45 protein-coding genes (2 of these 45 cut by a window edge) are annotated in these 57,671 nt (G+C 61.6%); 33 read left to right on the top strand and 12 right to left on the bottom strand.

Going from position 1 to position 57,671, the window contains the following annotated elements; all coding sequences use genetic code 11:
* The 3 genes from ppdK to P9236_RS03425 form a co-directional block, all read left to right on the top strand.
* A protein-coding gene (ppdK, locus tag P9236_RS03435; RefSeq protein WP_278073195.1) for a pyruvate, phosphate dikinase crosses the window boundary here: on the top strand, positions 1 to 1,348 show its 3' portion. It extends 1,337 nt beyond the left edge of the window; only the last 1,348 of its 2,685 coding nucleotides appear in the window; its start codon lies beyond the left edge, outside the window; the stop codon is at positions 1,346 to 1,348.
* A 122-nt stretch (positions 1,349 to 1,470) separates the two neighbouring features.
* Positions 1,471 to 2,574: a glycosyltransferase family 9 protein gene (locus P9236_RS03430; RefSeq protein ID WP_278073194.1), complete on the top strand. Its 1,104-nt coding sequence runs from the start codon at positions 1,471 to 1,473 to the stop codon at positions 2,572 to 2,574.
* Between the two features lie 122 nt (positions 2,575 to 2,696).
* Positions 2,697 to 3,431, top strand: coding sequence for a polysaccharide deacetylase family protein (locus tag P9236_RS03425; protein ID WP_278073193.1), 735 nt, complete (start codon positions 2,697 to 2,699; stop codon positions 3,429 to 3,431).
* Positions 3,432 to 3,591: 160 nt separating this feature from the next.
* Here the strand turns inward: P9236_RS03425 and P9236_RS03420 are convergent, their stop codons facing one another.
* A complete protein-coding gene (locus P9236_RS03420) occupies positions 3,592 to 3,981 on the bottom strand; it encodes a DUF427 domain-containing protein (protein WP_278073192.1) in 390 nt (129 codons plus the stop codon).
* Between the two features lie 217 nt (positions 3,982 to 4,198).
* A complete protein-coding gene (locus P9236_RS03415; protein WP_278073191.1) occupies positions 4,199 to 4,555 on the bottom strand; it encodes a hypothetical protein in 357 nt (118 codons plus the stop codon).
* Positions 4,556 to 4,749: 194 nt separating this feature from the next.
* Here P9236_RS03415 and P9236_RS03410 point away from each other — a divergent pair, with 194 nt between their 5' ends.
* Both P9236_RS03410 and P9236_RS03405 read left to right on the top strand, forming a co-directional pair.
* The gene (locus tag P9236_RS03410; protein ID WP_278073190.1) at positions 4,750 to 6,378 is read left to right on the top strand and encodes a fatty-acid--CoA ligase; all 1,629 of its coding nucleotides are present in this window, start codon (positions 4,750 to 4,752) and stop codon (positions 6,376 to 6,378) included.
* A gap of 80 nt (positions 6,379 to 6,458) precedes the next feature.
* On the top strand, positions 6,459 to 7,244 hold the full coding sequence (locus tag P9236_RS03405; RefSeq protein WP_278073189.1) for a DUF1499 domain-containing protein: 786 nt from the start codon (positions 6,459 to 6,461) through the stop codon (positions 7,242 to 7,244).
* Between the two features lie 57 nt (positions 7,245 to 7,301).
* Here P9236_RS03405 and P9236_RS03400 read toward each other — a convergent pair whose 3' ends face one another.
* On the bottom strand, positions 7,302 to 8,207 hold the full coding sequence (locus tag P9236_RS03400) for an MBL fold metallo-hydrolase (RefSeq protein ID WP_278073188.1): 906 nt from the start codon (positions 8,205 to 8,207) through the stop codon (positions 7,302 to 7,304).
* Positions 8,208 to 8,408: 201 nt separating this feature from the next.
* Between P9236_RS03400 and P9236_RS03395 the strand changes: the two genes are divergently transcribed.
* From P9236_RS03395 to P9236_RS03350, 10 genes are all read left to right on the top strand, one after another.
* Positions 8,409 to 9,002, top strand: coding sequence for a biotin transporter BioY (locus P9236_RS03395; protein WP_278073187.1), 594 nt, complete (start codon positions 8,409 to 8,411; stop codon positions 9,000 to 9,002).
* Positions 9,003 to 9,379: 377 nt separating this feature from the next.
* Positions 9,380 to 10,855: a phosphomannomutase gene (locus P9236_RS03390; protein ID WP_278073186.1), complete on the top strand. Its 1,476-nt coding sequence runs from the start codon at positions 9,380 to 9,382 to the stop codon at positions 10,853 to 10,855.
* 3 nt (positions 10,856 to 10,858) lie between these two features.
* Complete coding sequence (locus P9236_RS03385; RefSeq protein ID WP_278073185.1) at positions 10,859 to 12,274, top strand: mannose-1-phosphate guanylyltransferase/mannose-6-phosphate isomerase; 1,416 nt, start codon at positions 10,859 to 10,861, stop codon at positions 12,272 to 12,274.
* A gap of 109 nt (positions 12,275 to 12,383) precedes the next feature.
* Entirely contained in the window at positions 12,384 to 13,373 is a 990-nt protein-coding gene (gene gmd, locus P9236_RS03380; protein ID WP_278073184.1) for a GDP-mannose 4,6-dehydratase, read from the top strand.
* Between the two features lie 20 nt (positions 13,374 to 13,393).
* Entirely contained in the window at positions 13,394 to 14,350 is a 957-nt protein-coding gene (locus P9236_RS03375) for an NAD-dependent epimerase/dehydratase family protein (RefSeq protein WP_278073183.1), read from the top strand.
* Between the two features lie 71 nt (positions 14,351 to 14,421).
* On the top strand, positions 14,422 to 15,666 hold the full coding sequence (locus P9236_RS03370; RefSeq protein ID WP_278073182.1) for a class I SAM-dependent methyltransferase: 1,245 nt from the start codon (positions 14,422 to 14,424) through the stop codon (positions 15,664 to 15,666).
* A 51-nt stretch (positions 15,667 to 15,717) separates the two neighbouring features.
* Positions 15,718 to 16,527, top strand: a complete 810-nt coding sequence (locus tag P9236_RS03365) for an ABC transporter permease (RefSeq protein WP_278073181.1) — start codon at positions 15,718 to 15,720, stop codon at positions 16,525 to 16,527.
* A 6-nt stretch (positions 16,528 to 16,533) separates the two neighbouring features.
* Positions 16,534 to 17,274: an ABC transporter ATP-binding protein gene (locus P9236_RS03360; protein ID WP_278073180.1), complete on the top strand. Its 741-nt coding sequence runs from the start codon at positions 16,534 to 16,536 to the stop codon at positions 17,272 to 17,274.
* A 98-nt stretch (positions 17,275 to 17,372) separates the two neighbouring features.
* The gene (locus tag P9236_RS03355; RefSeq protein ID WP_278073179.1) at positions 17,373 to 18,839 is read left to right on the top strand and encodes an FkbM family methyltransferase; all 1,467 of its coding nucleotides are present in this window, start codon (positions 17,373 to 17,375) and stop codon (positions 18,837 to 18,839) included.
* A gap of 253 nt (positions 18,840 to 19,092) precedes the next feature.
* Positions 19,093 to 19,851, top strand: coding sequence for a sulfotransferase family 2 domain-containing protein (locus P9236_RS03350; RefSeq protein WP_278073178.1), 759 nt, complete (start codon positions 19,093 to 19,095; stop codon positions 19,849 to 19,851).
* Here P9236_RS03350 and P9236_RS03345 read toward each other — a convergent pair.
* The 3 genes from P9236_RS03345 to P9236_RS03335 form a co-directional block, all read right to left on the bottom strand.
* On the bottom strand, positions 19,848 to 20,546 hold the full coding sequence (locus tag P9236_RS03345) for a DUF1698 domain-containing protein (RefSeq protein ID WP_278073177.1): 699 nt from the start codon (positions 20,544 to 20,546) through the stop codon (positions 19,848 to 19,850). The two genes, P9236_RS03350 and P9236_RS03345, sit on opposite strands and share 4 nt — an antisense overlap.
* A gap of 184 nt (positions 20,547 to 20,730) precedes the next feature.
* A complete protein-coding gene (locus P9236_RS03340) occupies positions 20,731 to 21,693 on the bottom strand; it encodes a glycosyltransferase (RefSeq protein ID WP_278073176.1) in 963 nt (320 codons plus the stop codon).
* A 179-nt stretch (positions 21,694 to 21,872) separates the two neighbouring features.
* Positions 21,873 to 24,218, bottom strand: a complete 2,346-nt coding sequence (locus tag P9236_RS03335) for a glycosyltransferase (RefSeq protein ID WP_278073175.1) — start codon at positions 24,216 to 24,218, stop codon at positions 21,873 to 21,875.
* 313 nt (positions 24,219 to 24,531) lie between these two features.
* Here P9236_RS03335 and P9236_RS03330 point away from each other — a divergent pair, with 313 nt between their 5' ends.
* From P9236_RS03330 to P9236_RS03305, 6 genes are all read left to right on the top strand, one after another.
* The gene (locus P9236_RS03330) at positions 24,532 to 27,003 is read left to right on the top strand and encodes a glycosyltransferase (RefSeq protein ID WP_278073174.1); all 2,472 of its coding nucleotides are present in this window, start codon (positions 24,532 to 24,534) and stop codon (positions 27,001 to 27,003) included.
* Positions 27,004 to 27,096: 93 nt separating this feature from the next.
* A complete protein-coding gene (locus P9236_RS03325; RefSeq protein ID WP_278073173.1) occupies positions 27,097 to 28,221 on the top strand; it encodes a glycosyltransferase family 1 protein in 1,125 nt (374 codons plus the stop codon).
* On the top strand, positions 28,218 to 29,336 hold the full coding sequence (locus P9236_RS03320) for a glycosyltransferase (protein ID WP_278073172.1): 1,119 nt from the start codon (positions 28,218 to 28,220) through the stop codon (positions 29,334 to 29,336). The genes P9236_RS03325 and P9236_RS03320 overlap by 4 nt, the downstream gene beginning before the upstream one ends.
* Positions 29,337 to 29,560: 224 nt before the next feature.
* Entirely contained in the window at positions 29,561 to 31,585 is a 2,025-nt protein-coding gene (locus P9236_RS03315) for a nucleoside-diphosphate sugar epimerase/dehydratase (protein WP_278073171.1), read from the top strand.
* Positions 31,586 to 31,650: 65 nt separating this feature from the next.
* A complete protein-coding gene (locus P9236_RS03310; protein ID WP_278073170.1) occupies positions 31,651 to 32,583 on the top strand; it encodes a glycosyltransferase family 2 protein in 933 nt (310 codons plus the stop codon).
* Positions 32,584 to 32,628: 45 nt separating this feature from the next.
* Positions 32,629 to 33,123, top strand: coding sequence for a sugar transferase (locus P9236_RS03305; RefSeq protein WP_278073532.1), 495 nt, complete (start codon positions 32,629 to 32,631; stop codon positions 33,121 to 33,123).
* Here P9236_RS03305 and P9236_RS03300 read toward each other — a convergent pair.
* Together P9236_RS03300 and P9236_RS03295 are read right to left on the bottom strand one after the other, a co-directional pair.
* Positions 33,111 to 34,043, bottom strand: coding sequence for an NAD-dependent epimerase/dehydratase family protein (locus P9236_RS03300; protein ID WP_278073169.1), 933 nt, complete (start codon positions 34,041 to 34,043; stop codon positions 33,111 to 33,113). The genes P9236_RS03305 and P9236_RS03300 overlap by 13 nt on opposite strands.
* Positions 34,040 to 35,332, bottom strand: a complete 1,293-nt coding sequence (locus tag P9236_RS03295; RefSeq protein ID WP_278073168.1) for an O-antigen ligase — start codon at positions 35,330 to 35,332, stop codon at positions 34,040 to 34,042. The genes P9236_RS03300 and P9236_RS03295 overlap by 4 nt, the downstream gene beginning before the upstream one ends.
* Positions 35,333 to 35,780: 448 nt before the next feature.
* On the opposite strand from P9236_RS03295, the gene cysD reads away from it, so the two are divergent.
* Genes cysD through cysQ form a run of 3 tightly spaced genes read left to right on the top strand, consistent with a single transcriptional unit; the run spans position 35,781 to position 39,419 of the window.
* On the top strand, positions 35,781 to 36,686 hold the full coding sequence (cysD, locus tag P9236_RS03290; RefSeq protein ID WP_278073167.1) for a sulfate adenylyltransferase subunit CysD: 906 nt from the start codon (positions 35,781 to 35,783) through the stop codon (positions 36,684 to 36,686).
* 2 nt (positions 36,687 to 36,688) lie between these two features.
* Positions 36,689 to 38,626: a sulfate adenylyltransferase subunit CysN gene (gene cysN / locus P9236_RS03285; protein WP_278073166.1), complete on the top strand. Its 1,938-nt coding sequence runs from the start codon at positions 36,689 to 36,691 to the stop codon at positions 38,624 to 38,626.
* 10 nt (positions 38,627 to 38,636) lie between these two features.
* Positions 38,637 to 39,419 (top strand): 3'(2'),5'-bisphosphate nucleotidase CysQ, encoded by a 783-nt coding sequence (gene cysQ, locus P9236_RS03280; protein ID WP_278073531.1) that lies wholly within the window; start codon positions 38,637 to 38,639, stop codon positions 39,417 to 39,419.
* A 307-nt stretch (positions 39,420 to 39,726) separates the two neighbouring features.
* Here the strand turns inward: cysQ and P9236_RS03275 are convergent, their stop codons facing one another.
* From P9236_RS03275 to P9236_RS03260, 4 genes are all read right to left on the bottom strand, one after another.
* The gene (locus P9236_RS03275) at positions 39,727 to 40,869 is read right to left on the bottom strand and encodes a DegT/DnrJ/EryC1/StrS aminotransferase family protein (RefSeq protein ID WP_278073165.1); all 1,143 of its coding nucleotides are present in this window, start codon (positions 40,867 to 40,869) and stop codon (positions 39,727 to 39,729) included.
* Between the two features lie 296 nt (positions 40,870 to 41,165).
* Positions 41,166 to 42,089: a carbohydrate kinase gene (locus P9236_RS03270; RefSeq protein WP_278073164.1), complete on the bottom strand. Its 924-nt coding sequence runs from the start codon at positions 42,087 to 42,089 to the stop codon at positions 41,166 to 41,168.
* Positions 42,086 to 42,532, bottom strand: coding sequence for an RbsD/FucU domain-containing protein (locus P9236_RS03265; protein ID WP_278073163.1), 447 nt, complete (start codon positions 42,530 to 42,532; stop codon positions 42,086 to 42,088). The genes P9236_RS03270 and P9236_RS03265 overlap by 4 nt, the downstream gene beginning before the upstream one ends.
* A 2-nt stretch (positions 42,533 to 42,534) precedes the next feature.
* Entirely contained in the window at positions 42,535 to 43,761 is a 1,227-nt protein-coding gene (locus tag P9236_RS03260; protein WP_278073162.1) for an ROK family transcriptional regulator, read from the bottom strand.
* A gap of 228 nt (positions 43,762 to 43,989) precedes the next feature.
* Here P9236_RS03260 and P9236_RS03255 point away from each other — a divergent pair, with 228 nt between their 5' ends.
* From P9236_RS03255 to glgX, 9 genes are all read left to right on the top strand, one after another.
* Positions 43,990 to 45,006 (top strand): sugar ABC transporter substrate-binding protein, encoded by a 1,017-nt coding sequence (locus tag P9236_RS03255; protein WP_278073530.1) that lies wholly within the window; start codon positions 43,990 to 43,992, stop codon positions 45,004 to 45,006.
* A 163-nt stretch (positions 45,007 to 45,169) separates the two neighbouring features.
* Positions 45,170 to 46,234, top strand: a complete 1,065-nt coding sequence (locus P9236_RS03250; RefSeq protein ID WP_278073161.1) for an ABC transporter permease — start codon at positions 45,170 to 45,172, stop codon at positions 46,232 to 46,234.
* A 2-nt stretch (positions 46,235 to 46,236) separates the two neighbouring features.
* A complete protein-coding gene (locus P9236_RS03245) occupies positions 46,237 to 47,019 on the top strand; it encodes an ATP-binding cassette domain-containing protein (protein ID WP_278073160.1) in 783 nt (260 codons plus the stop codon).
* Between the two features lie 145 nt (positions 47,020 to 47,164).
* Entirely contained in the window at positions 47,165 to 49,627 is a 2,463-nt protein-coding gene (locus tag P9236_RS03240; protein ID WP_278073159.1) for a glycogen/starch/alpha-glucan phosphorylase, read from the top strand.
* A 242-nt stretch (positions 49,628 to 49,869) separates the two neighbouring features.
* Positions 49,870 to 52,092, top strand: a complete 2,223-nt coding sequence (gene glgB / locus P9236_RS03235; protein ID WP_278073158.1) for a 1,4-alpha-glucan branching protein GlgB — start codon at positions 49,870 to 49,872, stop codon at positions 52,090 to 52,092.
* Between the two features lie 43 nt (positions 52,093 to 52,135).
* Positions 52,136 to 53,401 carry a glucose-1-phosphate adenylyltransferase gene (glgC, locus tag P9236_RS03230; protein ID WP_278073157.1) on the top strand — a complete coding sequence of 422 codons (1,266 nt, stop codon included), beginning with the start codon at positions 52,136 to 52,138 and terminating at the stop codon, positions 53,399 to 53,401.
* A gap of 96 nt (positions 53,402 to 53,497) precedes the next feature.
* Positions 53,498 to 54,943: a glycogen synthase GlgA gene (gene glgA, locus P9236_RS03225; protein WP_278073156.1), complete on the top strand. Its 1,446-nt coding sequence runs from the start codon at positions 53,498 to 53,500 to the stop codon at positions 54,941 to 54,943.
* Between the two features lie 3 nt (positions 54,944 to 54,946).
* Positions 54,947 to 56,575 (top strand): alpha-D-glucose phosphate-specific phosphoglucomutase, encoded by a 1,629-nt coding sequence (locus P9236_RS03220; RefSeq protein ID WP_278073155.1) that lies wholly within the window; start codon positions 54,947 to 54,949, stop codon positions 56,573 to 56,575.
* Between the two features lie 172 nt (positions 56,576 to 56,747).
* Positions 56,748 to 57,671 carry the 5' portion of a glycogen debranching protein GlgX gene (gene glgX / locus P9236_RS03215; RefSeq protein WP_278073154.1) on the top strand. The gene runs 1,077 nt beyond the window's last position, so the window shows 924 of its 2,001 coding nt (coding positions 1–924); the start codon lies at positions 56,748 to 56,750; the stop codon falls past the right edge of the window.

Here is a 57,671-nt window from a genome sequence, read left to right as displayed (position 1 = left end):
CGAGGACATCCACGGCATGCATGCCGCCGAAGGCATCCTCACCACGCGCGGCGGCATGACCAGCCATGCCGCGGTGGTGGCGCGCGGCATGGGCAAGCCCTGCGTGTCGGGCGCCGGCTCGCTGCGCGTCGACTACAAGGCCGGCACGCTGATCTCGATGGGCCAGACCTTCCGCAAGGGCGATATCATCACCATCGACGGCGGTAACGGCCAGGTGCTGAAGGGCGCGGTCGCCATGCTGCAGCCGGAGCTTTCCGGTGATTTCGCCGCCATCATGGAGTGGGCGGATGCCGCGCGCCGCATGAAGGTGCGCACCAATGCCGAAACGCCGCTCGATGCGCGCATGGCACGCTCCTTCGGCGCCGAAGGCATCGGCCTTTGCCGCACGGAGCACATGTTCTTCGACGGCGACCGCATCGTCGCCATGCGCGAGATGATCCTCGCCGACACCGAGAAGGACAGGCGCTCGGCGCTCGACAAGCTCCTGCCGATGCAGCGCTCGGACTTCCTCGAGCTGTTCGAGATCATGGCCGGCCTGCCGGTGACGATCCGCCTGCTCGACCCGCCGCTGCACGAATTCCTGCCCAAGACCGAAGCCGAGCTCGCCGAGGTCGCGGCAGCGATGAACGTATCAGCAGACAAGCTCAGGCAGCGCACTGAGGCGCTGCATGAGTTCAATCCTATGCTCGGGCATCGCGGCTGCCGACTCGCCGTCTCCTATCCGGAGATCGCCGAGATGCAGGCGCGCGCCATCTTCGAGGCGGCGGTCGAGGCAGGCCGCAAGGCCGGCGCTCTGGTGGTGCCCGAAATCATGGTGCCGCTGGTCGGCCTGGTGAAGGAGCTGGAATACGTCAAGGCACGCATCGATGCGGTGGCCAAGAGCGTCATGCAGGAGACAGGCACGAAGATCGATTATCTCACCGGCACCATGATCGAATTGCCGCGCGCGGCGATCCGCGCCCATGTGATAGCCGAAGCGGCCGAATTCTTCTCCTTCGGCACCAACGACCTGACGCAGACGACCTTCGGCATCTCGCGCGACGACGCGGCCTCCTTCCTCGAGACTTACCGGCAGAAGGGCATCATCGAGCAGGACCCGTTCGTATCGCTCGACGCCGACGGTGTCGGCGAACTGGTGCGGATCGCGGCGGAAAAGGGCAAGGCTACGCGGCCAAAGATCAAGCTCGGCATCTGCGGCGAGCATGGCGGCGATCCAGCCTCGATCCGCTTTTGCGAAGAGGTCGGCCTCGACTATGTGTCGTGCTCGCCCTACCGCGTGCCGATCGCGCGGCTGGCCGCCGCGCAGGCCGCCGTGGAAGCCGCGAAGGGCAAGGCAAAGCGCGCCTGACAGGCGCGCCGGCACCTTACGATTTTGTATGGAAACTCACGCGAACGTGCGTGTGATGGTTCCGAATCTCGACATCGTCTCCGAGCAGTTTATGGTTCCGAATTCCTCGGTGCGAGAAACAGATGTTGCAGATTTCGCCCACCTCCTTCCGGTCGATCCTGGTCCTGCAGACCAAGTTTGTCGGCGACATCGTGCTTGCCTCGGCGTTGGCGAAGAATCTGCAACTGGAATATCCGAGCGCCAGGATCGTCTTTCTTTGCGACGCTCGTTTCGGCGGCTTCCTCACCGCGCATGGCATCGCGTCCGAAGTCATCACCTTCCGCCGCGCCCATATGCGTGGCACGCCGCTGCAGCGCGGGCGCGAGCTGTTCCGGATGATGCGCGAGTTGCGCCAACAGCGCTTCGACATGACCATCGACATAACAGACTCGAAAACCTCGCGAATCCTTTCCGGTGTCGTCAACGCTCCGGTCCGGATGGGGCACTGCCCAACCGAGCGGCCGATGCGCTGGTATGAGCGCCAGCCCGCCAATGTCAGGATGAAGCCCTACGCCTTCGGCGAACAGCATTATCTCTACCGTTATCTGTCGCCGCTCGAGGCGCTTGGTGTGGACCTACGCGTCAGGGTGCCGGCGATCCGTCCGCTGCCTTTCGAAACGACGCTGGCCCTCGCTTTGCTGGGCAAATATCGTCTGCGGCCCAATGCCTTCGTGGCGGTGCACGCCGGAGCGAGCTTCCCCGGGCGCCGCTGGCAGCCCGAGCGCTTTGCCGCAGCGATCGAACGGATATCGACCGAAACCGGCCTGGACGTCGTTCTAGTGGGCGGTCCCGACGAAAACGAGGCGACAGACAAGATCATGGCGACTGCGAAGGCACCGGTCGTCAATCTGGTCGGCGCGCTCTCGCTCGAAACGCTTTTGGCGCTGCTCAAGGAAGCCAGGCTATTCCTCGGCAATGAGAGCGGTCCGATGCATATGGCGGCCGCCGCCGGCACTCCCGTCGTCGGCTTGTTCGGCCTGACCAACCCGGCGCAGTGGGGACCTGTCGGCGTTCCCAGCATCTCGTTGCGGCCGCCGATGCCCTGCGATTGCGTCGGCGGCGACCTGTGCCGCAGGACCGATCCGAGCAAGGCATGCTGTGTCTGGCGCCTGGAAGTGGATTCCGTCGTCGAGGCAGTGCGCGAACTTCTGGCGCGGACCGAGGTTTCGCTGGAGCAGGCGGTCTGACGCTCACGCAAATTGTCGCGCGGTTGCTTTTCGGATACGAACCGTCCCGATTTTCGCCTAGATGCGGGTCTTGTTGACGCCATCTTGCGGTTGAATGGCTGGGCATGCCGGGCTTGGAAAGAATGACGGATTTGCTTCGGAAGTCGCTTTGCGCGCTCGCGCTGTCGGTCGCGCTGGCCTCGGCCGGCAATGCCGCGACGCTGGTCGAGCCGACTTTGCATCTGAGGGGCGGCGGCGGGCGTGTGGCCCTTACGCTGGATGCCTGTGGCGGGAAGACCGATACGCGCATCCTTTCGGCTCTGGTCGAAAACAGGATCCCGGCAACCATCTTCGTCACCGGCATCTGGCTGAAGCACAACGCCGCCGCTGTCGAGATCATGCGGGCGCATCCGGACCTGTTCGAACTGGAAAATCACGGCGGCCGTCACATCCCGGCTGTCGATACGCCGCGCAAGATCTACGGCATCAGCAGCGCCGGCAGCCCTGATGCCGTTCAGGCCGAAGTCGAGTCCGGCGCCGCCGCGCTGGCAAGCGCCGGCGGCCCGCCGCCGAAATGGTTTCGCGGCGCCACCGCCGAATACAGCCCGTCGGCGATCGCGATGATCCGCAAGCTGGGCTTCAAGATCGCCGGCTTCTCCGTCAACGGTGACGGCGGGTCGCTGCTCGGCGCCAGGGAAACCGCCCGGCGTATCGCCGCCGCCAAGGACGGTGACGTCATCATCGCGCACATCAACCAGCCGACCCACGCGGCGGGCGAGGGCGTCGTCCAGGGGCTGCTGGCCCTGAAGCAGAAGGGCATGACCTTCGTTCGGCTGGACGACGCGGAGGGTGTGGGCAACGACGGCACCACGGACTGACCGGTGCGCTGATATTCAGGTGATGCCATCTGCGAAGGGCGGTTTCCTGCGCTTCCGGTGCTCACGTGCTTAAGTACGCTCCGCTCCGGTTCTCGGAACCCGCCATTCTCGACACGGCCTGACCTGAATCTCAACGCACCTTGGCGCCGGTTCGAAGCTCTCAGTCGGGTTTGGCCTCGACTGTCACCTTGCTCGTATAGAACGCGCCGTGATCGCGGATCTCGGTCATTTCGTCGAAAGGCTGCTCATAGGCCCACATCGCGTCCTTGCCGCTTTCGCCGGCCGGCAGGACGCTCCAGTAGCTCGCATCGCCCTTGTAGGGGCAATGCGTCGAATGCCCGGTCCTGGCGAGCTTGCCGAAATCGATGTCCTCGAAGGGAATGTAGAAAACCGCGGGGTAGGGCGGTTCCGACAACAGCCTGGCCCGGGTCGACCTGGCGATGATGACGTTGCCGGCGCTGACTGTGACGGTGCCGCGGTAAGGTTCGATCGTTATCACCTTGTCCGGATTGCGTTGAAAGCCCGGGGCGGGGTTGGCGCGCTTGTCCATGACGGTTCTCCTTCAGCAATCCAGGAAAAGTGCGTAGCGGTTTTCCGTCCGGAATTGCGACAGACAAAGACTGCAATTCCAGGAGAAGTGCGTAGCTGTCCGGAATTGCGTGAACACAAAGTTCGTCGAAGATGGGGCGGACAGGCGCCTCGCGCAAGAGCGCGCCATGGCGCGAAATCGCGCCCAAACGAAATACTGTTCCAGCCGATGCCGACGGTCAGGCGGCTGCCTTGAACGCGTCCATGAGGCCCGCATAGGCTGCGGCGATGCCGGCGACCGGATTGGTGCTTCTGGCCGCGGTCTCGACCTTCAGCGCTCCGCCCGTGGTCGGCAGCGTGAGCAAAAGGAACTGGCGGTTGCCGCCGTCGCCGACGCATGCGGCAGCAACATGCTGGCCTTCGCCGTCGTTTTCGACGCACATCTTGAACAGCAGCGTTCCGCCGACAGCCTCCAGCGCGCCGCCGACGACTTCGGCAAACTCGTCGTCGGAAACGGTTTTGGAGTCCGGCGTCAGATCGTCCAGACTTTCGGCAAGGGTGCTTTCGAGGGCTTTTTCGTCGAGCTGCGCGTCCATGCGAACCTCTCCATTCGCCAATCTCACCCAGCCCGTTAGTGAAACTTAACGCCGACGATGGCCGTATTGTGGCGGGGTTCACGACTTGTTCGATCCATCCACCGCCTTGGACTTATGGTCGCTGGACAATCCGCCGGATCATTCCACAATGCGTGAAACAATGACGCGAAAGCGCGAAAAGGGGAGGAGCCGAGATGCTCGGACTGATGCAGGAATGGCCACTGCTCTGCCACAAGTTGATCGATCACGCCGAACGCCAGCACGGCGGCCGGGAGATCGTGACGCGTTCGATCGAAGGCCCGATCGAGCGCACGACCTTTGCCGACATCCGTCATCGGGCGCTTAAAGTGGCGCAGCGGCTGGAGCGTGACGGCTTCGGGCTCGGCGACCGCATCGCCACGCTTGCCTGGAACACCGCCCGCCACATTGAGGCTTGGTACGGGATCATGGGCATTGGCGCGATCTATCACACGCTCAATCCGCGCCTCTTTCCCGAGCAGATCGCCTGGATCATGAACAATGCCGAGGATCGGGCGATCTTCGTCGACCTGACCTTCGTGCCGCTGCTGGAAAAGATCGCCGGCCAAGTCAATTCGCTGAAGCAGGTAATTGTACTGACGGATCGGGCGCATATGCCGCAAACGTCGTTGCCGAATGCGATTGCCTATGAGGAATGGCTTGCCGAGGCCGACGGCGTCTTCGCCTGGAAGACTTTCGACGAGAACACCGCCGCCGGCATGTGCTACACCTCCGGCACGACGGGCGACCCGAAAGGCGTCGTCTACAGCCACCGCTCGAACGTCCTGCACGCCATGATCGCCGCCATGCCCGATGCCATGGGCATATCCGCGCGCGACGTCGTGCTGCCCGTGGTGCCGATGTTCCACGCCAATGCCTGGGGGCTCGGCCAGACCACGCCGATGATCGGCGCCAAGCTGGTCATGCCAGGCTGCAAGATGGACGGCGCCTCCATCTATGAATTGCTCGACACCGAAAAGGTCACGTTCAGCGCCGCGGTACCGACGGTGTGGATGATGCTGCTGCAATATCTGGAGGAGACCGGCAAGAAATTGCCTTATCTGAACAAGGTCGTCATCGGCGGTTCGTCCTGCCCGCGCGCCATCACGGCCAAATTCCAGGACAAATATGAGGTTCAGGTCGTGCATGCCTGGGGCATGACCGAGATGTCGCCGCTCGGCACGCTGTGCACCATGAAGCCGGAATATGAGGGACTGACTGGCGATGCTCGGCTCGATATCCAGGGCAAGCAGGGCCATCCGCCCTTCGGTGTCGAAATGAAGGTGACGGACGACGAGAACAACGCGCTGCCCTGGGACGGCAAGACTTTCGGACGCCTCAAGGTGCGCGGCCCGGCGGTCGCGCGCGCCTATTACGGCGGTGTCGGCTCCGAGCAGTTCGATACCGACGGCTGGTTCGACACCGGCGACGTCGCACATATCGACGCCAGCGGTTACATGCAGATCACCGACCGCGCCAAGGACGTCATCAAGTCGGGCGGCGAGTGGATCTCCACCATCGACCTCGAGAACCTTGCCGTCGGCCATCCCGATGTCGCGGAGGCTGCGGCCATAGGCGTGCCGCATTCCAAATGGGGCGAGCGGCCTCTGCTGGTCGTCGTGCGCAAGCCGGGCAAGGAGCCGAGCAAGAGCGAAATCCTGACCTTCATGAGCGGCAAGGTCGCCAAATGGTGGATGCCCGACGATGTCGCCTTCGTCGGCGAGATCCCCCACACCGCCACCGGCAAGATCCAGAAGACCACCTTGCGCCAGCAATTCAAGGAGTACCGGCTGCCGACGGATTGAGGATTGTTCGATCTTTCGGCTTCAAGCCCGCGCCAAAAACATCTAAGTCTCAGCCCGGGCTGGGGTAAATGCGGCAGGTGATGGTTACAATTCCTGAACGGCAGACGTCGAGGGCGGCCGGCTGGTCGCGGCGGATCGGAGCGTTCTCGCTCGTCCTTTTGCTGACGGCCCTTGCCGGCTACCGACTGGACCTTGTCGAGACGCCGCCCTTCCTGTGGGTGCTGGCGATCGCCGCGCTGCTTGCGGCGCTCGCGCTGCTGCTTGCCGGGCTTGCCTTGTCGAGGCTGTGGAATTTCGGCGACCGCGGCGGCCGCGACCTCAGCATCGGCGCGCTGCTGGCGCTGCTGGTGCTTGCCCCTTTCGGCATCGCCGTCTACTGGGCGACGATCTACCCGCCCTTGCGCGACATCTCGACAGACCTCGACGACCCGCCGCTGCTCGACACCGGCGACCGGACAAGCGACATGAATGCGCTGTCGCCGCCCACCCCGGGCGAGCAGAGCCTGCAGGCGCAGGCCTATCCACTGGTCACCGGGCGTAGCTACAATCTGCCCTTCGAAACCGTGGTCGACGCGGTCGAAACCGTGCTCGACCGGCGTGACTGGCAACTGACCGCGCCCTATCCGGACATCAACGGGCAGAGCGAGGCGACGATCAATGCGGTCGCCAGGGGCTTCGTGCTCGGGCTGCCGGCCGACGTCGCCATCCGCGTCACCGACGACGGCGATTCGGTAATCGTCGACATGCGCTCGGCCTCCCGCTACGGCCGCTACGACTTGGGCGACAATGCCGCGCGCATCACAGATTTCCTCGGCGAGCTCGATCAGGAGGTAGCCGGCCAGGTCGGCGCGGCGCCGGCCGAATAGAGCAATTCCAGGAAAAGCGTGTAGCGGTTTACCGTCCGGAAGTGCGTAAAAACTAACTCACGCCGGCCTGAACATACCGTCGATCGCAGGATCGCCCTCGGTGGCGACGAGGCCGCGGGCTACAAGATCCTCGAGATGGGCAAGCACCGACAGCCCGGCGGCGCCGTGGAGCCGCGGATCGGTGTCGCGATAGATCGTCGCGACCATGTCCCTGATCGTCCGGTCGCCGCCACGGATGCGTTCCAGGATCGCCCTTTCGCGCATCTTGCGGTGCGTCTTCAGCCCGCGCATGAAGCTACGCGGCGCCGTCACCGGTCCGCCATGGCCGGGCAGCAGCAGGCGGTCGCCGCGCTCGATCAGCCTGTCGAGCGATTGCATATAGTCGGCCATCGCGCCGTCCGGGGGCGCCACGATGGACGTCGCCCAGGCCATGACGTGGTCGGCCGAAAACAGCATGCCGGTGCCTTCGAGCGCGAAGGCCGCGTGATTGGCGGTGTGACCGGGCGTCAGCACCGTCCGCATCGTCCAGCCGTCGCCATCGGTAAGGCTGCCGTCGGCCAGCGCGACATCGGGCACGAAGGTCAAATCGGCGCTGGCGTCGAGCGGGTTGACCTCGTCGATGCGCAACGGTCGCGCCGACCGATGCGGGCCTTCGGCAAGCACGATCGCGCCCGTGCGCTCTTTCAACCGCGCCGCGAGCGGCGAATGGTCGCGGTGGGTGTGGCTGACGAAGATATGGCTGACCGGCCTGCCGCCGATCGCCGCGAGCAGCGTCGCCAGATGCTCATCGTCATCCGGTCCCGGATCGATCACGGCAAGCGTGTCGCGGCCGACGAGATAGCTATTGGTGCCATGAAAGGTGAACGGGCTCGGGTTGCGGGCTGTGATGCGCTGGACGTCCGGCGCGACGGTGACCGCCTGGCTGTAGGCGGGATCGAAACGTGTGTCGAATTCTAGCGTCATGCCCGGTCCTGCTGCTCAGGCGGCAAAACGATTGCCGCTTCCCCCCGAAGCCAATATAGGAAAATCGTGCATGTCGCCCAAAACTGCGCAGCGGTTTTGGGAGAACGACAGGCATCGAGACAGAATTTTAAAGCGCGTCGCCTGATCCGTTTCTGCGCGATGCGCTTTAAAGTCAGCAAATCAGTCACAACGGGGAAGACCATGGCAACTGCAACCACGATGCGTCCGCTCGTTTCTCTCGCTCTGCCCGACCAGGGCGCGGCGCGGCTGGCGACGCAGTTCTTTCTGGCGCTTGCCGGAACCCTCCTGCTTACCCTGTCGGCGAAGACGAAAGTGGTGCTTGGCCCCGTCGACATCTCACTGCAGACGCTTGCCGTCCTCTTGATTGCCTCGGCCTTCGGCATGCGCCTCGCGGTCGCGACGCTCATCCTCTATCTCGCCGAGGGCGCGATCGGCCTGCCGGTCTTCCAGGGCACGCCGGAAAAGGGCCTCGGCATCGCCTATATGCTGGGCTCCACCGGCGGCTACCTCGCCGGCTTCGTGGTGATGGCGGCGATCGCCGGCTGGGCCGCCGACCGCGGCTGGGACCGGCATCCTTTCAGGCTCTTCGGCGCCATGCTCGTGGCCGAGGTCGTCATGATGGCGATGGGTTTTGCCTGGCTGGAGGCCCTCATCGGTCCGGAAAAGTCGTGGCAGTTCGGCGTCGTCCCCTTCATTGCCGGCGACCTGATCAAGGTGGCGCTGGCCGCCAGCCTCGTGCCGGCCGTCTGGGCGCTGCTGCCGAAGCGGACGTGAAATACCGTCCGAACAATAACAGATCGACCAAAGAAGCCGGCGTTCGCGCCGGCTTCTTTGCTTTGATGACTGGTGTCTGATGTAAATGGCGAAGCGGCTGTGCGTAGGTTCAGCCAGAGATTGACAAGCCACTTCGCGAAACCTAAGCACGGGCAGCTTGCAGGGTCGGGGGGCTCGGCAACTCAAGGAGACCTTCTTGAAAGGCACTATCCTTGCTGAAGGCAGAGGAACGTTCCTCTGCCCAGTAATATTAGATATGTCTAATATTAAACCGAAATATACAGCAACCTGCTCAGGCTTTGATTTGTAGCGATGCGTCATCCGATGCTCCGCATCCGCCTCAATGCTGTCGCAGGCCGCGCGAAAACGATGTCAGCTTGTCTGATTTGCATCCGGTCAAATTTCCTCGGAAAGGGCGGCAACGGGTGACCTTGAAGTTCGGTACCAGTGGACTGCGCGGTCTCGTCAGCGAGCTTCGAGGACCGCCGGCATTCGCCTACACGGTCGCGTTCGCGCGCATGCTTCTGGACCGGGGCGCACTGAAGGAGGGCTCGAAGGTCTATGTCGGACGTGATCTTCGGTCGTCCAGTCCTGACATCGCGCGGCTTGTTCATGACGCGATCGCCAAGATCGGGCTGGTGCCGGTCGACTGCGGAGCCTTGCCAACGCCAGCGCTCGCGCTTCACGCCAACAGCGAGAACGCTCCGGCGATAATGATCACCGGCAGTCATATTCCCGACGACAGAAATGGGCTTAAATTCTACCGGGCGGACGGCGAGATCGACAAACGCGATGAAAGCGAGATCGTCGAAATCCACGCAGCCATGGGGAATGTCGGTCCATCATTGTCGCCAGTTGACCCAGTGCGGCTGGGCGCCGAGCCATCCCGAGGCTACGCAGACCGGTTTCTGGGTTTTTTCGAAAAAGGGAGCCTTTCGGGGCTGCGCGTCGGCGTCTACCAGCATTCATCCGTGGCAAGAGACATCATCGTCGACATTCTTCGCGGACTGGGCGCTGAGACGATACCTCTGGGCAGGGCCGCGCACTTCATTCCGGTCGATACCGAAGCGCTCAGGCAAGAGGATGTGGCACTTCTCAAAGGATGGGCCGCGGCGGAGCCGTTCGACGCGATCGTGTCTACCGACGGCGATGGCGACCGGCCGCTCGTGGCGGATGCCCGCGGAATTTTCGTGCGCGGCGATCTGATAGGCGCAATCACTGCGCATTTCCTGGGCGCCGACTGCGTTGTCACACCGGTTAGTTCCAACTCTGGCCTGGAGCGCTGCGGCTACTTCGCAAGGGTCGTTCGTACACGCGTGGGTTCCCCCTACGTCATTGAAGGTATCGGCACCGCTCTTGCTGGGGGCGTAAGATGTGTCGTGGGCTTCGAGGCCAATGGCGGCGTTCTCCTGGGATCGTCCGTCAAGCGAGGGGGGCGCATCCTCCCGGCTTTGCAGACGCGGGATTCGATATTGCCAATTCTTTGCGCTCTTTCAGCGATTGCACAGACCGGCCGCCCGCTGGCCGAGATAGCGGCAGACTTTCGCTTTCTTGCCGGTGCAAGTGGTCGGCTTGAAGGAGTGCCAACCGAAAACAGCGCGTCCTTTCTCGGCAGGATGGCGGCTGACGCAGCCTATGCCGACAATATCTTCGCTGCTCTCGGGGGCGTCGCGGACATTAACAACCATGATGGCGTGCGTATCACCGCCCGTAACGGAGAAGTCGTACACTTCCGTGCGTCGGGTAATGCACCCGAATTGCGGTGCTACGTCGAAGCAAAAGCCGAATCCCGTGCAAACGAATTGCTCGATTGGGGCCTCGCCCTTGGCCGAGCTCAGATCCTGGAAAGTTGAACTTTGACCAATATCGTTCCTGTCATCATAAGCGGCGGTGTCGGTTCTCGGCTCTGGCCGATTTCCCGTGCCTCGCATCCGAAGCCCTTTATCCCTCTGCCGGAGGGTGGGACGCTCATTCGGAAAACCTACGCCCGCGCCGTGGAGATCGAAGGCGTCGATCATGTCGTAACGGTCACCAACCGCGATCTGTTGTTTCTCACGGCCGATGAATATGCGGAGGTGGCGGCGCCAGGCGTGAAGAACACGTTTCTGTTGGAGCCGTTCGGCCGCGACACCGCGGCAGCGGTTGCGCTGGCGGCATTGCATGTCGCCGGGCAGAATCCGGACGCCATTCTCCTGGTGCTCCCCGCGGATCATCTGATATTGGATCAAGATGGCTTCCGCGCGAGCGTGGCGAGAGCGGCCGCGCTTGCGGCTTCGGGCCAGATCGTCACGTTCGGGGTGAAGCCCGATCGCCCTGAAACGGGCTTTGGCTATATCGAGGCCGAGGAGGACAGGGTCCTTCGGTTCGTGGAAAAGCCGAATGCGACCGCGGCAGCCCAATTTATCGCCAGCGGTCGTTTCTTTTGGAACTCGGGCATGTTCTGTTTTACGGCCGGCTCGATGATCGAAGCCATGCGGGACCTGTGCCCGGATATCTTGTCCAGCGCGCGCGCGGCCCTCGAGAAAGGCAGGACAAGTGACGCAACGGATCGGCTTACCGTTGAGGTAGACAGGGACGGCTTCGCGGCCGTTCCCGCCGTTTCCATCGACTATGCAGTGATGGAGAAGGCCGGGAACGTGGGCTTCGTCCCCTGCGGCTTCGACTGGTCGGACATCGGCTCATGGTCCGTGCTGTCGGAGCTTGTTTCGGCCGACGACAGGGGCAACCGGGCCACAGGCGAAGCAATCCTGCACGACGCGGCGAACTGCTACGTGCACAGCGAAGATCGGCTGGTCGGCCTTGTCGGCGTGTCGGATCTTTTGATTGTCGACACGCCGGACGCGCTTCTGGTCGCGCACAAGGACAAGGCACAGGAAGTGAAGGACCTCTATAACCGCCTCAAGGCGGATGGGCATGAGACCGCGACGCTGCATCGCACGGTGCATCGCCCGTGGGGTACCTATACCGTCCTGGAGGAGGGGCACCGCTTCAAGATCAAGCGGATTGAGGTGAAACCGAGCGCCCGGCTAAGTCTTCAGGCGCATCACCACCGCTCCGAGCACTGGGTGGTGGTGAGTGGAACCGCGAAGGTCGTAAATGGCGAGAATGAAATCCTGCTCACGACCAACCAGTCCACCTATATTCCTTGCGGCCACAAGCATCGCCTGGAAAACCCGGGCATCCTTCCGCTTGTGATGATCGAGGTGCAAAGCGGCGAATATCTCGGCGAAGACGACATCGTGCGGTTCGATGACGTTTATGGACGGACGTAGCTCGGTTGAGGTGACGACGACATACCCGCAAAGTCGCCGGCGCTCTTGGCGCGGGATGAACGTTTTGCGGTCTCTTTGGAAACGATGATTGAACGGAAACGGCCTAGCGATGACTTCCAAGAAAGCATTTATTACCGGCGTCACAGGACAAGATGGAGCGTATCTCTCGAAGTTCTTGCTTGAGAAGGGATACGAGGTCCACGGCCTGCTGCGGCGCAGCGCTTCAGCCGATGTGGTCGGATCCCGGCTGAAATGGCTCGGGATCGCGGACAAGATCGAGCTCCATGACGGCAACTTGACTGACCTGTCTGGCCTTATTCGGGTGCTTGGCGAGGTTCGTCCCGACGAAGTTTACAATCTTGCGGCGCAATCTTTCGTCAAGTCGTCCTGGCAGCAGCCGTTGTTGACCGGCTCGGTGACCGGCCTTGGGGCCGCCAATATGTTGGAAGCAGTGCGGATAGCGCGTCCCGAAGCCCGCTTCTACCAAGCGTCCTCATCTGAGATGTTCGGGCTTATCCAGGAGCCCATTCAGTCGGAGAAAACCCCCTTCTATCCGCGCTCTCCATATGCGGCGGCAAAACTCTATGCGCATTGGATGACGGTCAATTACCGCGAGAGTTTTGGGCTCCACGCTTCGAGCGGAATTCTCTTCAACCATGAATCGCCTTTGCGGGGTATCGAATTCGTCACGCGCAAGATCACCGATGGTGTGGCGCGCATCAAGCTGGGGTTGCGGAAGGATCTGGCCCTCGGCAACCTCGATGCCAAGCGCGATTGGGGGCACGCGCGTGACTATGTTAAGGCCATGTGGTTAATGGTGCAGCAGGATACCGCGAGCGACTATGTTGTCGCGACCGGCAGCACCCAATCGGTTCGGGAGTTCTGCAAGCTTGCATTCGAGCACGTTGGCCTGAACATGGAAGACCACGTCACGATCGACAAACGTTTCCTGAGGCCCGCGGAAGTTGAAGTCTTGCATGGCAATCCAGCCAAGGCCAAAGAGAAGTTGGGCTGGGAAGCGGAAACGAGCCTCAAGGAGCTTGTCGTTGAAATGGTCGAAGCCGACCTTGAGCGTGTCAGGCGCGACCAGCACCTGTGACATGCGGTAGCGAGGTCGGCATGCGGGTTTTGATCACGGGTGCGAGGGGCTTTGTCGGTCCCTATGTTTTCGACGCGCTGCGCGGCGTTTGCGGCAGCGACATAGCCGTGATTGCGACCTCCAAGGATGGAGGGCCACATCCCGTATTCCGCCAGGTCGAAGCGCTGGACGTGACCGACAAGGTTGCTGTCCAAGACGCGATCGTTCGTCATAGGCCAACGCATATCGTTCACCTGGCTGCCGTCGCGGCGCTGGGAGCCGCGCGGGCCGACCCCGAAAACACTTGGCGCATCCATGTGCAAGGCGCGCTGAACGTGGCCCACGCTATCCTCGAGAAGGCACCGGAGTGTTGGCTGCTCCACGTAGGGTCCGGCCTGGTATACGGTGAAAGTGCGAAGGCAGGCCTGCCGCTCGACGAGAGCGCGTTGCTTGCGCCTGTCGACGACTATGCCGTCACCAAGGCGGCGGCCGATCTCGCGTTGGGGGCGCTTTCGCGTCGCGGTCTCAAATGCATTCGCCTGCGCCCCTTCAATCACACCGGACCGGGGCAAACGGAAGCGTTTGCCGTGCCGGCCTTTGCCATGCAGATCGCGCGGATCGAAGCGGGTCTGGCTCCCCCGGTCATTCGCGTCGGCAATCTGGATGCGGAGCGGGATTTTCTGGATGCGCGCGACGTCGCCAACGCCTACGCGCGCGTGGTGCTGAGCAGCTCCGATCTCGCACCGAACACGATTTTCAACATAGCATCCGGCATATCATGGCGGATGGGAAATATCTTGGAGCGGCTCCTGGCGCAGAGCAGCGTCAAGATCGCCACGGAGCAAGACCTCCTGCGGCTGCGGCCGAGCGACCTGCCGCGCATCGTCGGAGACGGAACCCGCGCTCGTGAGCAACTTGGCTGGGCGCCCATACATCGCTTCGAGGCGACGCTCGGTGCGGTTCTGAACGATTGCCGCGCACGCGTAACCCAAGCGTAAACGGCGTTGAATTGGCTTGCAGCGAACTAGGCAACCCGCCCCCTGATCAACAACTTGAGAGTGCAGAAATCATGAACGAGGTAAGTTATCACGCTATCGAGGCCTGCCGTGTCGGCAAGGAGAAGGATCTCGTCTCAGTGCTCAATCTCGGTGAGCAGGCGCTGACAGGCGTGTTTCCGAAATCGGCCTCCGAACCCGTTACCAAAGGGCCGCTCGAATTGGTCTGGTCCCCGTCCAGCGGGCTTTTGCAGCTGAAGCATTCCTATGAGCCGAGCGAAATGTACGGTGACAACTACGGCTATCGCTCAGGCCTCAACCAGTCGATGGTCGATCACCTGACGCACAAGGTCCGGTTCCTGGAAAGGCTTGCCTCTCCGCGCGGCGGCGACGTCGTCCTCGATATCGGGAGCAACGATTGCACGACCCTCAAGGCCTACTCGACCGCGGGACTGACCCGAATTGGCATCGATCCGACCGGCAAGAAGTTTGCGCAGTATTATCCGGACGATGTGAAGCTGGTGCCGGATTTCTTTTCCGCCGAAGCATATCGCGGTGCCTCGCAAAGGTGCGCGAAAATCGTCACGTCGATCGCCATGTTCTATGATCTGGAAGATCCCATCGCGTTTGCCCGCCAGGTGGCCGAGGTGCTCGCCGAGGATGGCATCTGGCATTTCGAGCAGAGCTACATGCCGTCCATGCTTCGCCTCAACTCCTACGACACGATCTGCCACGAGCACATCGAATATTATTCTCTCGGAGTCGTCGCGAAGATCCTTGAGGCGGCCGGTCTCAAGATCGTCAATGTCGTCATGAACAATATCAATGGCGGCAGTTTCGCGGTCACCGCCGCCCACAAGGGCAACAAGAGCCTCAAAGCGGACCAAGCCGTCATCGATTGGCTGCTGGAGCAGGAAGACCGCATGGGGCTGTCCACACCGCGGCCGTTCCGCGACTTCGAGGAGCGCGTGTTTCGGCACAGGGATGACCTGTCGCGCCTCATTCGGGCGCTCGTCGCCGACGGCAAGAAGGTGCTGGGCTACGGCGCCTCGACGAAGGGCAATGTCGTCCTGCAGTTCTGCAACTTAACGGCGGCCGAAATTCCGGCGATCGCCGAAGTCAACCAGGAAAAGTTCGGCCGCATGACCCCCGGAACGCACATACCGATCATTTCCGAAACGGACGCGAGAGCGATGAAGCCGGATTATTTTCTGGTCCTGCCCTGGCATTTCAAGGACGGCATCCTGCGCCGGGAACGTGAATACCTAGCGGACGGAGGCAAGTTCATCTTCCCGTTCCCGGAAATCGAGATCATATAGAGCGGCAGTTAGAGCTTGGCTCAGGAACACACGATCGGGACATCTCAACACATGTCGCCAACCAAGACGGGCGTCCTTACAGAGGCATTCGCCGACATAAGCGCCGCGCTGGAGAAGCATCATCTTGCGACGACTTTCAGTTGGCAGGACGTGGCGCAGCGTTACCGGCGCTCTCGGGTCGGAGCGTTTTGGCTGACCGTCAACATGGGTGTTCTGATTGGCGCGCTCGGGTTCGTCTTCGGCACGCTTTTCCGTTCTCCTATGCAGGAGTTTCTTCCCTATATCTGCGTCAGTTTGATTTTCTGGAGTTTCATCTCGCAGTCCATCAACGAGGGGTGCACCGCCTTCATAGGCGCGGAGGGCATCATCCTGCAGGTGCGCATGCCGCTCTTCACCCATGTATTGCGGACGCTGTACCGCAACGCGATCATTCTTGGCCACAACATTCTCATATATCCTCTTGTCCTGCTGGCCGTCGGGCGCATGCCGACATGGTACGTTTTCCTGGCGGCGCCCGGGTTCGTCATTTTGTCGCTCAACTTGCTTTGGATCATGCTCATTCTCGGCGTGCTATGCGCCCGATATCGCGACATGACGCAAGTGATGCAGAATCTCCTGCTGGTCATTATGTACCTGACCCCAGTGATGTGGATGCCACGCACGCTTCCGGAAGGCATTTCGCGGCTCTTGTTGGATCTCAACCCCTTCTACCATCTCATCGGCGTGGTGCGGAAACCGCTTCTGGGCGAATTGCCATCCACAACCAGTTGGGTGGCATGCATAGCGTTCGCGGCCGTCGGCTGGACGGTCGCAATGCTTCTGTTTGGCCGTTACCGTCACCGTATTCCCTATTGGCTTTGAATTCCTATGGTCTCGATCACCTTGGCCGGCGTCTCGGTCGAATTTCCGGTTTTCAATGCGGCAAGCCGCTCTCTCAAGAACCGGGTGCTTAGCGTCGCGACTGGAGGTGCGATCGACCGTCGGGGGGATGGGCACGTCATTGTACGCGGACTCGAGAATGTCAGCCTTTCCTTGAAGGAAGGGGACAGGATCGGCCTCGTCGGCCACAACGGCGCCGGCAAGACGACGCTGCTTCGTGTGCTGTCGGGCATCTATCGGCCGACAGGCGGATCCGCAGTCATTCACGGCGAGTGCGTCTCGCTCATCAACATCTCGCTTGGCATCGATCCGGAAGCGACAGGCCGCGAAAACATCAAGCTCCGTGCAGCCATGATGGGCATGCGGCCAGAACAATTGCGGGAACAATTCGACGAGATCGCCGAGTTCACCGGATTGGGTGAATTCCTCGATATGCCGTTCCGGACATACTCCTCCGGCATGCAGCTTCGCCTGGCTTTCTCGACCTCCACGGCAATTCGGCCGGAAATACTCGTCATGGACGAATGGCTCTCCACCGGCGACGAGGATTTCAAGCACAAGGCCGACAAGCGGCTGCGTGAGATCGTCGACACGACCAAGATATTGGTCCTTGCCAGCCACTCGCGCGACCTGCTGCAGAAAAATTGTAATCGTATTTTGTGGATGGAGCACGGTCGTGTGCGGATGGACGGGTCTGCCAATGAAGTTTTGCCGGCCTATTTTGGTTGAGAGCTATCCAACTGACTTGAAGCGACTCCGGCTAAGGTTGATGACATAGCTACGGCAGTACGGAGCTCGTACGACTCAAGTGAAAGGCACTGAGAGCCATGAGTACAGACGCTATGCCGCTATGCTCTGCACCCGTTATGATCAGTTACGCTCAAAATCGTGAAGACGTTTTGCTCAACCGTATCTTCAAAGATGCTGTGAATGGCTTCTATATAGACATCGGCGCCTACCACCCAACAATCGGATCTGTCACCAAAACTTTCTATGACCGCGGATGGTCCGGCATAAATGTCGAACCCGGATCGGTTTTCGACGAGTTAGCACGTGAACGGTCGCGCGACATAAACGTGAGAGCTGCAATTATAGATCAGGAGGGTGAAGTTTATTTCTTCGAGAATCAGTCTGATCCTGGCATGTCTAAAGTGGCCGAAGAGATGGTCAATGCTGACAGCGAAGGGGAAATGCTTCGAATCCAAGCTATGACGTTGGACAATCTCGTTGCTCAGCATGCAAGGGGACGAGAGATCAATTTTCTTAAGATAGACGTGGAGGGCTCCGAGGCTGCAATCATTCGGGCGACAAACTGGAACTCAGTTCGACCACAGGTGCTTGTGATTGAGGCAACCGCGCCGTGGTCGAATCAGCTTGTTAATCAGAGTTGGGAGCCCACTCTGCTCGCGAACGGGTTCCTGAGGGCATATTTCGACGGCATAAATGTCTTTTATGTGAGGGACGAGAGCCGAGAGCTACTTCGTTATTTCCAAGCGCCCGTGAATGTTCTCGATAACTACGTGACGTTTGCCCGATGGCATGCGAGCAAAGCAGTGGAGCAACTAGAAGCTGAACGCAGGCGGACCATTGTGGAGCGAGATGAATTTTCCGCAGAATGTGATGCTCTTCGCCAAAAGAGCGTGCAAATCCAAAAGCATTCGAATGATCTTACTGCGGAAATTGAGCAGGCGGAGGCCGAAGGCAAGCGTCTGATGGTTCAGGTGGCAGTCCTATCTAAGCAGCTTAGGCAAGAACAGGAACGGGCAGAGGTCGAAGCCGCGCGTTTTAGAGCCCAGGTGGCAGCCCTATCTGAGCAGCTAGAGCAAGAACGTCACTCACACGCCTTTGCGATCTTTCGTGCGGCGCGTTACGACAGCCTCGTCCTTGAACTTCGCGACGAGGGTGGCCCGCGAGCCTTGAGGTCCGTGCTCCCATTGGCCCGGCTCTTTCGCCGAGTTCATCATACTGTCCGTCGTAACAGCGACGTTCACCCCACCCAAACGAGGAGCCTCATGGTTTCGTCGACCAATTTTTCATCGCCCTCCGATGCGGTTCAAGATCGCCAATCGATCACGAAGAAAGTCGCTTTTGGCATCTACAAGGTTCTGTTCAGGCCAGTCGTGCGCCCAGTCATGTGGAGGCTCAGGACTTTCCTCCTGCAACCGGTTTTTGAGCGCCTGGATCAGCTACGTCCACAGGGTGTTCACACACTCGGACAGGAGCAAGCCGAGCTCGCCAAAAGCTTGGAAATGCTTGCCCTCACTATAGCTTCAAACCCGCCGCGAGAGCGTTAGTCGACACCCTGCAGGCATGATGCGGTCTCTGCACGAATCTTTCCCAGGTCGGTACCTCATCCCCTGATCTGCAACTTTCCCGCGAATAGTCAAGCAATTGAAGCTCGCTGATTCTTGTTGGTCTGCCAAAGCGGAATCTTGTAACCGGCCGCGCTCCATGTTTTATTAGCAACATCTTAAAGCCAAAATGCAGATTCTTGCACGTCTGCTAACCCTAGTATTGTTGATGCGGCCCTGCGGAGATAACGGTTCAATGCTACTGCCTCACAAAATGCGTGAGACCGATAGGATTATTTTCCTACATATTCCTAAAACCGCCGGAACCAGCGTCTATCATTATTTTTGCCAACTCCTCGGCCATGAGCGGGTCGGATGGCTAGGTGTCAATTTTGGATTTGCGGACCTTCAAGGGGCCTGTGATTTCGATCGCTTCAAGGTTATAGGAGGCCACTTCACGCGGGATCAGGCTGGCAACATTCCGTTCGAAAAAACGTTTATTTCTCTTGTGCGTGAACCGTTTAGTCGAGCCGAGAGCTATTATAGCCACTTGATGAGCATACCATCTGAAGCAGAAGTATTGGGGCTCACCGGAGACATCAATTGCGACCTAAACGGCCAGTTCGGCCAACATATCGCGAATCAACAGTGCGCATTCTTGGGCCTTGGAACGGAGCGGGGCGCGGCGAGCAGGCTTGTGGATGACGGAAATACAGGACTCGCCGAGTTCTCTGATGCGGACAAACTTCTTGGCTACATTGCAGAAAAGCTTGGGTTGGGACACTTGCCGTTTCCTAAAGAGAACGTCAGATCTTCCAAAGAAATTCTGAATCTTTCAACGAAATCTAAAGAATACTTGGGAGCTATTCTCTATGAAGATCGAGAACTCTTAGCCCGCGTAACGCTCGACCACAGCAAAACAACGAACCAGAAACTGAGCCGCTCCCCGCTTCGAACCGCGTCTAACGCTTTGCGGTCGATATTCACGTTTACGCGAAAGGTACAGTCACTCTAGCGTTTGGCGCGAAAAATACCACGATTAGGGTGGTTGGGGTGGACGACGTATTCGACGGTTGTGAAGCCCACGTCCTTCAGCATGGCAATGACGCATGCCGGATTAGGACCCCACCAGTTGGTGTTGTCGTTTGCAAGCTCGTTCGTTGGGTAAAACACCATCGAGGGTCTGTCGTAGTCTAGTGCGTCTAGGTGCGTTTCCACAATAAGCCATTCTTTGGCCAAGTCGGATATCTGCTCCAGCACGGCAAAGGGGTGACGAAGATGATAAAAAACCCCCGCGAAAAGAACGACGTCGAACCTCCCGACCGTTTCGTGGTTCATTTCGGGGATGTCGATATCCATCACTTCGACTTCTGGCGCTATCCGGCTTCGTGCTAGATCAAAGGCGCGGCGGTCGCCCCAACACTGCTCCGACCATGCGAAATGATCTGTGGCAAGGACCCTTGATGCACCACGCCTGTGTGCTTCAAAACTGTTGAAACCGTCCCACGCTCCAATATCCAGGAACGTCTTCCCATGGATGATTCCGTCAAAATAGACATCCGCTTGGTTCCGAAGAACACCAATCGGCGTGTTTCCAGGTGAAAGAACCCCCTCGCCAAAATCAATCTGATGGTGCCAGGGGAGCTCATTTACCCGGCGTTGCAGATCTTCTTTCTCCTGCGTTCGATTCGTGCGCTTAAACAGATTCACATTTGCCTCCCAGGTAAAATTAGCGATAGATAACAATAATTATGATATCAGGTTCCGACTGCGTCGAATAGCTCCTCAACTGCTAGATAGTCTCTACTACAATCCAAGAAGCGATCGTGGTGGCCTGTGAGGAGCACGGAAGTGCTCGCCCTTGCGCTCGCTCCAACAGCGTGCTGCGAGAACGCTACCCTACGCTGTGCAGCCAAGACGCAAATCTCTGCACAAACCCGTCCCAGGTCGGTATTCGCAGCTGCGCCACCTCGCCCCACAGTCTTTCCGCGAATTGGTCGTCGAGCAGCTGAAGCACTGCGCTCGCGATCGCCTTGGGGCTAATCTCGTCGAGGATGATGCGGCCGCCATTCGGAAGCATGTCAAGGCTTGGCAAATTGGCGGATGCTATGACTGGAATACCGCTTGCCAGGCTCTCAAATGGCGGAATGCCAAAGCCTTCCATTGAGCTGACGAATAGCGTTGCTCTGGTGCTCTGCAGAGTTTGTCTTATCGCGTCATCACTTGCGTGGCCCAGATATTTGAACCGCGATTCAGTCTTGAGGCGTTTGAGGATCTCAGGCTCGCGCGTCGATCGACCGTCTATTCGACCAATAACCGTCAACTCGACATCAATATCCCGCCGCCAAAGTGTCTCAAAAGCCTCAAGAATATCAGCCACATTTTTTCTGGGCTCGATTGTCCCGACATATGTAAACATTCGGCTTTGGGGAGCGAACTTTTGCGGAGGTATTGCAACACTGTCGCCTCCGAGGGGAATGGCCGGACCTGCGCGGCCAACATCGCGTATGACGCGATGTACGTAGTCGCGGCGAGTAGCTTCGCTGATAAACGCCGTGTGCGGTATTTCGCGGAGCGCGCGCAAATAGTGCATCAGCTGGTGCGTCTTTCTGGCCTCGTAGTCTTGTGGGCGAAGGTAGGGCAGGAAATCGTAAACCAGCCAACTGACCGAAGCGGCGCCCTTACGGCACAGAGATAGATATGCTTCGGCACGCCGCGGATCGTAAAATACTTCGGGATTGTGTAAGCCGGCTCTGAGGCTATCAGTCGGTATCGGGGTCCCTTTATGAAGATGCATCAGAAGTTGTTCTTTGTCGTCTTCCATAGACCGATTTTCGTTTCTGGTGAGTATTTCCACTATCGCGTCCGGAAGCGCGCAAAAATCCAACTTCTCCGTATCGAACCGACACGGCACTAGCGGCCGCGGACCAGGCCAGCGGCGCAAGATCTCGCGTTCTACCCGCTGGATACCCGTACGGAATGGATAAGTCGTCAACTCGGTTAGATCGACAAAGATTGGGACTGGTGACAACGCTCTTAAGGCCTTAGTTGATTGGCGGGAGTCTCAAAGCCTAGTCCCTCACACAATTGCTGCGCATAATTTTTGAAGCTGTGAACTTCGCAGTAATGTCGCCGCGCTTCATCAAATTGGGACCGATTCGAGCCCTTCTGGCTAATCTCGGCCAGCGTCTCCGCGATGAGCACCGGGCTCGGATGATCCGGTATGGATGAGACATAAGTCGGGCTCTCCATTGCCAGTGCCAGATCCTCGTTTGCAACGGTGGGCAACCCGACGGCGATACAATCGAGCAACGCGCCGGACAAGCCTCCAAAGAAGTGGGTTCTAAGTTGAACTGCTGCGTCGGCCGCAAGCAAGTAATCTCGATATTGTGCTTCGCTGACAAATTCCGATAAAAAGACTACGTGATCCATTAAACCAAGGCTGGATACCAAATTCCTGAATCTGCCTTCATCTTCGGCAAATCCGCCGACGAAATACAGTTTCGTTCGAATGTTCCAACCGCGCAGAAGGTCGACAGCCCATATGCACTCTTCAGCGGCCTTGTTAGAATGAACATAACCGAGTGATATGATTGAAAACTCCTTTGGATCGACACCGATCCGATTTCTGGCCGCAATCTTTAACGCTTGATCTGTCGGGTCGATATCCCACTGCCGATAAATTGAAAAGGGTAGGTAAATCGCTGTTTTGGAAAAGCGATCTTGTACAATCTGGGCCGTTACGCGTGAATGGACGAACATGGGCGACGCCCAGTCAGCGATCTCCCCAAGAAACGTCGCCTGAAGCTTCGATTCATCTTGCAGCCAAGAAACGATCTCTTCCTCCATCACAGGTCGCCCGAGTTCGCGCTCCGCAAGGGCGCGGGCGCGTGACGAGCCCAGGAGAATTCTATAGAAGCCCAGAAGGCGGTTATCGTGCTCAATGCAAGCCCCGCCGTATCTTTCAAGAAGATGAAATACCTCCAGATGAAAATGTGAGTTTCCAACCACTCCGACTACTCGATCAAAGCTGGAAGACAAGTATGGAAGAGCCGTAATCTGCTGCGCTGACGTGGCTCCTTCAGGCACGGCTACGGGTGCATGTTTTGAAAAAACATCTACATCTACCAATTTCCCGAGTTCGCGGATTGTCGCCGCCGAATAATCGGCAACCCCGGACTGGTCTGGCGGCATGGGACTCAGAAATGCAATTCGTGGTCGTGCGCCTCTGAGGACGCCTGTGGGCCTGGGGCGGCTATGCGCAACCAAATCGCTTGCCTTCGCCCAAAATTCACTTGCAATTTTGTCAGCTCGAAACCGCTGCCACCGCGTCGACTGGTCCTGAACGATTTCAGTCCGCCTCGTTGAATCCAGGACGAGCGTTTCGACCTTCTTCCTGACCTCCTCGACGTCTTCCGGAGGAAACATCAAATCGCTCCGACCGACCAACTCCTTGTGAGCAGGGATGGAAGATGCGATCACCGGCGAGCCAGCTGCCATCGCCTCGACGACGGGCATCGAGAACCCTTCCATCTGCGCTGCAACGACCGTACATCGCGCGCCGCGGTAGATCGATACGAGATCATCTTCATCGACAAAGCCAGGAAAAATCAGAAGCTCCGGTCTGCCGCCATTGCTGACATACAGATCGCGCAAACGCTCCTGCCAAGCCGGCGGGTAATTTCCGGTGACCACAAGCTGAACGCGAGCGTCTTGCATGTCACGGCTTCCTGCGTGGGCAAGGATAGGGCACTCGACATTCTTCCGCGGTTCGGCTCCGCCACAGGCAAGCACGTAGCGCTCGGAAATTTCCGCTCGCCGCCGGAAAGTGTCGACGCGTTCAAAGGCGCTATCAATCGGCGCTCCAGTGTTCGTAATGCGCGTCGGACTTACGTTGAGGATGCGCCGAAGTTCATCGGATGTATGTTGCGAGATAGGGAAAAAATGATCATAGCGAGAAAGCCAGATGAGCTGAGTATGATAGTCGAGCCGATTGGAGGCAGTTGGCAGATAGCGCTCAGGCTTCATGAGTGGAATGAAGTCGTAGACGATCGCAAGTTTGAGGATGTCCGGATCGTTCACTGTACGGCCTAGGAATAACGGATCGTGGGTCATTGGGGACAGTTCGAGAAGAACCGTCGAACACCTTTTGACACCTAGATAAGCGTTCTTCTGAATCTGATCGACGAGGCCAGCAAAGCGGTCGTCCAGACGCGGCAGGCTCGGATCGACCAAGCCGAGAGTCGATGTCTCGACTCCTTTCCAAAATTTACGGACGTTCCTGACCAGATTCGCAGATAGCTTGCCGACTCCGCGATCCTTGTAAGCGGGGTCTTGTAGGCATCTCATGTCAAATACGATTAGCCGTTCGCAATTGTTCATGCCGCAACTCAACCCTTTAGCATCCGCTTCCTACTCGGCGGAAACGAAAGATGGCAAGCGAAAAGGCTCACCCCTTCACTCAGAGGAACGCAAGTCGGACTATCGTTGCACACTAGGCCGGACGTCACGGCCTCAAAGGTCAAAGGCAGGATGGCGGCAAACAGCTTAATCGCATTCATTTGCCGTTCGTTGTCTGCCGTCTCCCTGCTGCATTTTCTGTGCATGTATCGCTGTCGACCATAGGGCCTACGAATTTGACAAGCGATGGTGCACTGCAATACCAGACACCGCTCTTGGAGAGCCGGAAAGCGGAATGATCAATAAGAAGCGAATTTTCTGGCTGGGCATGCACAAAGTGCTCTCGCAAACCGAACTCCCCCGCTTGCGAGAGCTTGGCTACGAGGTGTTCAATCCACCTTATCTGAGCGACGTCTACGATCAGTCCGCCGTCTACGATTGGGTTGCGCCCGACTCCAGTCTGCCGAAAGAGGCTCTGGAGATCCTGGCAAGGACCAACTTCTTTTATGATGAGATTCCGCCGGCAGCAGCGGAAGTTCTGAATGCATATTTCGACGCCGCGGTTGTAACGATCAACCCGTTATGGCTGGGCCATTTCCTGAAAGCCTATCATGGCCGGGTCATCTATCGCACATATGGCCAGCCTCACAGTCTGTCGGATGAACTGGCCAATTTGGGAGCGCTGCCGCTTGTCACCGAGCGGAACGATTTTTGGTTCTTGCCGCATTCGGAAAAGGTGACGGATATAGAGGACGACTGGCTGCGATCACGCATGATGATCGTTCCCTACTGCCTCACTCAGGACGTCGTCGATCTGCGAGACACGTGGGATATCGGAGCATCGGTGCCGGAGCTAGGATTGCTCTGCCCGAGAGTTGCGGACATTCCTTACTACGCCACCAATTACCGCTACCTGAGGCGCTATTTTCCCGCGAAAGGTTACAGGATTTTCGGCGCGCAGAACGTGCCAGTCCGCGATGAGCGGGTGATAGGCACGGTCGAACGATCCGAGTTCATCAGACGGTTAACCCAGATGCGCGGATTTGCGTATCACTATGAAGAGCCGACCGTTTGCTATCTACCGCCGATAGAGTTCATGACGCTTGGCGGTCCTGTGCTGTTTCAAAAAGGGTCTTTGCTTTGCCGGTATTTTCCCGCCGGGGCACCCGGCAGGGCCGACAGCATCGAAGAGCTGGTGAAGCGATCGGAGCAGTTGCGGAAGGGCGACCGTGCTTTGTCGCGCGAACTCATCGAAAGCCAGGCCGAGGTCCGGAAACTGTACCAGCCGGAATATGTGTGGCCCATATTCGACGACGCCATAACAAGGGCACTCGGCGAAGAGGGAACGAACAAAGCGCCTGAGTTGATTTATACGCCAACAGTAAAGATAGAGGCGCCGGCGGCCGAAACCGTTCTTGTAGCCTTCCATGGCTTTGGACCGCTCGTCGTTCACCAAAACGGCGAATACCACTGTGCAGAGGGAATCGCGCGGGTCATCCGGCAAGTCATTCGCGCACTGGCCGACCTCGGATTCAAGGTCGTCGTCACGAGCCGGAAAGAAGACGTCGGCCGAATCCACGGCTTTCTCAATTCCGCCGCAGGCCGCAACCTGAAAATCATGGTAATCGATAAGGAAGTTCTCGCCGGAAGCCGGGCGATGTCGGCGATAGAACGCCTTCGCCAGATTGCTCGGACGCGACCATTTTCAGCGAATATCGACCATCTCAAGAACGTTTGCCGTACAAGAGATATGAGGAACATTCCCCGGGCGCTGGCGACGACAGCTGCGGCGGCAATTTTCAAGGCATTGCGCAGAGTGGAGCAACAGGTCGATAATTTCAAACTCGCGAACGGCGCCACGCCACGTGCGGATTATGTCGATCTGATAAATGCAGACTCGAACATCGATCATGTGCTGATATCACACTACTATATGTTTCCTGAGCTTGCCCACCTGGAGGGCAAGAACGTCGTCTTGTATCTTCCTGACTATATGCCTCATTTCTACAAAGGCTCGATAGAGATGGGCGCTACACGGCAGGCGGCCATGATCGGCAGGAAGATGGTCGCCAAGGCGCGTCGCATTCTGACGAACTCCGCGTTCACGGCGTCGTATCTGCCGAAGACCACGTTGGCCGCACGCCCGGAAGACATCGTGCACGTTCCCCTGCCGTATCTGAATGGCAGCCCAGGCAATGCAGAGGCCTCCGGCCGGCTCAGGGCACTGCCAAGATATTACGCATTTTATCCCACGAGGGACCGACCCTCGAAGCGGCTGGCAGACTTCGCAAGGACGGTGGCGATCGTAAACAAACGACTTGAAGAAGCGGGGAACAAGGAGCAGCTCGTTGGTGTATTGACCACCCCGTTGACAGGCAAGTCGGCGGCCGGGGCGGAAGAGCATCTGGTCTCGTTGTCGGAGCTGACGGACGCGGAGCTCGGATATCTGTACAAGAATGCGCTCTGCCTGCTGTTCACGTCTGAAATGGAAGGAAATTTCCCGACCCAGATAACGGAGGCACTACATCTGGACGTGCCGGTCGTAGCGACGAATATCCCACTCATTACATTGGAGCTCGGAGAAGCATCTGCTTGCCTGGATCTGGTCGAAGTCGGCGACTGCGAGGGGTTCGCGGACCAAGTGATGTCGATCCTCGAAGACCGCGCCTCGGCAGTGCTACGGCAAAAAGACGCCCAGGAAACTGCGTCTAGGAAATTCGCCTATGATAACTTCAAGTACGGACTGTCTGAGTTGTTCAGGCGCTAGCCAAGTTTCCTCTCGCAAACGACCGCCGTTGGTATATCCAGCCAATTATAGTCCTTCGGTCCAACTAAAAGGGATCGAATCCCGGAGCCGCCCTTGAAAATCGGAATCGACGGCAGGAACCTCTTATCGGCCACGGACGGGATCGGCCGATTCGTCCACAAGTCGGTCAAGGCGCTTGCGGCGCTGGGCGCCGAGGTTCACGTTTACGCTCCGGCAAAGATCAACGCCAATTACGAGCTGCCCACTGGCGTAACCCTGCGGACCGGCACATTTCACGCCCTTCCTGCGCGAGCGCTGTGGGGGCAGGCCATGCTGCCTTTCTGGGTCGCGCGCGACAAGGTCGAGGTGTTCTGGGGGCCGTCCCACCGCCTGCCGCTCTTTCTGGACGATCGTATCGCGCGGGTGGTCACGATCCACGATCTCGTCTGGGTGCACGCGCCCGAAACCATGCGTTTGCGGACCTTGGTCGGAGAGCGTCTCCTGATGAAACCCGCATTGCGAAGGGCCGATATCGTGGCCGCCGATTCGGGCGCAACGGCAGCCGCCTTGAAGACGGAGTTTTCGTGGCTAAAAGCGCCGATCCGGACCGTCGCTCCCGGTACGACTGCCCTTCCTCCGCCGGGTGGTTTTTCCGATCTCGAACCTCTCGGCATCACCAGGCCTTACGCCCTGTTCGTCGGCACGCTCGAACCGAGAAAGAATCTGGGCAACTTGATAAGGGCCTATGGCCTCCTGCCGGCGAGCACCCGGTCGGGCTGCGATCTGGTGATAGTCGGTGGCAGCGGCTGGAAGCAGACAAGCCTGGCCGAGGACGTTCGCCGCGGCGGGCTTGGGCAAAACGTCATCTTCACCGGGTTCGTCGACGACCGGATGCTCGCAACGCTTTATGCGAACTGTCTTTTTTTGGCGATGCCGTCCTTTTATGAGGGGTTCGGCTTTCCGATTGTCGAGGCGCAGTCTTTCGGTAAACCCGTGCTGACGTCGAACACCTCGTCCATGCCGGAAGTCGCCGGAGACAGCGCTGTCCTGGTCGACCCGCACGACCCCGAGGCGATCGCCGGCGCGCTCGGCCAGCTTTGCCTCGATGCGCGATTGCGCCAGAAGCTCGCCGCAGGGGCTCGCCAAAATGCGGAACGCTTCACATGGGAGAATCACGCCGGGGGCATGCTGCAGATCTTCGAGCAGGCCATCCGGCTAAGACGAAAGTTCCGCGCTTGAAAGTCCTGCATTTTTTCAAGACGTACTGGCCCGATACCTTCGGCGGCGTGGAGCGTACCATCCATGCCATCGCTCGAAGCACGGCCGCTCATGGCGTAGAAACCGAAGTGCTGTCGCTGAGCCGTGCTCCAGAAGAAAACACTCAACGCCTTGACGATCACATGGCCCGGAAAGCCAGGCTGGATTTCGAGCTGGCATCGACCGGATTTTCGCGTGAGGTCTTTCGCAAGTTCGGTGCGCTCGCCCGGCAAGTCGACCTGGTCCACTACCACTTTCCATGGCCGGTCATGGATATGGTGCATTTCCAATCCCGTCACGGCAAGCCGGCCGTCGTCACCTATCATTCCGACATCGTCAAGCAGAGGCTCATCCTGCCTTTCTACCGGCCTTTGATGATGCGCTTCCTGGGGGATGTCGATGCGATCGTGGCGACTTCGCCGAACTATCTGGAGTCGAGCCCTGTTCTGAGAGCCTTCAAGGCCAAATCGAAAGTGATTCCCATTGGCATCGACGAAGGCGCCTATCCCCCGCCCGGCGAGGCCGACGACAATTGGTGCCGATCGACGGTCCCGGAGCCGTTCGTGCTGTTCGTAGGTGTGCTGCGTTACTACAAGGGGCTGGATGTCCTGATCCGGGCAGCCTCCCAGGCACGGTGCAAGATCGTCATCGCCGGGTCGGGGCCAGTCGAGCGGGAACTCAGGCAACAGGCCAAGACACTGCGCCTCGACAACGTGCTTTTTGTTGGCGAGACAGCCGAACCACGCAAGATCGCTCTGCTTCGCAACTGCCTCGGCTTCGTTTTTCCTTCGAACCAGAGATCGGAAGCCTACGGTCTTTCGCTGGTCGAGGCGGCCATGTGCGGCAAACCGTTGATTTCTTGCGAAATCGGAACGGGCACAAGCTATGTCAACAAAGCCGGCCAGACCGGGCTCGTCGTTCCCCCGTCGGACCCGATGCGGCTTGCCGATGCAATCAACCGACTGGTCGATTCGCCGGCTGAGGCGGCGAACTGGGGGCGGGCGGCGCGCGACCGGTACCTGCGCTTGTTCACCGCCGACAGGATGGGCAAATCCTACGCCGAGCTCTACCGTCAACTCGTGGGTCGCAACGGCTAAACAGCAGGGGCCGAGCTCCTGCTACCTGGCCTCCATTAGAAGTCTATAATTTTACTGTCTTATAGCCGATGGAGTCCAAAAACATCTGGCGGTCCCCCCAACTCCGCGCTAATGCGATAGTCGGGTGACGGGGTCGGGGATTTGCAATCCAAAGTGGCTGCGGACAATGGTCGGTCCTGCGCCGCTCTGATAGTATTCCCGCGCCTGGAGTTCAGTACTACCCAATGACCGCCTACGTAGAAGCCGTATCGGGAATCCGACCGAAGATGCGGCGCGCCATCATCATGGTTCAGGACCTCGTCATGGTCCTGATCGCGGTGGCGCTCAGCCTCACGCTCTCGCAGTCGCGGCTTTCCTTCGATGCGTTCTCCCCTGGCGGGCTGGTCTGCTGGGCGGTCATCGTGCTTGCCGCCCATCTGTTGTTCCGCACGAGCGGCCTCTACAGCACCGTCTGGCGCTTTGCCTCCACGCCCGACTTCTTCAACATCCTGAAGGGTTGCGGCAGCCTGACGGTGGTCCTCTATCTGGCCGCGGTCGCCTTCCGTTCCTTCTATCAGCCGGTCTCCGGCCTCAACGAGCGCCAGTTCATCGTCTTCTTCCTGGTTTCCTTCACCATCATTTCGGCGCCCAGGCTCTATTATCGCTTCCTTCGCGACGGCGCGTCCTGGCGCATCCTGCGCCGCGCCGCCAGCGACCCTTCGATCAAGCAGGCGCTGTTCATCGGCCGGTTGAGCGAGGCCGACGTGATCGTGCGCTTCACGCGCACGTCCGTGCCGGCCGAATACGCCATCGCCGGCATCATGGCGACCGAGAGCGACGCGCCGCTCGGCACCCAGATCCAGGGCGTTCCGGTCGTGGCGCTCAGGCCGCGCCTGGTCGAGGTGCTGGAGGAATATGTCAAGGGCACGGAAAACCTCGACCTGCTGATCTTCGGCAACGGGGTCGAGCGCGAGATCGAGGACTATGCCGAGCTAGTGCGCGTCGCCCGCCACAGCGGCATCGCCGTCGTCCAGTTTTCCGGCCTTTCCGAGCTGGGGCAGGGCGGCAGACTGGTACTCGATGCCGTCGAGATGGAAACCATCATGCGCCGCTCGGCGGTCGCCACCGATACGGCGCGCATCGGCGCCTTCGTCGGCAGCAAGCGCGTGCTGGTCACCGGCGGCGCCGGCTCCATCGGCCGCATCCTGGTCAAGCGTGCGCTGGAGCTCGGCGCCGAGGCAGTGCTGGTGGCCGACAATTCCGAGTTCGGCATTTTCCAGCTCGATCAGATGATCGACGAGAACGACCGCGACCGGCTGACCAGCCGCATCGTCGACGTCACCGACAGGCCGCACATGAGGCGCCTCGTCAGCGAGTTCAAACCCTCGATCATCTTTCATGCCGCGGCGCTGAAGCACGTGCCGCTCTTGGAGGAGAACTGGGAAGCGGCGATCGAGACCAATGTCTTCGGCACGCTCGCCTGCGCCGAGGTCGCCGCCGAATGCGGCGTGCCGCAGTTCCTGCTGATTTCCAGCGACAAGGCGGTCGACCCGACTTCGGTGCTCGGCGTCACCAAGCGCGCGGCCGAGCAGATCGTTTCCTCGCTGCATGAAACCCACGCCGCGCCGTTCCATGCCGGCGGGCTGAACGGCCACCAGGCCGGCGCGCATCGTCCCGGCACCAAATTCATCGCCGTGCGCTTCGGCAATGTCTTTGGCTCCAACGGCTCGGTGGCGACCATCTTCCAGGCGCAGATCGAGGCCGGCGGGCCGGTCACCATCACCGACCGGCGCATGACACGCTATTTCATGACGGTTGCCGAGGCGGTCGACCTCGTCATCATGTCGGCCGCCGATGCCGGGCAGCGCCAGGGCAGCGACGACTACGCCATCTACATGCTCGACATGGGCAAGCCCGTGCCGATCCTCGAAGTCGCCGAAACCATGATCCGCATGGCCGGCAAGAGCCCCTACACCGACATTCCGATTCGCTTCACGGGCATCAGGCCTGGCGAGAAGCTGCACGAGACGCTGCATGGCGAGAACGAGGAGGTCGTCAAGCTCGACACCGCCAAGATCTTCGGCCTCAGGACCGACGTCGTGGCATGGGCGAGCATCGAGGCCGCGCTGCCGGCGCTGGTGGCCGCCATGCACGACCGGGACAAGGCCGCCGCGCTTGCGATCCTGGCCGGGCTCGACCGGGCGGAGGAGGACATTGGCGGCGCGCCGCGCGATCACGCTGTGCCGAAAACGGCCGGACAGGTCGGTTAGACCTGTGCTGTCCGCTCATGATTGGCCATTGAAGCCCATTCGAATGCCCTGCAGGTTCTGAGGCCGTGACCGGAAAAAATCAGCGCGTGGCCGTTCTGATGGGCACGAAGGATGGCGCGGCATATATCGGAGAGCAGTTGGATTCCTTGCTCGCGCAATCCTGGCCTCGCGTCGATCTCTGGATTTCCGACGACGGCTCGACGGATGGCACGCTCGCAATCGTCGAGGCGTGGCGGTCCCGCTGGAACAAGGGCTCCCTAACCGTGGTGGAGGGTCCGCAAAAGGGCTTCGCCGCCAATTTCCGCTCGATGATCATCGATCCGCGCATCGATGCCGACTACTACGCCTTTTGCGACCAGGACGATGTCTGGGAGCCGGACCGGCTGGAAAGCGCCATCCGCTGGATGGCGGGGCAGGACATCGAAACGCCGCTCCTGTTCTGCTCGCGGACGGCGACCATTTCGGAAGCCGGCGTCGCGGTCGGCTTTTCGCCGCTGTTCCGCCGCCCGCCGTCTTTCCCCAATGCGTTGGTGCAAAGCATCGCCGGCGGCAACACCATGCTGTTCAACCGCGCGGCGCGCGACCTTCTGGCCAAGGCGTCGGCAAGAACCGAATTCGTCAGCCATGACTGGTGGGCCTATCTCATCGTCACCGCCGCCGGCGGCAAGGTTCGCTACGAGCCGCGGCCGCTGGTCAGATACCGCCAGCACGCAACAAACCTCGTCGGCGCCAATGTCTCGTGGAAGGCGAGGTTTTCGAGGCTCGGACGTCTGTTCAAGGGCCAGTTCTCCACCTGGACCGACAGCAATCTCAGGGGCCTTGCCGTCAACCGCGACCTCATCGCGCGCGATGCGGCGCTTTGCCTTCGCCTGTTCATCAGGGCGCGCAAGGGCAGCACTTTCAGGCGCTTCAGCCTGCTCGGCAAAAGCGGTGTCTATCGGCAGACCCTCATGGGAACGCTCGGGCTCTACCTCGCCTTCCTTTGGCGCCGGATCTGACTCGTGACGGCAAAGCGGGCTTTCGACCTGACTGTCGCGGCCGTGATGCTGGCGGCGACCTCGCCTATCATGCTCATCGCCATGCTGGCGATCAAGGCGACATCGCCCGGGCCGGCCATCTTCTCGCAGCCGCGCGTGGGGCGGGCAGGCTCCGTCTTTGCCTGCCACAAGCTGCGCACCATGCATCGCGATACCCCGTCCTTGCCCACGCATGAGGCGCCGGCCAGTTCGGTCACCGGGGTCGGCAAGCTGCTGCGCCGGACCAAGATCGACGAACTGCCGCAGCTCTGGAACGTGCTCAAGGGCGAGATGAGCCTCGTCGGCCCCCGGCCATGCCTGCCGACGCAAACGGACCTGATCGGGCACCGCCAGCGGCTGGGCGTGCTGGCGGCACTTCCGGGCATCACCGGGCTGGCGCAGATCAAGGGCATCGACATGTCCGACCCAAAACTCTGCGCCGAGACCGACGCGGCCTATCTGAAGGCCGCCTCGATCGGCCTCGACGTCAAAATCCTTATTGGCACGTTCTACCGGGCCTGACTGGCCTGTCGCGCCAATTCGCGAAGCCGGTCGGCTGTATCGGTTTCCGCCGTCCAGCCATCCGACACAAGCAGCGACGGATCGCAGATCTGGGTCGCAGTCAAGGCCCGCCACGACGCCTGCCTGCCAAGCAGCGTCGCCGCCATCCGGAGAGGCAGCGCCGGCACCGGAACAAGGCGCTGCGGGCGGCCGAAACCCTGCCGGAACGCGGTGATGATTTGCGACATCGCCAGAGGGGCAGCATTGCCCGCGACATAGGCCGGGCGCAGCGGCCCCCGGTGGTTCAGAAGATGCAGCACCGCGCCCGCGGCCGACTCGGACGCGATCAGCGAACGCACACCCGCAAGCGCGCCGGCCGGCAGCGGCAGGCCCGTGTCCGCAAGCCGCATCAGCGCCGCCAAGTTGCCTTTCATGCCTTCGCCGTAGACGGGCGGCAGGCGCAGCGCCGTGGCATCGGGGCGTCCGGCGTAAGCCTCGATCATCCCGATCTCGCCTTCGCGCTTGGAGCGGCCATAGACGCATTGCGGAGCAGGGGGCGTCGCCTCATCGATCGTGCCGCTGAAGCCGGGACCGGCTACGGCCCTGATCGAGGAAAGATAGATGAAGCGCACGCCGGTTGATGCGGCCGCTGCCTTGGCCAGCCGCCCGGTCAGCGTCGCATTGGCGGCACGATAGTCGGCTTCGGCGGCGTCCCGGTCGCTGTTCAGCGCCGCGCAGTGGACGACGTGGCTCACATCGCGCATCAGCGCCAGGAAGGCCGCGTCCGGTGCATCCGTTCCGGGCAGCGGAAGCGCATCGCCGGCAGCCGGTAGTCTTTCTGGCTGGCGGGAAACGATGCGTATGTCGAATCTGGCCTGGCGCAGCCGGTCGATCACCTGGCGTCCGATCAGCCCGGTCGCACCGGTGACCAGCACCTTCATGATCGCTGGCCGGCGGCCGATGGAGTGGCGGCGGCGCTCTCGCCGATCGGCGACACCGTTCGTCCGCAGGCCAGGTAGGTTCCGGAAACCAGGAACACCATCAGCGTCGAATCGAGAAGGTCCTGGCCGACCAGGATGCCGGTCAGGCCACCGATGAGATAGGTGATGACCGTGACGATAATCATCGTTGCGCCGAACCGTTCCGCCGGGTCGGCGCTGAGGCGCAGCGTTTTTGCCGCATTCCGGGCTGCGACCACGAATATGGCCGCGAGGGACAGCGCCCCCAACAAACCGGCCTGCACCGCCGCGGTCAGAAAGCCGTCGTGATAGTGGTTGTAACCTGCGGTCATGCCGAATTGATCGTGAAACCCCTGTTTCATCAGCACCCGGCTGCCCGAGATGCCGTGGCCGAAAATCGGCATCTCGCGAAATGCGCCGACGCCGATCTCCCACATTGCAACGCGCAGGCCGATCGCCGTCGAGTGATCGCCCTTGGTGGCGAGCGCGTCCCAGTCGCTGAACAGGAAGTCGGTGCGGTCCATGATGACGGGGAAGCCGATGGCCGCAATCAGCAGGCAGGCCGCGCCCGCGATCAGCGCCAGACGCATCAGATTGGCGCTGGCGAACCTGTGCCGGTTGATCAGGACGACGGCGATGGCGGCGATCGGCAGGGCAAGCCAGATGATGCGCGACCCCGAAAGAAGGATCGCCAGCACTCCGGCGAGCGCCGAGCCTGCCAGCGGCTTCCAGCCCTTCACGATCCCTGAGAGCGCGCCGGCAAGGCACATCATGGCGGCAAGGCAGGTTACCGTCGCGAACACGATCGCATTCCCGGCGCCGCCTTCGGCCCTGGTGCCGATCCAGTGGTACTGGACGATGGCAATGGCCAGCGCGCCGCAACATGCCGCGGCACTTGCCAGCACGGCTATGCGAGCAAGGGTGATCTTCTCCGTGATGCTCCAGGTCGAATAGGAGATCGGGAAGAACAGAAAGGTGATCAGCGGCAGGAAGTATTTCAGATCCGCTCCGAGCGCGCCGTTGACGATCGAAGCCAGCACCACGGCCGCGCAATAGGCACAGATCGCAACCGTCATGGCAAGCATAGGCCGGTCGATGTTGAATCGCCGCCGTCCGGTGGCGATCAGAAACACCGACCATAGCGCGCCGCCATTGAAGACGAAGCTTACCACCGATCCAAGCACTGGCGGCGAGAAGAAGCAGACGATCGAGAAGTAGATGTTGATCTGTGTCGGCGTGAGGTGGCGCCTGAGCGACGTAAACGGGTTCAATGCCTTGCTTCGCAATCTTCCAGGTTGTGCGCGGATTCAGGGCGGTGGCAGTTGCCCTCGACCCCGTTCTGTCGCGCCTCGCCCCGTCTCCCGCGCCGGTATAGCGGTTGGCCTTCATCTCCGATAGGGCGGCCGAAGGATGTTCAGCCAAAAATCGTCGGCGCGGATGAAGCCTTTGAAGGTCAGCCTGCCTGGTCCAGGCAATAGCTTTTTTATCGCCTTTCAATTGGCCTATATGCATGGGAGGATTTTCTGCTTTATTGGGATCGCTTGGAAAATTCATTCGCGGACCGCGCCGCGCCGCGCGTGTCTTGCATTGTTATCGACGATGGCGATCTGCTAGAACGCCGGCAAGAAGTGTCCAGGACTTGACGGGCTGTTCGAGGGGAAACCGCGCCAATCGCCTGCTGCAAGGTTCTGGCCGGCACGAAAGAACGCACAATAAGCCATGAACATCGCGCTCACCCATCTGCAGCGGCTCGAGGCCGAATCCATCCACATCTTCCGTGAGGTTGCGGCCTCTTTCTCCAAGCCGGTGATGCTCTATTCGGTCGGCAAGGATTCCTCGGTGCTGATGCATCTGGCGATGAAGGCTTTCTATCCGGCCAAGCCACCATTTCCGTTCCTCCATGTCGACACGACCTGGAAGTTCCGCGAGATGATCGCCTTTCGTGACCAGATGGCGCAGAAGCTTGGCTTCGACCTGCTCGTCCATGTCAACGAAGACGGCGTGCGCGACAACATCAATCCCTTCGACCACGGCTCCAATACGCACACCCATGTGATGAAGACGGTGGCGCTGCGCCAGGCGCTCGACAAATACGGCTTCGACGCCGCCTTTGGCGGTGCCCGTCGCGACGAGGAGAAGTCGCGCGCCAAGGAGCGCATCTTCTCCTTCCGCAACGCCCAGCATGCCTGGGACCCGAAGAACCAGCGGCCGGAAATGTGGAAGATCTTCAACACCCGCATCGCACCGGGCGAGTCGATCCGCGTCTTCCCGCTGTCGAACTGGACCGAACTCGACATCTGGCAGTACATTTTGCAGGAGAATATCCCGATCGTGCCGCTCTATTTCGCTAAAGCGCGGCCGGTGGTCGAGCGCGACGGCATGCTCATCCTCAAGGACGACGATCGCATGCAACTGCGTCCCGGCGAGACAGTGGAGAACCGTCTCGTGCGCTTCCGCACGCTGGGCTGCTACCCGCTGACTGGCGCCATCGAATCGGATGCCGACACGCTCGAGGCCATCGTCGGCGAGATGCTGACCGCCCGCACGTCCGAGCGCCAGGGCCGCCTCATCGACCGCGACGAGGCAGGCTCCATGGAAAAAAAGAAGCGCGAGGGGTACTTCTGAGCATGCGCCACATCATGGCCAAGAGCCTCGCCCCCACCGACTCCATCCGCGACTACATGGCCGCGCAGGAAAAGAAGTCGCTATTGCGTTTCCTCACCTGCGGCTCGGTCGACGACGGCAAATCGACGCTGATCGGCCGGCTGCTTTCCGACACCAAGCAGATATTCGAGGACCAGCTCGCGGCGCTAGAGCGCGATTCGCGCAAGCATGGCACCACCGGCGACGACGTCGACTTCGCGCTTTTGGTCGACGGGCTTGAAGCCGAGCGCGAGCAGGGCATCACCATTGACGTCGCCTATCGCTTCTTCGCCACGCCGAAGCGCAAGTTCATCGTCGCCGACACGCCTGGCCACGAGCAGTATACGCGCAACATGGCGACGGGGGCATCGACCGCCGATCTTGCCATCGTGCTCATCGATGCGCGCCAGGGCGTGCTGCGCCAGACCCGGCGTCATTCCATTATCGCCTCGCTGCTCGGCATTCGCCACATCGTGCTTGCCGTCAACAAGATCGACCTCGTCGGCTTCGACGAGACTGTCTTCGACCGGATCGTCGCCGACTACGGCGAGTTTGCGCGGGGACTCGGCTTCACCAGCGTCGTGCCGATCCCGATGTCGGCGCGTTTCGGCGACAATGTCACCAGCCGTTCCGAGCGCACGCCCTGGTATTCCGGGCCGTCGCTGATCGAGCATCTGGAGAACGTGTCGGTCGACGAGGCCGCCGTCGAGCTGCCGTTCCGCTTTCCCGTCCAGTATGTGAACCGCCCGAATCTCGATTTCCGCGGCTTTGCCGGCACCATCGCCTCGGGCACGGTTTCGCAGGGCGACGAGGTCGTGGTCGCCAAGTCCGGCAGGGCCTCGCACGTCAAGCGCATCGTCGCGCATGGCGGCGACCTCGAGCAAGCCGTCGCCGGCCAGGCCGTAACGCTCGTGCTCGAGGACGAGGTCGAAGTGTCGCGCGGCAACATGCTGGTGTCGCCCGCCGCGCGTCCGCAGGTCGCCGATCAGTTCACCGCCAACATCGTCTGGTTCGATGAGCAGGCGCTGCTGCCCGGCCGGTCCTACATTTTGCGCACGGAGACCGATCAGGTGAGCGCGACCGTCACCGACCTCAAATATCGGATCAATGTCAACGATTTCGCGCACGAGGCGGCGAAGTCGCTCGACCTCAACGAGGTCGGCGTCTGCAACCTCTCGACGCGAGCGCCGATCGCCTTCGATCCCTTCGCCGAGAACCGCACGACCGGCGCCTTCATCCTCATCGACCGCATTACAAACGCCACCGTTGGCGCCGGCATGATCCTGCACTCGCTGCGCCGCGCCGAAAACATCCACTGGCAGTCGCTCGACGTCGGCAAGCGCGGCCGCTCCGACCTGAAGAACCAGCGCCCGGCGGTGTTCTGGTTCACCGGCCTCTCCGGCTCGGGCAAGTCGACCATTGCCAACCTGTTCGAGAAGAAGCTGTTCGCGTCGGGGCGCCATACTTATATCCTCGACGGCGACAACGTCCGCCACGGCCTCAACCGCGATCTCGGCTTCACAGACGCCGACCGCGTGGAAAACATCCGCCGAGTCGCCGAGGTGGCGAAGCTGATGGCCGATGCCGGCCTGATCGTCATCGTCTCCTTCATCTCGCCCTTCAGCGCCGAGCGGCGCATGGCCCGCGAGCTGATGGCTGAGGGTGAATTCGTCGAGGTCTTTGTCGACACGCCGTTCGAGGAATGCGCCCGCCGCGACCCGAAGGGCCTTTACGCGCGGGCATTGAGCGGCGAGATCAAGAACTTCACCGGCGTCGATTCGCCTTACGAGGCACCGGAAAATCCCGAAATCCACCTGAAGACGCTCGGCAGGACCCCGCAGGAGATGGCGGAAGCCCTGGAACACTGGCTGACCGAGCGAGACATTGCCGAAGAGCAGTATGACAATGGCGGCGGTATCTGACGACGAGGCGATGCTCGGCGTCTTCGAGCGCTTGGCGCTCGATGCCGGGCGCGAGGTCATGCGGGTCTTCCACGAGGGCTGCGCCGTCGACAGCAAGTCCGACTCTTCACCGGTGACCGAAGCCGATCGCGAAAGCGAAAAGATCATCCTGGCCGGCTTGCGCACCGCTTATCCGGATATCCCTTGCGTGGCCGAGGAAGAGGTCGCGGCAGGCGTCGCGACGCCCGACCTCGACGGCGCCTTCTTCCTGATCGATCCTCTCGACGGCACCAAAGAATTCGTCAACCGCCGTACCGATTTCACCGTCAATATCGCGCTGGTGCGCCACGGCGTGCCGGAGGTCGGCGTCGTCTTCGCGCCTTGCACCGGACGTTTCTTCAGTGGACGACCGGGCAGGGCGGAAGCGCTCGAAATCGACAGCGACTATCGTATCGTCGGCCGCCGGCCGATTGCCGTCCGGGAAGGGGGCTCGCCGCTCGCCGTCGTCGCCAGCCGTTCGCACAACACGCCGGAAACGGATGCCTTCATCCGCGATCTCGGCGCCGCCGAGATCGTCTCGATCGGCTCGTCGCTGAAATTCTGCCTGCTCGCCGCCGCCGAGGCCGACGTCTATCCGCGCTTCGGCCGCACCATGGAATGGGACACGGCGGCTGGTGACGCCGTGCTTCGCGCCGCCGGCGGCATGACCCGCACTCTGGACGGCCAGCCGCTCGTCTACGGCAAGCGCAATCAGGCCAGCGACACGGATTTCGCCAACCCACATTTTATTGCAATGGGCAAGGGCGCAGCATAACATAAAGGTTGGTGAATGGCAGCCGCCAATCCATCACGTCGTCATCCTAGGGCGGAGCAAGGAGCGCAGCGACGCGCGCAGACCCTAAAGCGCGTCGCGATCCTTCGGATTCGCTCCGTACGCTTTAGGCTTTTGATTTTGCGCATGTCTTTGTCCCGAAACCGGTTCCCACTTTCGGGAGACATGCTTTAGGATCCATGCCGCTACGCTAAAGCGTTGCAGCGGTTACAGAATCTGCACCGTTGCGCTCGACGTCGTAGGTCACGGCATGGATCCTCGGCAAGCCCGAGGATGACGAAAGTGCTGTTTAAGCCGCCGCTACATGCGCCGAGTTCGAGCCGATGTAGTTGCGGATCGTCTCGATGATGCGGTCCTGGTCGGCTTCACTGAGATAAGCGTGCATCGGCAGGCAGAGGATTCGCTTCGGCAGGTCCTCCGAGACGGCGAGGCCGGTCGGCGTGCGCGGATAATCCTTGTAGGCGACCTGCTCGTGCAGCGGCTTCACATAATAGATGACCGACGGGATGCCCTTCTCGCCAAGATGGGCTTTCAGCCCGTCGCGCTTCGTCGTCTCGATGGCATACTGCGCCCAGGCCGAGCGGCCGTGGCCCAGGTTGCGCGATGCCTTGACGATGTCGCCGAGCCCTTCCGCATAGCGCTGCGCCACCACCTGGCGGGCCACCATCTCCTCCTCAAGGATGGCGAGCTTTTCGATCAGGACCGCCGCCTGCAGCGTGTCGAGGCGCGAATTGATGCCGACGCGGACGTTGTCGTATTGCGTCTCGCCCTTGCCGTGGAAGGCGAAGGATCTGAGCTTGTCGGCCAGCGCAGCGTCGTTGGTGAACATCGCGCCGCCGTCGCCGTAGCAGCCGAGCGGCTTTGCCGGATAGAAGCTGGTCGAGCCGACATGGCCGAAGGCGCCGCACATCGTGCCGTCGGCCGAGCCGCCCATCGACTGGGCAGCGTCCTCGATCACCAGCAGGTTCTCGCGCTTGGCGATCGCCATGATCGCCCTATAGTCGGCGGAGAGCCCGAACAGGTCGACCGGGATGATCGCCTTCGGCTTCAGCCTTCCTTCCTTCTTGATCATGTCGATCGCCGCCTCGAGGCTGGCGATGTCGATGTTGTAGGTGTCGGGATCGACGTCGACGAAGACAGGCTCCGCCTTGGCGAGCGCCACCACTTCGGCCGTCGCGGCGAAGGTGAAGCTCGGCACGAACACCGCGTCGCCAGGGCCGATACCGGCGGCAAACAGCGGCAGAAGCAGCGCATCGGTGCCGTTGGCGCAGGCCACCACATACTTGACGCCGACATAAGCTGCGAGCTTGTTCTCGAACTCGGTGACCTGGGGGCCAAGGATGTAACGGCCGTCTTCGACCACCTTGTCGATCGCGGCCTTCAGCCGGTCGCGGATTCGTTCGCGCTGCGCGCCAAGATCGATGAACTGCATGTTGGCCTCAAATGGCTTCAGAAAGTGTTGGAGCGTACTTTGTGCGTCCGGATGGACGCACGTCGCTCCAATCGGTAAACCGGCCCGCTGGTACCAGACTTGGCACGGCTGAGAAAGTCGACCGTGGGCAGGGCAAATCGCGCAAGTGTCGCAGCCTGTTACCGTCTTTTGCCGACGTATTGCCCGAGGAAGCCCGGAATCCGGGCTTCCAGGCGTATTGTCGGCACCCTTTATCGCGCTGTTTTGGCCTTTGGAAACATAAAGTGATCGGTCGGCAGCGCCTGCCGGACGGTCAATCAGGCGATTTCGTGCCGCCAGGGCGGGTTGGCGCCGGCCCGCGATACCGTCACCGCGGCCGCCTTGGCGCCAAGCTCCAGCGCCTTGCGGATGGCCTCCTCCGAGAGGCCGCCGATCGCCGCCTTGGTGAGCAGGCCCTGCTCGTGCAGCGAGGCGAGGATGCCGGCATTGAAGGTGTCGCCGGCGCCCACCGTGTCGACCACCTTCACCTTTTGCGGCACCACCGTCACCTTGTGCTCCTTGCTGTAACCGACGGCGCCTTCGCTGCCATGGGTGACGACGATCAGCTTCGGCCCGCGGTCCAGCCAGTTGCGTACGACGTCCTCATGCGAGCCTGCCTCGTCGAACCAGTTGAGGTCCTCGTCCGACAGTTTGACGATGTCAGCCATCGCCATCATCTCGCGAATGCGTCTGAGATGCTTGGCCTTGTCAGGAATGAAGTTCGGCCTGATGTTGGGGTCGAGCATCATCACCCGGCTCTCGTGCTCGCGCCGCATGAACTCCTCATAGGCGGATCCCGCGGGTTCCGAGATCAGGCTGATGGCGCCGAATAGCATCGCCTCGATCTCTGCGCCGAGCTTCGGCAGATCCTCGATGGTGAGCATGCGCCCGGCGGTGTTCTCGTCATAGAAAGTGTAGGTCGCCTGGCCGTTGTTTAGCCGCACGAAGGCGAGCGTCGTCGGCCTTGGCGAGGTGTGCGCGTAGGTGGAGCTCACCTTGCTCGCCCCGAGCGACTCGCGGAGCTGGCCACCGAACAGGTCGGAGGAGAGGCCGGAGAAGAAGCCTGCCGGGGCGCCCAGCCGGCCGAGCGCGATCGCCGTGTTGAACACCGCGCCGCCGACGTAAGGCGCAAACGCAGCTTCGCCTTCCGTCGTGGTGCGCGGCAGCATGTCGATCAGGGCTTCGCCACAGCAAAGGATCATTGTGTCTTGGTCTCCGGCGGATAAATCACGCCCTTGCGGATGATGATGTTGGCGTAAAGCCTGGGCTCGCTGGTCGCGACGATTGCATGCGCGGCCTTGACGCGTGCATAGAAGTCGGCGCCGGCGAGCGCAATCACCTTATGGCCTGGCGCGCGCTTGGCGCAGACCGCTTCCATCTCGTGATGCACGGGATCGGTAAGCGCCGGATCGCCTTTGACCGAGGCGCGGAACAAAGCCTCCGGCACCGCCTCGTCCACGGGCAGCACGCTCAAAACGGCATCGAGCACCGGAATGATGGGATGGCCATCGGCGCGGATCAGCCTGCGCGCCTGCTCCTCGGCGGGATAATTGCCGTCGACGATGGCGATCTCGTCGCCATGGCCCATGGCTCTCAACGTCGCCAGAAGCTGCGGGCCGAGCAGCGGCGGGATGCCGATCAGCATGGTCAGGCGCTCCTGGAAATCGTGGTCGGTCCGATCAGGAACCGCTCGGACAACGGAAGGCTTGCGCCGCCCAGCGCACGTGCATGGATGCCCACGGTTCCCTCACGCACGACGGGCAGCTTCAGCCCCTCGGCGTCGATGCCGGCGATCGCATCCGTGACCGCGTCGACGAGCCGCCGCCGCACCTCGAGCGGCATCCAGCCGTCGATCACCGCCGCCTCGAAATCGATGACCGAGGAGGCAGCGACGATCGCATAGGCCAGCGCCTGCGCGGCCTTGGCTATCCATTCGTCGAGCTCCGCGCCGATCTCGCCCCAATCCTGCGGCGAGGTCCAAAGATAGGAGCCGTCGATGCCCTTGGCGCTGAGCGCCTTTTCCAGCATGGCGATCGAGGCGACGTCGATGAGCTGCGTCGGCTTGCCGTCAGGCCCCGGCACCGGCATCGAACCCAGCGCGCCGGCGTTGCCGGTCGGCCCGCCGAACAGGCGGCCGTTGAGCACGATGCCGCCGCCGGCAAAGGCGCCGATATAGAAATAGACGAAGTCGCGCGCGCCCCCCGACTGGCCGAAGACGAGCTCCGCCCCGCAGGCGGATGTGGCGTCGTTCTGCAGGTAGACCGGAAAGTCGCACTGCGCCTGGATGTCGGCGCGGATGTCGCGGTGGCGCCATTCATCCATGATCTCGCGCGGCGCGCCCGCCGTATCGGCCCAGCTCCACAGTTCGAACGGCATGGCTATGCCGAGGCCGGCAATGCGCTTGTCCTGCGCCGGCGTCAGCTCGCCGCGCATCTTCTTGATGCCTGCGCTGACGAACTCCACCGTCTCGCGCGGCGCCGGATAGCGATAGGAGTTCCGCAGCATCGCGCGCACGTTGCCGAGGAAGTCGATCAGCACCAGCTCGGCGCTGCGGCGGCCGATCTTGAGACCGATGAAGAAGGCGCCTTCCGGGTTGAGCGCCATCGGGATCGAGGGCTGGCCGATCTTGCCGCGCTGCGGCGCCTGGCGGACGAGCAGCTTGTCCTCTTCGAGCTCGCGCATGATGACCGATACCGTCTGCGCCGACAGCCCGGTCATGCGGGCGATGTCGGATTTGGCCAGGCTGCCGTGCTGGCGCACCAAGGACAGCACGAGCCGCTCGTTGTGGTCGCGCATGCCGCTCTGGTTCGTGCCGCGATGCAAGCGGCTCTCCCGAGCCTCGGGCGAACCGTGCCTCGCAATGCCGGTTTCCACCCTGTTCCTCCCGTTAGTTTCCCACGCTGCTTTTCGTTCAGAATGAGTGAACGGCGCAAGTCTGTCAATAATAAATAAGAGTGATTTAATTATTGACAGATGTCTCGGACTGGTGTCTTTTGAGGTGGCGTCCACGCTGGGAGAAATGGTTGGATGCGCTTGAGGCGCCGGGTTGGCCGGCGTCCGGAATGGTTCCATTGGGAGGAAATCGTGACCAAGAAATCGCTGCTGAAGTCCACAGTGTTCGCGGCGGCCGGGCTGGGCCTGCTCGCATTCGCTTCGTCCGCGTCGGCCGCCGGCGTCGGCGCCTGCCTGATAACCAAGACCGACACCAATCCCTTCTTCGTCAAGATGAAGGAGGGCGCGACCGCCAAGGCCAAGGAACTCGGCGTCGACTTGAAGACCTATGCCGGCAAGATCGACGGCGACAGCGAGAGCCAGGTCGCGGCGATCGAAAGCTGCATCGCCGACGGCGCCAAGGGCATCCTGATCACCGCCTCCGACACCAAGGGCATCGTTCCGACCGTGAAGAAGGCGCGCGACGCCGGCCTGCTGGTGATCGCGCTCGACACCCCGCTCGATCCGATCGATGCCGCCGATGCGACCTTCGCCACCGACAACCTCGAAGCCGGCAAGCTGATCGGCGCCTGGGCCGCCGCCACGCTCGGCGACAAGGCCAAGGACGCCAAGATCGGCTTCCTCGATCTCACCCCCTCGCAGCCGACCGTCGACGTTCTGCGCGACCAGGGCTTCATGATGGGCTATGGCATCGACGTGAAGGATCCGAATAAGATCGGCGACGAGAATGATCCGCGCATCGTCGGTCATGACGTGACCAACGGCAACGAGGAAGGCGGCCGCAAGGCGATGGAGAACCTCCTGCAGAAGGACAACACCATCAACGTCATCCACACTATCAATGAGCCGGCCGCCGTCGGTGCCTACCAGGCGCTCAAGGCCGTCGGCCTCGAAAAGCAGGTGCTGATCGTCTCAGTCGACGGCGGCTGCCCGGGCGTCAAGTCGGTGGCCGAAGGCGTGATCGGCGCCACCTCGCAGCAATATCCGCTGCAGATGGCGGCGCTCGGCATCGAAGCGATCGCCGCCTATGCCAAGGACGGCACCAAGCCGAAGCCGACCGAAGGCAAGAACTTCTTCGATACCGGCGTCAATCTCGTCACCGACAAGCCGGCCAACGGCGTCAAGTCGATCGACACCAAGGAAGGTCTCGCCAAGTGCTGGGGCTGATGCTCTGACGGGTCCATAAAGCTTGCGGCTGGGGGCTTGATCCCCGGCCGCATCGGGTGGACGATGCGCTTTCGTCAAGCGCGGACAATCCTGGCGACAGACCGGAATCGGCGCCGACGGCGCGTGCGGCAGATGAGAAGGCTGCGCGCATACGGGAGGATACATGTCTCAGATTCAGGAATTCGAGAAGGTACTTTCGGGCAGCGACACCAGCGTCGCGGCCTTCGACGAGCACGGCAAGTCGTTCGTCAAGCGCGCCCAGCATTTCCTGCATTCCACGCCGGCGGCGGTGCCGCTGATCGTGCTGGTGCTGTCGATCATCATCTTCGGCATTGCCATCGGGGGACGTTTCTTTTCGTCCTACACGCTGACGCTGATCCTGCAGCAGATCGCCATCGTCGGCATTCTGGGCGCCGCCCAGACGCTGGTGATCCTGACCGCCGGCATCGATCTTTCGATCGGCGTGGTGATGGTCATCTCGGCCGTGGTCATGGGCAATTGCGCCATCACCTACGGCATGCCGACGATCCTGGCGGTGCTGCTCGGGCTTGCCGCGGGCGCGGTTTGCGGCCTGCTCAACGGCTTGCTGGTCGCCTACATGAAATTGCCGCCCTTCATCGTCACGCTGGGCACCTGGAACATCGTCATGGCCACCAATTTCATCTACTCGGCCAATGAGACGATCCGCGATGCCGACGTCGACGCACAGGCGCCGCTGCTGCATCTCTTCGCGCTGAGCTTCAGGGTCGGCTCCGCCGTGCTCACGGCCGGCGTCATCGCCATGGTCCTGTTGGTGCTGCTCTTGTGGTACGTGCTCAACCACACGGCCTGGGGCCGCCATGTCTATGCCGTCGGCGACGACCCGGAAGCGGCCAAGCTCTCAGGCATCCAGACCAAGACGGTGCTGATGGCTGTCTATACGCTTGCCGGCCTGATCGCCGCCTTTGCGGCCTGGGTCTCGATCGGCCGCAACGGCTCGATATCACCGTCTGCCGCAGTCACCGACTACAATCTGCAGGCGATCACCGCGACGGTGATCGGCGGCATCTCGCTCTTCGGCGGCCGAGGCTCGATCCTCGGCACGCTGTTCGGCGCCATGATCGTCGGCGTCGTCTCGATGGGCCTCAACATGCTGGGCGCCGACCCGCAATGGAAAGTGCTGCTCACCGGCGTCCTGATTATCGGCGCCGTGGCGATAGACCAGTGGATCAGAAAGGTTTCGGTGTAACCATGACCCAGCAGCCTGTCCTTACCGCGCGCGGTCTTACCAAGCGCTATGGCCGCGTGACCGCGCTCAACAATTGCGACTTCGATCTCTATCCGGGCGAAATCCTGGCGGTGATCGGCGACAACGGCGCCGGCAAGTCGACGCTCATCAAGGCGATCTCCGGCGCCGTGCATCCCGACGAAGGGGTGATCGAGTTGGACGGCAGGCAGGTCCAGTTCAAATCGCCCATCGAGGCCCGCGAAGCGGGCATCGAGACCGTCTACCAGAACCTCGCATTGTCGCCGGCACTGTCGATCGCCGACAACATGTTCCTCGGCCGCGAGATCCGAAAGCCCGGCCCGCTGGGCAGCTGGTTCCGCATGCTCGACCGGCCGGCGATGGAGAAGCGCGCCCGCGACAAGCTCACCGAACTCGGCCTGATGACCATCCAGAACATCAGCCAGGCGGTGGAGACGCTCTCGGGCGGTCAGCGTCAGGGCGTCGCCGTGGCGCGCGCCGCCGCCTTCGGATCGAAGGTGGTGATCATGGACGAGCCGACGGCGGCGCTCGGCGTCAAGGAAAGTCGCCGCGTCCTGGAGCTGATCCTCGATGTCAAAAAGCGCGGCCTGCCGATCGTGCTCATCTCGCACAACATGCCGCACGTTTTCGAGGTGGCCGACCGCATCCATATCCATCGGCTTGGACGGCGTCTGTGCGTCGTCGACCCGAAGCAGATCTCGATGTCGGATGCCGTGGCGCTCATGACCGGCGCCAAGAAGCCGCCTGAGGACGCGCTGGCGGCCTGATCCCCACTCGCCACGATGAATAACCGCAGGAGTATCGGATGGACATCGCAGCCTAAATCGATTTAACATATGCTGCAGCGCGGCAAGCTGGGGTAGGAGAAACGGTGAAAGCCGGTATGATCAGGCCAACCGAACGAGAGGCGATATGACATCCGCCATGACCATCGAAGCTCCCGCTCTTGACAACCCAGACCCCAAGACGCTCGCCGAAGAAGTCTTGATGTCGCTCAAGTACCGGCTCGGCAAAGACACCACGGTCGCCACCCCGTATGACTGGCTGACCGCATCGATCAAGGTCGTGCGCGACCGCATCGTCGACCACTGGATCCAGGCGACCAAGGAAGCCTATGACCAGCAGGAAAAGCGCGTCTATTACCTGTCGCTCGAATTCCTGATCGGGCGTCTGATGCGTGACGCCTTCTCCAATCTCGGCCTGATGGAGAACATGCGCGAAGCGCTGGCCTCGCTCGGTGTGGACCTCGATCTCATCGCCGGCCTCGAGCCGGACGCAGCCCTCGGCAATGGCGGTCTCGGCCGGCTCGCTGCCTGTTTCATGGAGAGCATGGCGACCGTCGATATTCCCGCTCACGGCTACGGCATCCGCTACGCCAACGGCATGTTCCGCCAGGAAATCCATGACGGCTGGCAGGTCGAGCTGCCTGAGACTTGGCTCGACCACGGCAATCCGTGGGAGTTCGAGCGGCGTGAACGTTCCTTCGAGGTCGGCTTCGGCGGTTCGGTGGAATCGATCACCTCCAAGGACGGCCGGCTGGAACGCCATGTCTGGAAGCCGACCGAGCATGTGCTGGCCGTGGCATACGACACGCCGGTCGCCGGCTGGCGCGCCAGGCGCGTCAACACGCTGCGACTCTGGTCCGGCATGCCGATCGACCCGATCCTGCTCGACAAATTCAACGCCGGCGACCACATCGGCGCGCTCGCCGAGAGCAACAAGGCCGACGCGCTGTCGCGCGTGCTCTATCCCGCCGATTCCCACATGGCCGGGCAGGAACTCAGGCTGAGGCAGGAGTATTTTTTCTCCACCGCCTCGCTGCAGGACATCGTCCAGCGCCATCTGAGCCAATATGGTGACCTGAAGTCGCTGCCCGACAAGGCTGCGATCCATCTGAACGACACCCATCCCGCGGTCGCCGTAGCCGAGTTGATGCGGCTGTTGATGGACGTCCACGGCATGGATTTCGACCTCGCCTGGGACACCACCAGGCGCACCTTCGCCTACACCAATCACACGCTTCTTCCCGAGGCGCTGGAAAGCTGGCCGGTGCCGCTGTTCGAGCGCCTGCTGCCGCGCCACATGCAGATCGTCTACGCCATCAACGCCCAGGTGCTGTTGGAAGCGCGCGCCACCGGAAAATTCTCGGGCGAGCAGATCGCCCGCATTTCGCTGATCCAGGAAAATGGCGATCGCCGCGTGCGCATGGGCAATCTCGCCTTCGTCGGCTCGCATTCGATCAACGGCGTCTCGGCGCTGCACACCGAGCTGATGAAGGAGACGGTGTTCGCCGATCTCCACAGGCTCTATCCGGACCGCATCAACAACAAGACCAACGGCATCACGCCGCGGCGCTGGCTGATCCAGTGCAATCCGGGCCTCACCGCGCTGGCGCGCGAGGCGATCGGCGACCGCTTCATGGACGACATCGAGGCGATCAAGGATCTCGATCCTCTTGCCGACGATGCCGCCTTCCGCGAGAAGTTCGCCGCCGTGAAGCGGCAGAACAAGGCGAGGCTTGCGAGCCTCGTCGCCGATCGGCTGGGCATCAGGCTCGATCCGTCGGCGCTGTTCGACATCCAGGTCAAGCGCATCCACGAGTACAAGCGTCAGCTCCTCAACATCCTGGAGGCGATCGCGCTTTACGACCAGATCCGCTCGCACCCCGAGCGGGACTGGATGCCGCGGGTGAAATTCTTCGGCGGCAAGGCGGCGCCCAGCTACCACAATGCCAAGCTAATCATCAAACTGGCCAATGACGTCGCCAGGGTCATCAACGGCGATCCGTCGGTGCGCGGCCTGCTAAAAATGGTGTTTGTGCCGAACTACAATGTCAGCCTGGCCGAGGTGATGATGCCGGCCGCCGACCTCTCCGAGCAGATTTCGACCGCCGGCATGGAAGCGTCGGGCACCGGCAATATGAAGTTCGCGCTCAACGGCGCCTTGACCATCGGCACGCTCGACGGCGCCAATGTCGAGATCAAGGAGCGTGTCGGCGACGACAACATCTTCATCTTCGGCCTGACCACCGCCGAGGTCGCCGAGCGGCGCAGCAACGGCTACAACCCGCGCGGCGTGATCGAGTCCTCGCCGGAACTGTCGCAGGCGGTATCGGCGATATCGTCCGGCGTCTTCTCGCCCGACGATCCCAACCGTTACCGCGACCTCATGAATGGTCTCTATCAGAGCGACTGGTTCATGGTGGCGGCCGATTTCGACTCCTACGCCGCCTGCCAGCGCGAGGTCGACGACGTGTGGCGCAACAGTCCCGACTGGTACGCGCGCGCCATCCGCAACGTCGCCCGCGTCGGCTGGTTCTCGTCCGATCGCACCATCCGCCAATATGCGAAAGAAATCTGGAACGTGCCTGTCTGATGTGATTGCATGAGGTCACGAACGATGTGGCCCCGGTGCATGCCGCCCAAAAATGCACAGCGGTTTTGGGATTACGGCATGCACCAAGACTAAAAGGTGCATGCCGCCCAAAAATGCACAGCGGTTTTGGGATTACGGCATGCACCAAATCTAAAAGGTGCATGCCTCCCAAAAGTGCCTAGCGATTTTGGGATTGCGGCATGCACCCAAACAAAAAGCTGCCCGGGGAGGGCGACCGCCTGATGAGGAAGCCGCGCGCGACCGCTGCGACGAGCGGGCCGGACGGACTGGCGCCAGCCGGCGATGTCGCTGCGATTGTCGCCGGAACGCATGGCGATCCCTTCGCGGTTCTGGGCGTGCATGAGGCCGGCAAGGGCTTCGTCGCCCGCTGCTTCGTGCCCAATGCCGAATTCGTCACCGCCTACACGCTGACCGGCAAGGAGGTCGGGGAACTCTTCCGCAGCAACGATGCCGGCTTCTTCGAGGGCAGGCTCTCGATCCGCAAGCGCCAGCCGCTGCGCTATCACGCCAGAAATGCCGGCGGCGACTGGTGGCTGACCGACCCCTATTCCTTCGGTCCGGTGCTCGGCCCGATGGACGACTACTACATGGCCGAGGGCTCGCACCTCAGGCTCTTCGACAAGCTCGGCGCTCATATCATCGAACATGAGGGCGCCACCGGCGTGCATTTCGCGGTATGGGCGCCCAATGCCCGGCGCGTCTCGGTGGTTGGCGCCTTCAACGACTGGGACGGCCGCCGGCACACCATGCGCGATCGCAAGGACACCGGCATATGGGAGCTGTTCATTCCCGATCTCGGAGCCGGCCAGCCTTACAAGTTCGAGATCATCGGTCCGGACGGTGTGCGTCTGCCGCTCAAGGCCGATCCCTTCGCCTTCGAATCCGAGCTGCGCCCGGCGACCGCTTCGGTAACGGCGCCGCCGATGGCGCATCAATGGGGCGACGAGGCCCATCGCGGCTTCTGGCAGAAGGCCGATCCGCGGCGAGAGGCGATCTCGATCTACGAGGTCCATGCCGGCTCGTGGCAGCGCCGTGACGACGGCACCTTTCTCACCTGGGACGAGCTTGCCGCGCGGCTGATCCCTTACGCGGTCGACACCGGCTTCACCCACATCGAGTTCCTGCCGATCTCGGAGCACCCCTACGACCCGTCCTGGGGCTACCAGACGACCGGCCTCTACGCGCCGACCGCGCGTTTCGGCGACCCCGACGGCTTCGCCCGTTTCGTCGACGGCGCGCATCGCGCCGGCGTCGGCGTTATCCTCGACTGGGTGCCGGCGCACTTCCCGGTCGACGAGCATGGGCTGGTGAAATTCGACGGCACCGCGCTCTACGAGCACGCCGATCCGCGCCAGGGCTTCCATCCAGACTGGAACACCGCGATCTACAATTTCGGCCGCCGCGAGGTGGTGTCGTTCCTCGTCAACAACGCGCTGTTCTGGGCCGAAAAATACCATGTCGACGGCCTGCGCGTCGACGCGGTCGCCTCAATGCTCTACCTCGACTATTCGCGCAAGGCGGGCGAGTGGATCCCCAACGAGAAGGGCGGGCGCGAGAACCTGCAGGCGGTCAGCTTCCTGCAGAAGATGAACAAGGAGCTCTACGGTCATCATCCCGGCGTGATGACGATCGCCGAGGAATCGACCTCATGGCCGAAGGTCTCTCGCCCGGTGCATGAAGGTGGGCTCGGCTTCGGCTTCAAGTGGAACATGGGCTTCATGCACGACACGCTGGAGTATCTCTCCAAGGAGCCGATCTACCGCAAGCACCACCACAACGACATCACCTTCGGCCTGGTCTACGCCTTCTCGGAAAATTTCGTGCTGCCGCTCTCCCATGACGAGGTCGTGCACGGAAAGGGTACGCTGCTCCACAAGATGGCCGGCGACGACTGGCAGAAATTTGCCACGCTGCGCGCCTACTACGCCTTCATGTGGGGCTATCCCGGCAAGAAGCTCCTGTTCATGGGCCAGGAATTCGCCCAGCGCCGCGAGTGGAGCGAGGAACGCGCGCTCGACTGGAACCTGCTCGAATATGCCCCGCATCGCGGCGTCTGGCAGGTGGTGCGCGACCTGAACTACCTTTACCGCTCGCGCCCGGCCCTGCATGCGCGCGACTGCGAGCCGGAAGGCTTCTCCTGGCTGATCGTCGACGATCGCGACAACTCCGTCTTTGCCTGGCTGCGCAGCGCGCCGGATGGCAATCCGATCGCCGTCATCTCCAATTTCACGCCGGTGCCACGCGAGAACTATCGTGTGCCGCTGCCGAAGGCGGGACAATGGCGCGAGATCATCAACACCGACGCCGCCGATTATGGCGGCTCCGGCATGGGCAATGGCGGCATGGTCGTGGTGAATGGGGAAGGGGACGGCACGTCGGCGACGATGCTGTTGCCGCCGCTGTCGACGATTATGCTGGAATTCGTCGCGGACGAAAGCAGATGATGGCTGAAGCAAAGTTCCGGACAGCTTAGGAGGGAGGCAAGCAATGGCAGAGATCAAGAGAACCCAGCCGCTGGCGCGCGATGCCATGGCCTATGTTCTGGCCGGCGGCCGCGGTAGCCGCCTCAAGGAGCTGACCGACCGGCGCGCCAAGCCCGCCGTCTATTTCGGCGGCAAGACGCGCATCATCGATTTTGCGCTGTCCAATGCGCTCAATTCCGGCATCCGCCGCCTCGGCGTCGCCACCCAGTACAAGGCGCACTCGCTGATCCGCCACCTGCAGCGCGGCTGGAACTTCCTTAGGCCTGAGCGAAACGAAAGCTTCGATATCCTGCCTGCCAGCCAGCGCGTGTCGGAAACGCAGTGGTATGAAGGCACGGCGGACGCCGTCTACCAGAACATCGATATCATCGAGGCCTATGGCCCCGAATACATGGTCATCCTTGCCGGCGACCACATCTACAAGATGGACTACGAGCTGATGCTGCGCCAGCATGTCGACGCCGGCGCCGACGTCACCGTCGGCTGCCTGGAAGTGCCGCGCATGGAGGCGACCGGCTTCGGCGTCATGCATGTCGACAAGAAGGACACCATCATCTCCTTCATCGAGAAGCCCGCCGATCCGCCCGGCATCCCGGACAAGCCGGACTATGCGCTGGCCTCGATGGGTATCTACGTCTTCAAGACCAAGTTCCTGATGGAGCAACTTCGCCGCGATGCGGCCGAGCCAGGGTCCAGCCGCGACTTCGGCAAGGACATCATCCCCTACATCGTCCAGCACGGTAAGGCGATCGCGCACCGTTTCGCCAAGTCCTGCGTACGCTCCTCGCACGAGGCCGAGCCCTATTGGCGCGATGTCGGCACAGTCGACGCCTATTGGGAAGCCAATATCGACCTGACCGACGTCACGCCCGAGCTCGATCTCTACGACCGCGACTGGCCGATCTGGACCTATGCCGAATTGAAGCCGCCGGCCAAGTTCGTGCACGACGAGGACGGCCGCCGCGGCGAGGCGATCTCCTCGCTGGTCTCGGGCGACTGCATCGTCTCCGGCGCCTCGCTGCGCCGCAGCCTGATCTTCACCGGCGCCCGCATCAATTCCTATTCGAAGCTCGAGGAGGTGGTGATGCTTCCCGACTGTTTTGTCGGGCGCAACGCGCGCCTCAAGCGCGTCGTCATCGACCACGGCGTCCGCATCCCGGAAGGGCTGGTGGTCGGCGAGGATCCGGAGCTCGACGCAAAGCGCTTCCGCGTTTCGGAAAAGGGGATCTGCCTGATCACGCAGGACATGATCAACAAGTTGTCGACTTGACCAGGTCGATCAACAAGCTGTCAACCTGATAGGGTTGATCAGCAAGTTGTCGATCTGATCAACAAGCTGTCACTTTAAACCCGGAATGTGATGCGCATGCAGGTTCTGTCGGTCACGCCCGAAATCTTCCCGCTGATCAAGACCGGCGGGCTTGCCGACGTGACCGGTGCGCTGCCGATCGCGCTGGCCGGCAAGGGCGTGGCGATGCGCACGCTGGTTCCCGGCTATCCCGTGGTGATGGAGGCCTTCAAGAAAAAGAAGGCCGTCTACCAGTACCCGCTGCTGCAGGGCGGCAAGGCTTCGGTCCATGCCGTCAAGATCGGCGAGCTCGACCTCTTCGTGCTCGACGCGCCGCATCTCTTCGACCGCCAGGGCGGACCCTATGGTACCGCCTCCGGCTCCGACTGGCCCGACAACTGGCGGCGCTTCGCGGCGCTGAGCCAGGTCGGCGGCGACATTGCCGGCGGCGCGATCTCCGGCTACCAGCCCGACATCGTGCATGCCCATGACTGGCAGTCGGCGATGACGCTGGCTTACATGCGCTACGGCAAGGCGGTCGGCGTGCCGTCGCTGATCACCGTGCACAATCTTGCCTTCCAGGGTCAGTTCGGCGCCGGCATTTTTGGCGAGCTCGGCCTGCCGGGCGTGGCGATGCAGCTCGACGGCGTCGAATATTATGGTGGCGTCGGCTATCTCAAGGCCGGCCTGCAGGCCGCCTGGGCGATCACCACCGTCAGCCCGACCTATGCGCAGGAAATCCGCTCGCCGGAATTCGGCATGGGCCTGGACGGCCTGATAAACATGCGCGCCGTCGACCTCTACGGCATCGTCAACGGCATCGATGTCGATATCTGGAACCCCGCGACCGACAAGCATCTGGTTGCCAACTACTCGGCCGAGACGCTCGCAGCCCGCAGCCTCAACCGCAAGGCCGTCGAGGATCGCTTCAACCTCGAGCCTGACGACAGCCCGATCGTCTGCGTCGTCAGCCGCCTGACCTGGCAGAAGGGCATGGACATATTGGCTGCCGTCGTCGATGGCGTCGTTCAGCGTGGGGCACGACTGGCGGTGCTGGGCTCGGGCGATGCCGGCCTCGAAGGCTCGCTGCTTGCCGCCGCCGCGCGGCATCGCGGCCGCGTCGGCGTCGTCATCGGCTATGACGAAGCGCTTTCCCACGTGATGCAGGGCGGCTGCGACGCCATCGTCATTCCGTCGCGCTTCGAGCCCTGCGGGCTGACACAGCTCTACGGCCTGCGCTATGGTTGTGTGCCGGTCGTCGCGCGCACCGGCGGCCTCGCTGACACCATCATCGACGCCAACGAGGCGGCCCTTTCGGCCGGCGTCGCCACCGGCTTCCAGTTCGCGCCGAACAATGGCGGCGCTATGCTGCATGCCATCCACCGCCTTGTCGAGGCGCATGCCAGGCCCGCCGCTTGGGCCTCGATCCAGCGCCAGGGCATGAAGGCCGACGTCTCCTGGGACAAGAGCGCCGAGAAATATGTCGAACTCTATCGCTTGCTGCTTTCGAAAAGGGCTGCCTGAGGCATGATCAAAACCGTCCCCACCAAACCCTATACCGACCAGAAGCCCGGCACCTCCGGCCTGCGCAAGAAGGTGCCCGTCTTCCAGCAGGAGCACTATGCGGAGAACTTCATCCAGTCGATCTTCGACGCGCTGGAAGGTTTCGGGGGCAAGACGCTGGTGATCGGCGGCGACGGCCGCTTCTACAACCGCGAGGTCATCCAGAAGGCGATCGCCATGGCCGCAGCCAACGGCTTCGGCAAGGTGATGGTCGGGCAGGGTGGGATTCTCTCGACGCCTGCAGCTTCCAACATCATCCGCAAATACAAGACCTTTGGCGGCATTATCCTGTCGGCCAGCCACAATCCGGGCGGCCCGCACGAGGATTTCGGCATCAAGTACAATGCCGGCAATGGCGGCCCGGCGCCGGAGAAGATCACTGACGCGATCTTCGAAAAGACCAAGACGATCTCGAGCTTCAAAATCGCCGACATCGGCACTGTCGACATCGACACGATCGATACGGTCGACGCCGGTGGCATGACGGTCGAGGTCTTCGACCCGGTCAAGGACTATGCCGAGCTGATGGAAAGCCTGTTCGACTTCGACGCCATCCGCGCCAACTTCAAATACGGCTTCCGCATGCGCTTCGACGCCATGCATGCGGTGACCGGTCCCTATGCCAAGGAGATCCTCGAGCGCCGACTCGGCGCGCCGAACGGCACCTGCCGCAACTTCAAGCCGCTGCCGGATTTCGGCGGCCACCACCCCGATCCGAACCTGGTGCACGCCAAGCATCTCTATGACGAGATGATGGGTCCCGACGCGCCGGATTTCGGCGCCGCTTCCGACGGCGACGGCGACCGCAACCTGATCATCGGCAAGGGCATTTTCGTCACCCCTTCGGATTCTGTGGCGATGCTTGCCGCCAATGCGCATCTGGCGCCAGGCTACAAGGAAGGCCTGAAGGGCATCGCCCGCTCGATGCCGACCAGCGGCGCTGCCGACCGTGTCGCCGAAAAGCTCGGCATCGGCATTTACGAAACCCCGACCGGCTGGAAGTTCTTCGGCAATCTGCTCGACGCCGGCATGGCGACGATCTGCGGCGAGGAAAGCGCCGGCACCGGCTCCAACCATGTTCGCGAGAAGGACGGCCTGTGGGCCGTGCTTTTGTGGCTCAACATCCTCGCCGTGCGTGGCGAGAGCTGCAAGGACATCGTCACCAAGCATTGGGAGACCTACGGCCGCAACTATTATTCGCGTCATGACTACGAGGAGGTCGAGACCGAGCGGGCGAACAGGCTGGTCGACGAATTGCGCGCCAAGCTCGGCTCGCTGCCCGGCACTACCCTGCGCGGCATGACAATCGCCAGCGCCGACGACTTCGCCTACCACGATCCGGTTGACGGCTCGGTGAGCAAGAACCAGGGCATCCGGGTCCTGTTCGAAGGCGGCTCGCGCGTCGTCTTCCGCCTCTCCGGCACCGGCACATCCGGGGCGACGCTGCGCGTCTATATCGAGCGCTACGAGCCGGACAAGGCGAGGCACGACCTCGACACGCAGGAGGCGCTCGCCGACCTGATCGCAGCCGCCGACGACATCGCCGGCATCAAGAGCCACACCGGCCGCGACAAGCCGAGCGTGATTACTTGAGGGTGGTGGGGCGCCTCTTTCCTTCTCCCCTTGTGGGAGAAGGTGGATCGGCGCGCAGCGCCGAGACGGATGAGGGGTGTTGGCCGGAGGGCCGTCGGCGCCAAGCTGGAGCACCCCTCATCCGTCGCCTTCGGCGACACCTTCTCCCACAAGGGGAGAAGGGGGAGCCCGCATGACCCAACTCGGCGCAACCATCACCACCGAAGGCATCCGCTTCGCCGCCTGGTCGTCGTCGGCGAGACGGCTGTTGGTTTCGATCTTTGACGATACGGGAGCCCGCGAAACCGACCGGCTGGAACTGAAGCCGGAAGGCGAGGGCGTGCATGCGCTCCTTGTTTCCGGCCTCGCCGAGGGCACGCGCTACGGCCTTCGCGCCGATGGCGACTATGCGCCCGAGCGCGGCCTCTGGTTCGATCCGGACAAGCTTCTCACCGACCCCTATGCCGTCGAGATCGATCGGCCCTATCAATACCATTGGCGGCTTGCCGCCAAACGCAACGAAGGCGCCGACACCGCTCCGCTGATGCCGAAGGCCGTGGCGGGTGCTTGGCCGGAGCCTGCGTCCTTGAAGCCGCCGCTGTTCCAGCCCGGCGGCCTGATCTACGAGCTCAACGTCCGCTCCTTCACCAAACTGCATCCGGATATCCCGGAAGCGCGGCGCGGCACCGTTGCGGCGCTCGCCCACCCCGCCGTCCTCGAGCATCTGAAGCGCCTCGGCGTCTCCGCCGTCGAACTGATGCCGATCACGGCGTCGATCGACGAGCGCCATTTGCCGCCGCTGGGACTGAGCAACGCCTGGGGCTACAATCCCGTCACCTTCATGGCGCTCGATCCGCGCCTGGCGCCCGGCGGTCTCAAGGAATTGCGCGACACCGTCGCGGCGTTGCGCAAGGCAGGCATCGGCACCATCCTCGACCTCGTCTTCAATCACACCGGGGAGAGCGACAGGCTTGGTCCGACGCTGTCGCTGCGCGGCCTCGACGCGCAGGCCTATTACAGTCACCTGCCGGACGGCCGGCTGGCCAACGACACCGGTACGGGCAACACGGTCGCATGCGATCATCCGGTCGTGCGGGATATGGTGCTCGACACGCTC

The organism is Mesorhizobium sp. WSM4884, assembly GCF_029625675.1.
In the GTDB taxonomy this organism is placed as follows: domain Bacteria; phylum Pseudomonadota; class Alphaproteobacteria; order Rhizobiales; family Rhizobiaceae; genus Mesorhizobium.
The sequence above is the reverse complement of the archived record's forward strand: the minus strand, read 5'-3'. Positions and strand labels throughout refer to the sequence as shown.

Coding starts and splice junctions, on each gene's coding strand:
- P9236_RS03335 (WP_278073175.1), bottom strand. CDS start 24,218: ATGAACAATTGCGAACGGCTAATCGTATTTGACATGAGATGCCTACAA.
- cysN (WP_278073166.1), top strand. CDS start 36,689: ATGCGCCACATCATGGCCAAGAGCCTCGCCCCCACCGACTCCATCCGC.
- P9236_RS03270 (WP_278073164.1), bottom strand. CDS start 42,089: ATGATCCTTTGCTGTGGCGAAGCCCTGATCGACATGCTGCCGCGCACC.
- P9236_RS03250 (WP_278073161.1), top strand. CDS start 45,170: ATGTCTCAGATTCAGGAATTCGAGAAGGTACTTTCGGGCAGCGACACC.
- glgA (WP_278073156.1), top strand. CDS start 53,498: ATGCAGGTTCTGTCGGTCACGCCCGAAATCTTCCCGCTGATCAAGACC.
- cysD (WP_278073167.1), top strand. CDS start 35,781: ATGAACATCGCGCTCACCCATCTGCAGCGGCTCGAGGCCGAATCCATC.
- P9236_RS03315 (WP_278073171.1), top strand. CDS start 29,561: ATGACCGCCTACGTAGAAGCCGTATCGGGAATCCGACCGAAGATGCGG.
- P9236_RS03245 (WP_278073160.1), top strand. CDS start 46,237: ATGACCCAGCAGCCTGTCCTTACCGCGCGCGGTCTTACCAAGCGCTAT.
- glgB (WP_278073158.1), top strand. CDS start 49,870: ATGAGGAAGCCGCGCGCGACCGCTGCGACGAGCGGGCCGGACGGACTG.
- P9236_RS03415 (WP_278073191.1), bottom strand. CDS start 4,555: ATGGACGCGCAGCTCGACGAAAAAGCCCTCGAAAGCACCCTTGCCGAA.
- P9236_RS03220 (WP_278073155.1), top strand. CDS start 54,947: ATGATCAAAACCGTCCCCACCAAACCCTATACCGACCAGAAGCCCGGC.
- P9236_RS03265 (WP_278073163.1), bottom strand. CDS start 42,532: ATGCTGATCGGCATCCCGCCGCTGCTCGGCCCGCAGCTTCTGGCGACG.
- P9236_RS03420 (WP_278073192.1), bottom strand. CDS start 3,981: ATGGACAAGCGCGCCAACCCCGCCCCGGGCTTTCAACGCAATCCGGAC.
- glgC (WP_278073157.1), top strand. CDS start 52,136: ATGGCAGAGATCAAGAGAACCCAGCCGCTGGCGCGCGATGCCATGGCC.
- P9236_RS03410 (WP_278073190.1), top strand. CDS start 4,750: ATGCTCGGACTGATGCAGGAATGGCCACTGCTCTGCCACAAGTTGATC.
- P9236_RS03430 (WP_278073194.1), top strand. CDS start 1,471: ATGTTGCAGATTTCGCCCACCTCCTTCCGGTCGATCCTGGTCCTGCAG.
- P9236_RS03375 (WP_278073183.1), top strand. CDS start 13,394: ATGCGGGTTTTGATCACGGGTGCGAGGGGCTTTGTCGGTCCCTATGTT.
- P9236_RS03350 (WP_278073178.1), top strand. CDS start 19,093: ATGCTACTGCCTCACAAAATGCGTGAGACCGATAGGATTATTTTCCTA.
- P9236_RS03365 (WP_278073181.1), top strand. CDS start 15,718: ATGTCGCCAACCAAGACGGGCGTCCTTACAGAGGCATTCGCCGACATA.
- P9236_RS03355 (WP_278073179.1), top strand. CDS start 17,373: ATGAGTACAGACGCTATGCCGCTATGCTCTGCACCCGTTATGATCAGT.
- P9236_RS03425 (WP_278073193.1), top strand. CDS start 2,697: ATGACGGATTTGCTTCGGAAGTCGCTTTGCGCGCTCGCGCTGTCGGTC.
- P9236_RS03330 (WP_278073174.1), top strand. CDS start 24,532: ATGATCAATAAGAAGCGAATTTTCTGGCTGGGCATGCACAAAGTGCTC.
- P9236_RS03360 (WP_278073180.1), top strand. CDS start 16,534: ATGGTCTCGATCACCTTGGCCGGCGTCTCGGTCGAATTTCCGGTTTTC.
- P9236_RS03240 (WP_278073159.1), top strand. CDS start 47,165: ATGACATCCGCCATGACCATCGAAGCTCCCGCTCTTGACAACCCAGAC.
- P9236_RS03370 (WP_278073182.1), top strand. CDS start 14,422: ATGAACGAGGTAAGTTATCACGCTATCGAGGCCTGCCGTGTCGGCAAG.
- gmd (WP_278073184.1), top strand. CDS start 12,384: ATGACTTCCAAGAAAGCATTTATTACCGGCGTCACAGGACAAGATGGA.
- P9236_RS03405 (WP_278073189.1), top strand. CDS start 6,459: ATGGTTACAATTCCTGAACGGCAGACGTCGAGGGCGGCCGGCTGGTCG.
- P9236_RS03300 (WP_278073169.1), bottom strand. CDS start 34,043: ATGAAGGTGCTGGTCACCGGTGCGACCGGGCTGATCGGACGCCAGGTG.
- P9236_RS03400 (WP_278073188.1), bottom strand. CDS start 8,207: ATGACGCTAGAATTCGACACACGTTTCGATCCCGCCTACAGCCAGGCG.
- P9236_RS03275 (WP_278073165.1), bottom strand. CDS start 40,869: ATGCAGTTCATCGATCTTGGCGCGCAGCGCGAACGAATCCGCGACCGG.
- P9236_RS03305 (WP_278073532.1), top strand. CDS start 32,629: ATGCTGGCGGCGACCTCGCCTATCATGCTCATCGCCATGCTGGCGATC.
- cysQ (WP_278073531.1), top strand. CDS start 38,637: ATGCTCGGCGTCTTCGAGCGCTTGGCGCTCGATGCCGGGCGCGAGGTC.
- P9236_RS03395 (WP_278073187.1), top strand. CDS start 8,409: ATGGCAACTGCAACCACGATGCGTCCGCTCGTTTCTCTCGCTCTGCCC.